The sequence below is a fragment of the Candidatus Chlorobium masyuteum genome (assembly GCF_011601315.1).
In the GTDB taxonomy this organism is placed as follows: domain Bacteria; phylum Bacteroidota; class Chlorobiia; order Chlorobiales; family Chlorobiaceae; genus Chlorobium; species Chlorobium masyuteum.
The window spans coordinates 461,371-519,041 of record NZ_JAAORA010000002.1 but is presented as its reverse complement, the minus strand read 5'-3'; the positions used below and the strand labels follow the sequence as shown (position 1 = coordinate 519,041).

The following is a 57,671-nucleotide window of genomic DNA, read 5'->3' as shown; positions in this document are numbered from 1 at the left end:
CGGCTCCTCAAATATTGATGTCAATGTCAGTGTCGGCACCATCTTCTCCATCTATCGTCTCAAGGGCGACGACCCCTGCAAGGCAAGCATCAACGATTGTCTGCAGCATGGATACGAGCAGGTTGCCGCCGGTTACGTTATCTACGGCTCATCAGTCGTGATGGTCTACACCACCGGTCACGGTGTTCACGGCTTTACCTACGACCCGACTATCGGAGAGTTCCTCCTTTCACACGAAAACATTATCACCCCGAAAAAAGGGAAATACTACTCCATCAATGAAGGATCCTACGCCCAGTTCAACGAAGGGACAAAAAAATATCTCGACTATATCAAGGAGGAGGATCCTGCAACCGGTCGCCCCTACAGCACCCGTTACATCGGCTCACTCGTCGCGGACTTCCATCGCAACCTGCTGACCGGAGGAGTCTTCGTATATCCGCCGACAACAAAGCATACCAGCGGAAAGCTGAGGCTCATGTATGAAGCCAATCCCCTTGCCTTTATCTGCGAGCAGGCCGGTGGACGGGCAACAGACGGCAGACACCGCATCCTTGACATTAAGCCAACCACACTCCATCAGCGCACTCCGCTCTATATTGGTAGCGAAGATGATGTGATTATAGCAGAGGAGTTCGAGCAGGGATTGAGATAAATCGATTATGGATTGCGCATTATGTCATCTCGATTGAAAGGAGAGATCTCTCTCTTGCGTTCGAGATGACACACCGGACTCTATACGAAATCCACACCCACGAAAGTAAAAAAGCCCTCTCGCGAGGGCTTTTTTGTTGATAACAATCGATTTTTTCCTACACCACACCGCGGTCGTACTCGGGATAGAAAATCCGCTCGATGCCGACGGTTTTACCGGTTGAGTGGTCAAGCGAGAGAAGCACGGCAGCAAAATGAACATCATCCTCGGCACACTCATACTTGTGCGGAGTCTGGTAGAGCATCCTGTCGGTAGCAGACTTTATCTGCATGCCGATAACCGAGTTGTGCGGCCCGGTCATACCGGCATCGGAGCAGTATCCGGTTCCTTTCGGCAGTATACGCTCATCAGCGGTCTGCACATGGGTGTGGGTACCGATCACAGCCGATACCCGGCCATCGAGGTACCAACCGAGAGCTATTTTCTCTGCGGTTGCCTCGGCATGAAAATCCACAAAAATAAACTTGACTGAATCCCTGTTCTGCTCCTTGATCTGTTTGATCACCCAGTCTGCGGTTCTGAACGGACAGTCGATTGAATACATGAAGGTTCTGCCCTGAAGGTTGACCACGGCAATGTCACCAAGTCCATTGGGGAGCTTGAAGATGCCGTACCCCTTGCCGTAGGTACCTTTCGGATAATTCAGCGGACGCAGAACCTGGGGGTGCGTTTTAAGGGTATCGAAAAAGTTGAAATTGCTCCAGGTATGGTTTCCGCCCGTCACCACATTGACGCCGGCAGCAACAAGCTGATTGAGCGCTTCAAGACTCATCCCCTTGCCGTGATGAGCGTTCTCTCCGTTGCAGACAACAAAATCCACATCATGCTTCTTGATGAAACTCTTCAGCCATAAATCAACCATCTTCAATCCGGGAGTCCCGACAACATCGCCGATAAACATCACCTTCACCGTTTTCTTTGCCATACCTGATCCTGTTCATATTCTATTGCTAAAGCTGACTGTGCTGAATTTACTCATTAAGCCCCAAATTGAACAATCTTATTTGACTGCACTCCGCAAGAGTGAACTTGTTGGGCTCTGTTGGAGGTTCAGATAGTCAGACTTCATAAACATCCCGACTGTAAACCATGACTACTGCAAGAAAAATCCGCAAGATCTATAAAAGCCAGCCGGTTACCGAAGGAGCCGGTGTCCATCTGAAACGGGCTTTCGGTTTCAGCGAAGCTCCGCTCCTTGATCCGTTTCTTCTGCTTGATGATTTCCGCTCGGATAACCCGGCGGACTACCGGAAAGGGTTCCCCTGGCACCCGCACCGGGGTATTGAAACCATCACCTATGTGCTTGAGGGCAACGTAGAACATGGCGACAGCATGGGAAACAAGGGGGTGATCACTGCAGGAGCAGTGCAATGGATGACTGCCGGAAGCGGCATCATCCATCAGGAGATGCCCTTTGGAGAAGAGAGCGGACGTATGGGCGGCTTTCAGCTCTGGGCAAACCTTCCTGCGTCTCAGAAAATGAGTCCGCCCCGATACCGTGACATCACTGCAGAGCAGATCCCGAAAGTAGTTCTTGATAACGGTGTCGAGATCCGTATCATCTGTGGCAAGATCGGAAATACCACAGGTCCTGTCAGTGATATTGCCATTGATCCTGAATATCTTGACATGACGGTACCGGCAGGCATATCCTACAGCCATCCCGTGATCAAAGGTCACACCGCTTTTGCCTATATTATTGCAGGAAAAGGGGCTTTCGGAACGCAGGATGGATCGGGTTCCCCTGAAGCAGGAGAGTTCACCGGAAACGAGACGCTGATACACTTCAGCGACGGCGACACGATTACGGTTACTGCAGAAAGGGATCCTGTACGATTTCTGCTCATCTCAGGCAAACCACTCAACGAGCCGGTTGCCTGGTACGGCCCAATCGTGATGAACACCGATGCAGAACTCCGTCAGGCTTTCGAAGAGTATCAAAACGGAACCTTTCTGAAGCATCCGGCAAAGTGAGAAGTACCGATCAAAAGCTCTCTATATCGGATAACTGTGTTGAGAGATAACGCTCCCCTGAGTCCGGAAGAATCGTAACGATTTTTTTCCCCCGATTCTCTTCTCTTCGGGCAATCTGGATGGCGGCCCACACTGCCGCACCCGATGAAATACCGACCAGTATTCCCTCATTGCGACTGACAGCTTGAGCAGTTTCAAATGCGTCTTCATTGGTAACCCGGACGATCTCATCAATTATAGAACGATTCAGCACCTTGGGAATAAAACCCGCCCCAATCCCCTGTATCCGGTGAGGACCGGGCCGTCCTCCGGAGAGGACAGGAGATGCATCAGGCTCAACAGCTATGGCCTTGAAACCCGGTTTGCGCGCCTTTATGATTTCAGCCACACCGGTAATGGTTCCACCGGTACCAACACCGGAAACAAGAAAATCGACATCACCAGCCGTATCTGCCCATATCTCCTCTGCAGTCGTCTCCCTGTGCACCTGCGGATTGGCCGGATTCTCGAACTGCAACGGGATATAACTTCCCGGAATCTGACGCTGCAACTCTTTTGCCTTATTGACCGCCCCATTCATTCCTTCGGTTCCGGGAGTCAGCACCAGTTCGGCTCCCAGCATTTTAATGAGTTTGCGCCTCTCAATTGACATCGTCTCCGGCATCGTAAGGATAAGGCGGTAGTTCCGCTCGGCGGCGGCAAATGCCAGGCCAATACCGGTATTACCTGAAGTCGGCTCGATAATCGTGCCGCCGGGTTTCAGCTTCCCTGACCATTCAGCCTCACGAATCATGGCTATACCGATGCGGCATTTGACACTGTTCAGCGGATTGAATGACTCGACTTTCCCCAGAATTATCCCCGGTAATCCCGCAGATATCTTCCCGAGACGAACAAGAGGCGTGTTACCGACTGCTGATGTGATCGTATCGTATACTTTACCTCTGAAGCTATTTGATTCTGACATGTTTTTGCTGTTCTGGTTCCTGGTTTGTTAAATCGAATACTCGCTTTCGTTATCGATATCATATTTCAAAAGCCTGCTGATACGCTCCTGAATATCGGCCAGCTCGGGATGATCGCGCCTTCGCGGCCTCGGCACATCAATAGTGAATCGGTTTCTTATCGTACCGGGTGAAGGCGAAAAAATGATAATTTCGTCTGAGAGATAGGTCGCTTCAGCAACATCATGGGTGACCATGACGATGGTAATTCCCGAAGAATCCAAAAGCTTCAACAAGTCATCCTGCAAACGCTCCCTTGTAAGCAGATCAACTGCAGCAAACGGCTCATCCATCAAAATCGCCTTCGGCTCAACCGAAAGAGCGCGGGCAAAAGCAAGCCGCTGCCGCATGCCGCCCGAAAGCTGTGAAGGATACTTATTTAACGAAGCGCCAAGACCAACCTTGTTGAGATAAAAGATGGCCTGTTTTTCCCGCTCTGCGCGTCGCAATCCTCGCAATTTGAGCGTGAAGGTGACATTCTGCAAAACCGTCATCCACGGAAAAACAGCATAGTCCTGAAAGATCATGGCTATATCGTGCTTTGGCCTGTCCCGAATAAGATCGTTGGCAAGTGGAGAGAGAAATCGGTATCTCTTCCGGTATGCCTCCATCTCTATGCGCGTCGAAGGGAGCGGCTCAAGTACTCTGACTCCATCAATATAGACCTCTCCTTCTGAGGGTGCCTGCAATCCGGCCAATATCTCCAGAAATGTTGATTTCCCGCATCCGGAAGGCCCAAGCAACGTAATGATTTTGCCTTTCTCGATTGAAAGGGTAACGGACAAACAGGCGGTGAGCCCCTCGGCAATACCCTCTTTGTTCACGATTGAAAAAAACTTGCTGATGCGTCTCGCTTCTATCATCTCCCCACCTTCCATAACGCAAGTTTCAACTCTGCGAATTTTAAAATTTCTATTGAAAACCAACCAATGATACCAAGCACCAGCATACAGACCACCATTGACGGAATCTGGAAAAACTCTTTTGCCTCAACCAGCAAATAACCGATCCCGCTGCGTCCACCATACATTTCAGCAATCACAAGCATCACAAGAGCAATGGCCACTCCGGTTTTTACGCTCATGATAATGGAGCCAAGTGCATGCCAGAAATAGACGTTACAGATCAAGGTCAATTCACTTGCACCGAACACCCTGGCTGATGAGAGATATCTGGGATCGGTATCTTTTATTGCCTGGTAGGTATTGAAGAGAATCGGATAAAACGCCCCGAGAAAAATCAGGTAGATCTGCATGGGAAGACCTATTCCGAATATAATAATGGTGAGCGGTACCCATGCCGGAGGAGGTATAGGGGCAAGCATCTGAAACAAAGGCAACGTGTGCTTGCGTATGGGAAGATTCCACCCCATGAATATGCCGATTGGAATGGCGGTGAGTACTGCAATCAAAAGACCGGCAAGAAATTTGCCGAGACTGAAGAGAATGTGCAAAAACAAAGCCTTGTTTAACACCATATCCCAAAAAGCCAGAGCAACATCGCTCAGTGTTGGGGCAAGTGTACGAGGAAGGATCTCAAACCGTGGAATCACCTCCCAAAGAACAAGAAGCGGAATGAGCACTTTGATAAACTCACGTGAAAAAATGCTCCCGAACGAGTTTTTCAAAAAAAGCCCTGACGCTCTTGTCAGCAAACCAAATCCTTTCGACCCATATTGCTGCTCAACTTGCATGATAATTCATCTATAATGTGATTGATGGCGGCCTCCGTAGAAAAACTGCGCTCGTCAAGGTACCGCATGATGAGCCGGGCCGCTCTTTTTATGGTGATCCCGCCCGGAATGCCGTGAAAAAAGTTGGAGTAATTGATTATCAGCCACCTCAAAGGATGCCAGGGGGAGATCAGCAAAGAGAGTTTCAGGAACATGTTCCGTTCTCGATAGCGCCTCTCTTAAAACGGAGGGGCTCAATGCCGCCGATCTGCCGAGAATTTTCACCAGCTCACTATTGAGAGCCTGATTATTTTTCTGCGCAACCAATACAAACTCAAGCTGATCAATAACCGGTGGGCAGCACTCGTTTCCCGGCTCCATATCCCACTTCTGAAAAAGAATATTATGCCCGTCACTTATGGCAATCACCGCTTTTGATCCTTTGACAATCGCACCTTCGATTTTTCCGGAATCAAGGGCAGGTATGATCGCATCCGCCGGTAAAAATCGATAATCAACCTGGTTCAGTTGAAGCGGATACTTGCTGACCGCCTTCGTAAACTCTTCCAGCAAAGCCGGATTATCCGATGGTACGCCAATATGATGCCCGTTTATATCCTGCAAACGGAGGGATGATCCTTTTTTCGTAATAACGGTAACACCATAGGGAAACGTCACTTTTCCCAATACCAAAAGTTTTTCAAAGCCGCTTAACCGGGAAAGCTCAAGAGCCTTTTCCGGCTCAATAAAACCGGCATGAATAGTTCCTGAGAGCAAGGCATAGCCAACATCGGACGAAGAGCTGAACTTGCTGGATGTAAAGACATTTCGGCCTTCAGCACCTTCTCCTGTTGCATACAAAAATGCAAGCAGCGGACTACCGTTATGACCAATCATGGTTTTGACTGGAAGTTCTTTCCGGGGTGCCTGAAAAGCAACATAAACACCAAAAATAACAAGCGCCAACGTTATGCCAGCTAATGGCAAAGCCCACCCATTCAATTTCTTTTGCTCTTTCGTGTTTACCAAAACCACTCTTGTTGTTGTTAAAATATAGTGCCCTGCCGGAATTCTACGCCCGGCAGGGCAGCGACTCATAAAGAACAATAACCCCGACTACTTCCAGGTAATACCGCGAAACTCGTCAGCATAGAGACGATTGCCGGGATTTTCCTTGATATTCTGCAGCACAATCAATTCATTGCCAAGCAAAAAGAGCCCTCGCTGATCAATTGTGGTACGGAATTTAAGCCTGTGGTTGCCGTACTTGATAGCTTCAACAGGTGCACCGGTATACTTCACCGCTATATCGACAATATTCGGAGCAACAGGATTTTTGAGAATAAGGGCATTGGCTTCCCCTATCGCCTTTATGAAGGTTTTAAGCTCTTTTGCATTGCTTTTCAGAAACGTATTGCGTGCATTGATAGTACGGCATGGAATATTTTCAGCCGCCTCCTTGAAGAGCACCTTGTACCCTTTCAATTCAGCAATACTGGCCTGTGGTTCTTCAAGAATAGCACCATCAATCTGCCTTGCTTCAAGCGCTGCAAGTGCCGGGCCTCCGGCCAGTTTCTGGAGATTGAACTGCCCGCCGTTTTTCCTTGCCGCAACCGTCAACGCAATAACCGATTCGCATGTAGGCGAAATACCGGCAATATTCTTGCCCTTCAGATCCGAAAGACGGGTAATTGGTGAATCCTTTGGCACAAGCAGTACCGAGGTGCAGGGCTTTTTGACCTGAGAGATTATCTTGATCGGTGCACCATTGGCAATAGCAGCAATGGCAACAGTCGGGCACGACCAAAATACATCTGCCTGTCCTGAAACAACCAGATCTCTTGCGGCAGCCAGATCTGCAACGGGCACGATGGAGACGTCCAGCTTATATTTTTTGAAAATCCCCAAATCCTGAGCAACATAAAGATTGAGATGATGAGTTGTTTTTGCATCCGCTACCACTATGTTTGCAGGCGCGCTGATCGCTGTTGAATCTACGCCAACTAACGATAATAGTCCCAGTAACAAGGCCGCAGGTCTTTTAAGACTTTTTTTCATTTGCATAAATCATGTCCTGTTTGGTTGTAAAAAACTCTATTACGTTCTGTTGTAAAGTTTGCTAATATTCACTGCACAGGCAATCGCATCTTTACGTTACACCGCACACCATAAAAACGGTATCTGACTTGAAGGCACGCTTCAAAACTTTGATGCAGTATTGGAATACATAAAATCGGCAGTAACATGGCAAAGAGAGTCCGTACCGGTATAACTATCGTTGCATTGCTATCCGCTATCTTCGCCGGAGTGCTCCTCCTCCCGGAACAGGTATCGCCGCAGGCTTACAAAGCCGCCCTTTTTGCACTTCAATCATATCGGACGCTCCATCCTGAAGAGAACCCGCGCTACCTCGCGGTGGTTGACTACTCGAAGCCCTCGTACCTGAAACGGATGGCTCTCATTGAGCTGAAAACCGGTGAGCAATCGTTTTTCCGGGTAGCTCATGGAAAAAACTCCGGTGAACTTTATGCCGTCCGATTTTCCGACACTCCGGAATCAAATATGAGCAGTCTCGGACTTTTCAGGGTTCATGATACATACAGCGGAGATCATGGGAAGGCGGTCCGTCTTGAAGGGCTGGACAGCACAGTGAACGGCAATGCATTCATGCGCGATATTGTGCTCCACTCAGCCGGTTATGTCTCGATGTTCACCATCATTGAAAACCTTCTGACCTTCAATGGCCCAAGGATAGGCCGGAGCAACGGCTGCTTTGTGGTTGCAACCGGAGATATTGTCGAGGTTGCAAAAAAACTCGAAAACAATGGATTTATTTATGTGTGGAGAGCAGAGCGGAAAAGAGAATAAAAGCAGAAAGCCCGGAAAAACCGGGCTTTCTGCTTTGTAACTGATAGAATCATTCAGCTTATCAGAGTGCATCAATGATCGCGTTCAGTGTAGCACTCGGACGCATGGCTTTTTCGGTCTTCGCGTCATCCACATGGTAGTAACCGCCCATATCGACCGGACTACCCTGTGCTGCAATCAGCTCCTCATTGATTTTCGCCTCACTGCCGGAAAGCTGTGCTGCGGCTTTGGCAAAACGGGCCTGAAGCTCAGCATCCTTCTTCTGTGCGGCAAGCGCCTCTGCCCAGTAGAGCGCAAGGTAGAAGTGGCTGCCCCGATTATCGATCTGGCCGACCTTGCGGGCCGGTGACTTGTCGTTATCGAGGAACTTTCCGATTGCCTGATCAAGCGTTTCAGCCAGAACCTGCGCTTTGTCATTGCTGAATGCCTGGGCAAGGTGCTCAAGCGAAGCCGCAAGCGCTGAGAATTCGCCAAGCGAATCCCATCTGAGGTAACCCTCTTTCTGGAACTGCTGAACATGCTTCGGAGCTGAACCGCCTGCACCGGTCTCGAACAGTCCGCCACCGTTCATAAGCGGAACAACCGAGAGCATCTTTGCACTGGTACCAAGCTCGATAATCGGGAAGAGGTCGGTCAGGTAGTCGCGAAGAACGTTTCCGGTAACCGAGATGGTATCCTTTCCTGCCCTGATCCGCTCAAGAGAGAAGCGCATGGCTTCAACCGGGGTAAGAATCCGGATGTCAAGACCGGTGGTATCATGTTCCTTAAGATAGGTTGTAACCTTTTTAATGATCTCTGCATCGTGAGCGCGCTTGCTGTCGAGCCAGAAAATAGCCGGTGCACCGGTGATCCTTGCACGGTTGACTGCAAGTTTTACCCAGTCGCGGACAGGAGCATCCTTTGCCTGGCACATTCTGAAAATATCGCCGGTTTCGACCTTCTGTTCCAGCACGCAGTTTCCTGCCTTATTGACAACCCGTATTGTTCCATCTGCAGGAGCGGTAAAGGTCTTGTTGTGTGAACCATACTCTTCAGCCTGCTGGGCCATAAGACCGACATTCGGAACACTTCCGATGGTGGAAGGATTAAATGCTCCGTGTTTTTTACAATCTTCGATAATCTCCTGGTACATGGTTGCATAGCAACGGTCAGGAATCATAGCCTTTGTGTCGTGGAGCTTTCCGTCAGGACCCCACATCTTGCCTGAATCCCGCACAACAACCGGCATGGATGCATCGACAATGATGTCATTGGGTACATGAAGATTGGTAATACCTTTATCTGAATCAACCATCGCAAGTGCAGGGCGGGTAGCGTACACAGCCTGTATGTCCGCTTCAATCTCTGCTCTCTGTGCATCCGGCAGCTTCTGGATTTTGGCATAGAGATCACCAAGCCCGTTATTGACATTGACTCCAAGCTCCTTGATAACGGCGGCATGCTTGTCAAAAACATCCTTGTAGAACACCGTTACCGCATGGCCAAACATGATAGGGTCAGAGACCTTCATCATGGTTGCTTTCAGATGCAGCGAGAGAAGAACGCCGTTCTGTTTTGCATCGGCAATCTGATCGGCATAAAAACCGCGCAGGGATCGGACATTCATGACCGAGGCATCAATGATCTCACCGGCAAGCAGCGGTGTGCTCTCTTTGAGAACCGTAACCTTGCCATCCGCGCCAACAAACTCGATCTTTACGTTATCCGCACTCTCCAGGGTAATGGACTTCTCGCTGCCATAGAAATCACCGGCACTCATGCAGGCAACATGTGATTTGGAATCACTGCTCCATGCTCCCATTTTATGCGGATTCTTTTTGGCATACTCCTTGACTGAAAGCGGAGCCCGTCTGTCAGAGTTTCCTTCGCGAAGTACCGGGTTCACTGCGCTGCCAAGCACCTTGGCATAGCGGGTCTGAATCTCTTTCTCGGCGGCATTTGCAGGTGCTTCAGGATAGTCGGGAACATTGTAACCCTGGCTCTGAAGCTCCTTGATTGCAGCCTTCAACTGGGGAATTGAAGCACTGATATTCGGCAGCTTGATGATGTTTGCCTCAGGCGCAAGCGCAAGTTCACCCAATTCGGCAAGATAATCCGGAATTTTCTGGTCAGGAGTGAGATTGTCAGGGAAGTTTGCAAGAATCCTTCCGGCAAGAGAGATATCTTTGGCTTCAACGTCTACACCTGTACCCTTGGCAAATGCCTTGATGATTGGAAGAAGGGAGTAGGTCGCAAGAGCCGGAGCCTCATCAATTTTGGTGTAAATAATTTTTGTTGTTTTTGCCATCTCGGTTGTCGTTTTAAGTATTTGAAGAGAGTTGATTAAGGATAATTGAGAAAAAAACCATAACAATCGACCCGAACCGGACAGAAACCGGAAAAGGCGAATGCAACAATGTTTACTTGTGTAAGCTCCGAAAAGAGAAACATGACACAGCTTGAGATGCCGGCTTGATTGCCGGGTGCCGGTCAGGTGGAGGAGCGTAATCCTGATTTAAACCGGAAATATCCCGGTTTCCCTTGTATACCCGTACTGTAATGTTGGCGTTGAAATGCCTGCTGCTCCGGTCCATAATAAAAAAAACCTATGCAGCGAAAAACGAGGTGATAAGACCGGACAGACCCTCATCCGGTTCCTCGTCGTTTTTTTATGCCTGTTGATGCAGACATAAAAAGTCCGCCGCCCGTATCTCTCGTCCGGGCGGCGGATGATGTCAGATAAAAAACAGAGACCGTACTGCCTGATCAGCTCTCCGGGCACTCCCTTGCAGGAGTATAGTCATCCAGACCTACACGGGCGGCAAGCTCCTTGTCATTGAGGACTTCATGAGCAAGCTTGATCATCGGAATGGTTGCCCCCATGGAGCTGTACCCGCCATCATGGAAAAGGTTCTGCATGGTTACCTTTCGTGAAAGGTCACTCAGGATGGTCATGGCGTACTCTGCACACTCTTCGGCAGAGGCATTCCCCAATGGAGACATGAGATCGCTGTATTCATACATTTTCTCAAACCCCGGAATACCGCTTCCTGCCTTCGTATATGTTGGACTTTGTGAGATCGTATTGATACGGATGGCCCGCTTTGCAAGCCGTGGTCCATAACTGCGAACAATGGATTCAAGCAGCGATTTCGCATCTCCCATATCGGAATAGGTCCAGTAGTTCCGCTGTGATGCTATATAGGAGAGTGCAAGAATACTTGCTCCGTCATTCACTGCTCCGGTCTTCAATGCATAGGAAACAAGTCTGTGCAGCGAGAGCCCTGAAACGTCGAGCGTTCTCATGAACCACTCGTAATTCAGCTCTTCATAGGGAAGCTGCTTGCGGATATTCTGCGACATGCCGATAGAGTGAACGATAAAATCCACCGGCCCGAATTTCTCTTTCAGCTCAATGAAACAGTTTTCAACATCTTCATTTTTTGATGCGTCACAAACTATTACCGGAGCGTTGCCACAAATGGCCGAGAGCTCTTCGATATTACCGAAACGCAATGCGGTCGCAACATTGGAAATTGCGATCTGAGCACCTTCCTTGTGGGCATGAACCGCAATCTGCCATCCGATACTGCTTTCATCAAGCGGACCGAAAACAATGCCTTTCTTTCCTTTCAACAAACCATAGTGCGCTTTCTCGGACATGATATAAGCTGATTCTTTAACAAAGATTTGGGGTAAATTCCCGTTAACTCAACATTTTAAACATTTAAGATACAAGATTCCCTCGAAAACTTAAACTGTTTCCCCTGAATTTTTCATGACTCAAGAAAGGGATGAGCCGCTATATCTTCAATCGCCTCATGGAGCGGAGCTTGTCAAGCATATTTTTATTGACATTCAGCTCGGAATCCTCCTTCTCGGAAGGCTGCTCCTTGAAGATGACACGTAAAAGATTATCCTCCCGGAGGTACTCCTCCATCTCAAGACTGTAGAGTGCTCTTGGCAGGGTAATAATCCTCTGGGCCCGGTCAACAGTCACCACAATATCAGTACCCATCCGCTCAACGCTGACATCTTCAGCATCCTTGAGAAAAGGAATTCTGATACAGAGAATTTCACGATGATCTTCGGTTGCCGGATTTTTTTTACTCTCTATCCAGAAGTTCTTGCCGGAATAGAAAATCTTGTCAGGCACCTGCTCACCGAACACCAGCTTGCTGATCTCGTAGAGGGCATCGGCGCCGATCGGCTCGGTCCTCTGCAGCTGACAGCGGAAAACGGGAGTAGGATAGAATGAGTTGTCGATCTCCATCAGGTATTTGCTGTGCAGATCAGCCCAGAATTCAAAATATTCGCCAACGGTTTTTGATGTCGGAAGAATCTTGTTGATAACGATACCGTCAACATTGATCCCGTAGAGATGCACAAAGGTATAGGCCCGTTTGGTCTCAAGAATGGAGAGCTTCTCCGGATTGAGCACCAGACGGAAGCTGACCTCGGGACTGAGGATAAATTTGTTGATATCCTCCATCTGCTTGAGCAGCACATTGACCTCGTTGAAAAAATCATCATCGGGTATGGAGTTTCCGCTCAACGGGCGGGCCAGCGAAGACATACTTTTATAGAGCTTGAAAAACTGCTTGCCCATGTTTCCGCCAATAATGATCTCGGGATAGGCAAGCAGGCGAAGGGTGTTGCCGGTAGGCGAAGTATCCAGCACAATAGCGTCCCATCTGCCCGACTGCGCTTCATCAAGCAGGCGGCTCAAGGCAAAAATCTCGTCAAGACCCGGCTGGGTGGTCAGCTCGGTAGCCATTCCGCTGTCAATCCCCTTGTTTTTATAGGATGTCGAGACAAATTTCTGAAAACCGGACATGTGCTTTTTAAGCTCATAGATCGTATCAACCTCAAGACCGTAGAGGTTGTTCTCGATTTTCTGCGGGTCGTTGCGGCTGATCTTGACATCAAAAACATCCGACAGTGAGTGAGCCGGATCACTCGACATGATCAGCACTTTCTTGTTCTGCCGGGCCAATGAAACTGCCGTAGATGATGAAACCGTGGTTTTTCCAGTCCCCCCTTTTCCCGAGTAGATGATAATTCTGGGCAGTGACTGGCTTTCTGTTAAATCCCTCGACAACATAAAAACTCCCCTGTTAAAGGTCTGATAAACCTGATAGTGATTCCCTCTGTTTGAAGGAACAAATCAATGTGAGGCAAAGTACCACTTTTCCCCTGCTTAGAGAAACACTATCTTTTTGCGGAGTGCATGATCAAGTTGAACCATAAACTCATCATGCTCTATTTCAACAGCGCCAAGTTTTCTGAGATGAGGATTCATGATCTGGGCGTCAAGCAGGAGATACCCCTTCAATCTCAGATGGTAAACGAGGCGATCAAATGCTACCCTGGAGGCATAGGAACGAAGAGAAAACATCGACTCCCCGAAAAACGCCCCCCCAATGGCAAGCCCGTAGAGTCCGCCGACCAGTTCACCCTGATACCGGCTTTCCACACTGTGTGCCAGCCCAAGCCGGAAAAGCTTGCGGTATACCTCAATAATGTCGGTGGAAATCCAGGTTTCCGGGTCGTTTTTTCTTGGGGCTGCACACCCGCTGATCACCCCGTCGAAATCACGGTCAAATGTCACACTGAACTCATTTTTTCTCAGGAGGCGCTGAACATCACGAGACGGGCGGTAGGCTTCAAGTGAAAAGAGTGCCCTTTTGTGAGGCCTGCACCAGTATGTTTTACCATCATCCGGATCAGCCATGGGGAAAAAGCCCTGGCGGTAGGCCCGAAGCAGTTCGTCGATGCGAATCATCGTTGCTGATTCACTCCGGTTAATAAAACTTCAGAAGCACTTCATCGGGCATTCTCTTGGGAACATGATGAACTCCGTAGCGGTCACGATAGTAGCGAACAGAATCCTGATCGGCCATCTGGTCAATGACAACGGTCTCCTGAGGCTTCCCGAGAGCGAGCACCATCAGTATGGAAAAACGTTCGGGAATCTTCAGCAGCTCCTTCATACGGTTACGGTCAAGAGCAGCAATGATACATCCGCCGAGCCCTGACGCTGTTGCGCCAAGCAGAATGGTTTGAGCAGCGACACCGCTGTCGGTGCCGAAATCCTGACTGATCTCCTTGTCACCAAGCATTACGATATAGGCAGGCGGACGCTCGCCCTCTGCAGGGCCTGGCCAGTCCGGAAGATAGCCCGCCCAGGAGAGCGAAGGGTAAAGCAACGCGGCGGTTTCAGGATCACACACCGGTATGAATTTCAGCGGCTGAAGGTTTTTGGCTGAAGGCGTGTAGCATGCAAGCTCAACAAGCTCCCGAACCACCTCTTCGGAAACCGGATAACTGCCATCAAATCTTCTGTAGCTGCGGCTGTTGGTTACAAGCTCCCTGAATTGCATCATGGGCACCAAATATTAATTTGTTACGCGATTCGATTGCTTCGCCGGGCAGTGCTCGAACTCCTCAACAGGAGTTTCAACTCCAGGAGGCAGCAGCATATTTCGGAAGCTCCTCCCAATGGCCGCTGCCTATCCATTCAGCAATAAAGTCCACTGATTTTGAGAAGCGCAACGGCTCCCGGCATGGCAGCTGCAGCCAGTCGGCAAGCACAGCACCGTCAAGATCGTGCATCGCCATACCATAACCAAGCTCCTCCATGGCAAGTGCATTGGACTCCTGTTCGATCTGACCGTCAAGCGGTCTGAGCAGGAGCTTTTTGCCGAGATGAAGCGCCTCGCCCGGAAGCTCAAAACCGGCATTGCAAACAACACCGTCACATTCGAGAAGGTCATCCAGAAAGCCCAGGCGGGAGTAGGTTCTGAAATGCAGATGACCATCATCACGATCTTCACTCACCTTGCCGTATATGTAAAACTCGAACTGGTCAAACGGAGTCATCAACACGGTAATATCCTCAATCTCCTCAAAAGGGAGATAGACAAGAACTTTTCCATTGATGACACGCTTTGAATTTTTCTCATAAAGCGAGGGGGGGATAACCGGAGGAAAAATGGGCTGATTGAAATGGTGCCAGTGAAGGCCTGCATTATAGCGGGCAGGGGCAAAATTCATCAAAATAAACTTCGCAAGAATATTGCCGTGAGCCAGCGGAATATCATAACCGAAAGCATACTGGTGACCGAATCCCATGGAGGGAATATTTCTCACTCTTGCCGCCATCGAGGTTACCGGGTCAAAATCCGTGATGACAAGTTCCGTACCAGTGGTATCGAGCAGTGCGACATCAGCCATCAGTCGAGCCAGATCAAGCTGAATCATGGTATCGATATAGCTCATCTTTCCCTTGTGCGAAACCAGCGTCATGCCCTTCATCACCCTGAAGGGTTCGAATATCTCGACCTCCTTCAGCTCTTCGGCTTTTCGGCCGCTGATAATGACATCAACATCATGACCAGCCTCCCTGAGCTTTCGCACAAGCTCCCGGCTGCGGCTGATATGTCCGTTTCCGGTTCCCTGAACACCGAAAAGTATCTTCATACGACTGAATGTTTATAAAGGGTGCGATCCTGGAGTGACAAAAAGTTACTATTGAATTTTGAGATTCGCATACTGAACCATCAGTGTTTTTTCCCCGGCACTGCGAAAACTGATCCTGACTTTTTGCTTTGCCCCTGTCCCCTGAACATCAAGCACGGTTCCGGGCCCGAAAACCGCATGATGCACCGTGATTCCTGAGCGAAGTCCCGAACGGGAAGGCTTCGGCTTGTCAAAGGAACTCGACTGAGTGGCAGCAGGAGATGTCTGCTTCTGCTGGTATCCTCTTGAAAAAGATGGTACTGAGGAGACCGGCGCATCCCTGAGCGGACGATCCGAGAGAAAAACCCCGCCCTCTGTCTGAACGATAGATGAGTCGATTTCACTGATAAACACTGATTTCAGACAGTGCTGCGGCTGACCGTAGTGGTAGCGGCTCTGAGCCCATGAGAGAAATATCTTCTCCTGCGCTCTGGTAACCGCAACATAAAAAAGTCTGCGCTCCTCCTCAAGCTCTTCGGGTTCCTGGCCGTGAAGGGGAAAGAGCCGCTCCTCAAGACCGGTAACAAAAACAACCGGAAACTCAAGTCCTTTGGCGGCATGCACCGTCATAAGAGAAACATAGTTATCTGAATCCTGCGTCTCTTCATAATCGGAGGCAAGCGATATATTCTCAAGAAAATCACCGAGTGAGCCTGCATCAGGATTATGATCCGAAAAGTCCCTTGCCATGGAGAGCAGCTCCTGAAGGTTTTCATGACGCGCCAGCGATTCAGGAGTATTTTCCGCCTGAAGCAGCAGCGGAATGGAGGTCAGTGTAAAGAGCTCCGAGAGAACATTATAGACCGTCCCGTTCTCTGCAATCTCTTTAAGCGACTCGATAACCGTACTGAACGAGGTAAGAGCCGTCACAAGACGTGCCTGAAAGCCCCCCCCTTCAGCTTGCCGGATTGCTTCATAGAGGCTTACACCCTCTCTTTCAGCAAAATCCTTGAGCTTGCCGATACTGACATCCCCGATTTTGCGGGGAGGAAAATTGATGATCCGCAACAGTGATTCGCTGTCGCGCTCGTTCAGGATAAAACGAAGATAGGCCACCGCATCCTTGATCTCTCGCCTTTTGTAGAAAGAGACACTGCCGAAAATCCTGTAGGGAATCCTGCTCTGGCGCATCACATCCTCAAGCACCCTCGACTGGGCATTGGTGCGGTAAAACACAGCAAAGCTTTTGAACTCATATCCCTGTTTCATGCGCATTGAACGGATATGGTCGCCTACTTTTTCGGCTTCGTTGCGCTCATTATATGCTTCAATAAGTGTCAGCGGATCGCCTTCGTTGCGATGTGAAATCAGCTCTTTTTTAATCTGCCGCTGATTGCGGCTGATAATGCTGTTGGCCGCCTTGAGAATATTGCCCGTACTCCGGTAGTTCTCTACAAGCTTGAAGGTCAGGGCATCATGATAGTCATCCTGAAAGTTCAGAATGTTGGAAATATCGGCTCCGCGCCATGAGTAGATTGACTGCGCGTCATCACCCACAACAAAAATATTGCGGTGACGGGCCCCGAGCATCTTTGCAACCAGGTACTGGGCCTTGTTGGTATCCTGATACTCATCAATCATGATATAACGGAAGGAGTCCTGCAGCTCTTCGAGTACCTCGGGATGCTCGTTGAACAGTTCAATCGGCTTGATAAGCAGGTCATCAAAATCAAGGGCATTGTTCTCTTTGAGCTTCCTTGTATAGAGTTCGTAGACCTGGGCAGCTTTCTGCTGGTTATAGTCTCCGGCATTCCGGTGAAATTCAGCCGGAAGAATAAACCCGTTTTTCGCCCGGCTGATAAGGCTCTGAATGGTATTGACCGGCACGGAGTCCTGGGAAATATTCAGTTCGGTCATAGCCTGGCGGATCAGACTCTTGCTGTCGTCACTGTCAAAAATCGAAAAGTTCCGGTCGTAACCGATCAGATGAATATAGGTGCGAAGCAGACGGGCAAAAATCGAATGAAACGTCCCGATCCATAAGCCGCTGGAGCTCCCGGCATGAAGCAGCGTATCAACACGATGACGCATCTCCCCTGCCGCCTTGTTGGTAAAGGTAAGTGCAAGAATATTATTGGGGGAAACCCCTTCATTGCGGATAAGATATGCAATACGGTAGGTGATCACCCTTGTTTTTCCGGAACCCGCACCGGCAAGAACCATAACCGGCCCTTCGGTCGCGCTTACAGCATTGCGCTGAACCTCATTGAGATCATGTAAAAAATCCGTCAAAACGTATAAACACCTGTTAACTAAGTTATAGCTGCCCTTTTTCAAGCCGGAATATGGCCCTCGAAAAAGATGATCAACACTGAAATCTCCAGTTGAATTTCGTATAACTTTACCCTTTTTACAAGCATCAACAAAACAAATCATCATCCGTTGCTCCCGCCATACAAAAAGGGGGTATCCCTTTTGAAATTACAGCCATAAGTACGTATCCCGAACTGCCTGCCGATGCAAGCCGGATGATGTTTTTTGCCTGTAAAGAGAGCTGATCACACACATTATTGCGTTCAGAGTTGCTATATTGAAAACAAACCATTGCCCACCAATAACTTCCGTTCCATGTTCCCTCTCGTATACGAAATCAATACAAGAATCTGGCTAAAAAAACTCAGCAAAACCCATAACCGTTCTGTAACACTCGGAACTGTTCCCGATGAGGAGTTCGACTTCTTTTCTGCATCGGGTTTTGACATGGTCTGGCTGATGGGGGTATGGCAACCCAGTCAGTACAGCAAGGCAATTGCAACCGCACATCCCTGCCTGCGCACCACGTTTCTGGAGCACCTTGTAACCGTTCACCCCGAGGATATAGCATCTTCACCCTACGCCATCCCATCATACACCGTCAATGAAACGCTCGGTGGAAAAGATGCACTAACCCTCTTTCGCGACAAACTTAACCGGCGCGGCATAAAGCTTATGCTCGACTTTGTTCCGAACCATCTTGCACTCGACAATGAATGGCTCCCGGAGCACCCTGAATTTTTCATTCCGGTATCCACCGATGAGATGCGCCATGACCCTGAATCCGGATTTGAATACGCCCGTGACCAATACCTTGCCTACGGCAAAGACCCCTACTTTCCGCCCTGGACCGACACCCTGCAACTCAATTACGCCAGCAAGGCAACGCAGAGCATGATGACCGAAAACCTTTTCAAAATCAGCGAACTCTGCGACGGCGTCAGATGCGATATGGCCATGCTGATTCTGAAAAACGTGTTCAATAAAACCTGGAGCAATCTAAGCGGAGCAATGCAGGAGGAGTTCTGGTCTGATGCCATTGCAGCGGTCAAACAGCGCCACCCCGACTTTCTTTTTCTCGCAGAATCATACTGGAGCAAAGAGTGGGAGCTCCAGCAGCAGGGCTTTGACTACGCCTACGACAAACCCTTTTACGACTTTATCACCAGCGCTCCGGTAAATACTGAAAAACTTGCCGGACATCTTGGTGCCGAATGGGGGTACCAGAAAAAACTCTGCCGGTTCATTGAAAACCATGATGAACCAAGAGCAGCAGGCAGAATAGGCCTGAATAACAAAGCCGCAGCGATGGTTCTCTTCGCAACTCCGGGCATGCATCTCCTGCATCAGGATCAGATGGAGGGGTATCGTCAGAAGATCCCGGTACAGCTTGTCCGGCAAGCTGCTGAACCCGAAAACCGGGCACTTGCAGCACTGTATAAAAAACTTTTTATCCTGCAGAAAACACCGCTCTTTCAGGAGGGGAAAATTGAACGCCTTGACCTGAATCTGGCAAACAACTCACACTGTCTCGGATTTCACCGCTTTACAGCCGGGGAGCACGCCTTCATTCTGGCCAATTTCAATGCCACCGGTATAGCTCTTGAGTTCCGGCATCCTTCGATTGAGGGAATCACCATCGATATGCTGAACATACTCAGCACCACAACCGAAAATAAATCGAGTGGCATTCATGGTGCTGACCACTCCATTCGTGTTCATCTCTCTCCTCATGAAGCGGTGGTCATATCCTTCCGGAAAGCGCAATGAACAACAAAAACAATGAAGGGGTTCATCCTATGCAATTCACAACAGTCACCATCAAGACCAGAACCGTCAAACCGGTAGAAATCATCGATATCTCCGCCGAGGTTGCTGCTGCACTTTCGGCTTCAAAACTTGATTCCGGACAGGTAACCATTATAAGCCGTCATACCACCGCATTCATCAATATCAATGAAAAAGAGGAGAAGCTGCTTGAGGATATGGAAACCTTTCTCAAGCGTCTGGTTCCAAAAGACGGTAACTACCTGCACAACCTCAATCCGGTTGATGGTCGCGACAATGCCCACTCCCATCTTCTGGGACTCTTTATGAACAGCTCCGAAACCATTCCCTTTGCAAAAGGAAAGATGCTTCTCGGAGAGTGGCAGTCAATATTTCTTGTTGAGCTCGACGGACCCCGCCAGGAACGAAGCGTTCTTGTGCAGATAGCCGGAATCTGATTGTTGTATAAATGGCAGGATGCATGGAACCGGGAAGGCTTCTGCATGGTTACATCTTAGAATAAGTACGATAAAATCAAGCAGTAAAACACTATGCCTGAATCAAAGCACATTGCGCCCATACAACCGATGATCCCGCTTTCCGAAATCAATTCTCCGGAAGATCTGAAACACCTCTCTATCACGCAGCTTCAAGGTGTTGCCGATGAGTGCCGAAACGAGGTCATTAAACTCGTCTCGGTCAACGGAGGTCATTTTGCATCAACGCTTGGCGTGGTGGAGCTGACCGTTGCGCTTCATCATGTATACAGCACTCCCCACGACAAAATCATCTGGGATGTCGGCCATCAGGCCTATGTCCATAAAATTCTCACCGGAAGAAAAGAGCGGATGCAGACAAACCGTCAGTACGGCGGTCTTGCCGGATTTCCCAGAATATCGGAAAGTCCGCATGATGCATTCGGTACCGGACACGCCTCGACCTCTATTTCTGCCGCTGCAGGTATCGCCGCAGCAAGAGACCTGGCCGGAGGCACGGAGAAAGTTATCGCCGTTATTGGTGACGGCAGCATGACCGGAGGCATGGCATTTGAAGCCATGAACCACCTCGGAGACCTGAAAAGTGATGTGCTGGTCATCCTGAACGACAACCAGATGGCTATATCTCCAAGTACCGGAGGGCTGAGAACCCATCTCATCAACATCACCCTCAACAAGACCTACAACAAGGCGCGGAAATTCATCTGGAACTCAATCTCCCTGCTCAACAATGAACTGGGCGATGCGGCTAAAACCGCCGTCAGAAAACTGGAGGATGGATTTAAAGCTGCATTCACTCCCGGAGCATTTTTTGAGGCGCTCGGCTTGAGGTATTTCGGCCCGATTGATGGCAATAACATGGAGCAGCTTGTCAAGGCCCTCAAAGAGATGCAGGAACTTCCCCATCCCAAACTGCTGCATATTGTCACGACAAAGGGAAAAGGGTTCATGCCTGCGGAACAGAACCAGAGCAAATGGCATGCTCACAGCGGAGGATTCGATACCACAACCGGTGAAACGCTCAAAAAAGCTGACACATCACTGCCGCCGAAATATCAGGAGGTCTTTGGCGAAGCTCTGGTCGAGCTTGCCCTGAAGGATAACCGGATTACCGCCATAACCGCCGCCATGCCTTCAGGAACTTCACTTGACCTCTTCCAGGACGCACTGCCAAACCGTTTTTATGATGTCGGTATCGCTGAAGGCCATGCCGTAACTTTCGCCGCAGGGCTGGCCACAGAGGGGTTCAAACCGGTTTTTGCGATCTACTCCACCTTTCTTCAGCGCGCCTATGACCAGTTGATCCATGATGTCGCCCAGCAGAATCTGCATGTGGTTTTCGCCATTGACCGAGCCGGACTGGTCGGAGAGGACGGGCCGACCCACCACGGCTCTTTCGATCTCTCCTATCTGCATACCGTACCGGGTCTGGTCATTATGGCTCCGGCAGACGAACAGGAGCTGCGAGATATGCTCTACACTGCCCTCTATGACCTGAAAGGCCCGGTTGCCATCCGTTATCCGAGAGGGAACGGCATCGGAATCCCCTTGCGCAAAAATTTCGAATCCGTTACCATTGGAAAAGGTCAGATTGTGCGCGAAGGCAGCGGTCTCGCGCTGCTCTGTATCGGCAATATGACCTCAAAAGGGATTGACGTTGCCGAAGCACTGCAAAAAGAGGGTATTGATGCCTCAGTCGTCAACATGCGCTTCCTCAAACCACTCGACACCGCTCTCATTGATGAGGTTGTATCCCGATCAACCCATCTGGTTGTAATTGAGGAGAACAGCAGGATCGGCGGACTCGGCAGCGCCGTAATCGACCACCTTAACGAAAAAGGACTCAATAAACCGGTACTGAAAGTTGCGCTTCCTGATGCATTTGTAACCCACGGAAGCATGAAGGAGCTCTACAGGGAGATCGGTTTTGACACACCGACCATGGCAGAGAACATAAAGCGGTTTTACAGGGGTGAGGAGAGGTGAAAAAGCGGGAGCAGCGCAAGCACACCCCGAACTGAAAGATTTGCCAGCAATCCGGCAAGGAGATCATCAGCCATAATACCCCAGCCTCCCGGCATGCGTTGAGCCGAATCGACGGGACCCGGTTTTGCGATATCAAAAAAGCGGAAAAAAGCGAGGGCCAGAAGTGCCGGGAGGATACCTGCGGGCAGTGCGGCAAGGGCAAGCCACTGACCGGAAAGCTCATCAATGGTTACAATTGAGGGGTCACTGCCGTAACGCTCTTCCATCACGTAACCAGACCAGACACCGGCAGCCGCCGTCAGCATAACCATCAGCAGGAGAAGCGGCAGTTCACGCAATCCGGGAATAACAAGGTAGGCAAGCACGGCCGCAATACTGGTAACGGTACCCGGAGCAACCGGAAAATAACCGATGCCGAAGCAGGTGGAGAGCATTCTTGCTGCGAGTTGCTTCATGGCATTACCGGTTCTGAAGCGGATTCTGCAGATAAACCTTCCAGTTGCTGACAAGATAGGAGATGCCGGTATAAACGGTAAAAGCTGTAACGCCGAGCATGATATAGTCGAGATAGTCCGAGAGCAGAAAAGAGTTGATCATGCGGGAGACATCCTTTCCGGAAAAAGCGGGCTCCTTCATCAGCACCAGCAGCATAATCACATAGACAAATACATTCTGCACCAGGGTTTTATATTTAGCCTCCATACTTGTCACCACCGGCCTGTCCTTGATTTCGGCATAAATCCTCAGTCCTGTGATCAGAACGTCCCTGATAATAACAAGAATCGCCATCCAGAGTACCAGATAGCCCATCCAGACATAGAGCAGAAAAGCGGCTGTAATAAGAAATTTATCGGCAAGCGGATCAAGAAAAGCGCCAAGCCGGGTGGTCACGCCATACTTCCTTGCATGATAGCCATCATAGAGATCCGTAAGGGAGGCGAAAATAAAAACAATGACTCCGATCAGCTGGAGCCAGGGGTCCGGCTGCAGGAGGAGGAGAACAAAGACCGGAACGAGCAGAATCCTCAAGACGGTCAGTTGATTGGGTACGGTGAGGAGTTCCTGGTACGTGTCTTTCACAATAATCTCATGGTTAAAAGCCGAAAAAACGGCACATGGCCAACAGGTGGCACTCTTCGGCACAAGATACGGTTTTGAACCCTGATTTTCAATGCATAGAAAAGATACTCGCTAACAGGCCACTCTAAAATCGTAATAAGTCGTGAGCGGTTCGATGTTCAAGCCCCGGAGGGGCGAAATATCGGTAGCGCAATCCCGACGAAGTTGGGGTTGGGAGAGGATTTCGAGCACCGCCCAACGATGCAATCGAATCGCGGAAAGGCTCTGCTATAAATCGTAGTGAGCGGTTCGAGGGCGAGGCGGACGGAGCGCAGAAACCGGAATGTACACGGAAGTACATGAGGATTTCGAGCACCGCCCAACGACGCAATCGAATCGCGGAATAGATTTATAGCAGAGCCTTCTTATTCGAGTTCTACAATAGTGACTCCAGCACCCCCCTCCCCCCACTCTCCGAGACGGAAACTTTTGATATTACGGTGCTTCTGGAGAAACTCCGCGGTTTTCAGGCGCAGGGATCCCGTCCCCTTTCCGTGAACAATGGTAGCGGAGTGGATCCGGTTAAGCCGCATGGCATCAAGAAAGCGGTCGATTTTCATAATGGCCTCATCACCGGTAAGCCCGCGAAGATCAAGGCGGGTAGACTCAATATCCCCGGTTAGTGCCGACCAGGCACCTTTTTTTGCTGCGGCAGCAGGTGTCCGGAGTTGTTTGCGTGACTGGGTTTTCGAGGTTTTCTCCAGGTTTTTCAGCGATGTAGTCAACCTGAAATTTCCGCACTGAACCACCACGCTGCTGCCCTGGACACTCTCAACCTCTCCGGATGTATTGGTATCAAGAATCCTGACCAGATCACCTACCCGAATGGTATAGTCAATCGGAACCTCCGCTTCGGCAAGCAGCGCCGACTCGCTTTTTACTGCCTCAAGCTTTTTCTGCTCCAGTTTTTTTCGCGCCTGCTGAACCGCTTTTTCATCTGCCGGTGCATTTTTCACTTCATGGAGAATCTCGCGAATCTCCTTGCGGGCATGCTCCACCTCTTTCTGCAGCTCCCTTGATGCGCCAAGCTTCAGCTCCCGCCGCTTCTCATCAAGCCCGACTTCAGCTTGCTGCACCGCGAATGCCCGCTCTTCGAGCAGAGCGGTTTCACCCTGAAGATGCAGCTTCAGGAGTCGGTTCTCTTCAAGCACATGGTTCAGGTCATCAAGCAGCCGGTCAAGCCCGATGCGCTCACCCTTCATGAACCCTTCGGCCCTTTCAATCATCGCTCGCGGAAAGGCCATCCGCTGCATCATGGCAAAAGCAAAACTGTTGCCCGGCACCCCCTTGATAAAGCGGAAAGTCGGCACCAGACCCGTAAGGTTGAACTCCATTGCACCGTTGACAACACCTTCCCGTTCATGAGCATAGGCTTTCAGCTCTCCGAGATGGGTGGTAACTATGGTTTTTGCTCCCCGCTCTATCAACTCTTCGATCACAGCCCGGGCGATCGCACCGCCCTCTTCAACATCGGTACCGGCACACAGCTCGTCGATCAGCACCAGGTCACTCTGGCCTGCGGCCTCAATGATAGTAAGGATCGCGCCAAGATGGGAGCTGAAGGTTGAAAGGTCATTCTCGATGGACTGATCGTCACCGATCTCGATAAAAACATCGCTGAAGAGTGGAAAAACCGAGCTCTCGCTGCACGGCAGCAGATAGCCGTGAACCAGCATGCAGCAGAGCAAACCGGCGGTTTTCATCGCCACCGATTTACCGCCTGCATTCGGCCCTGAAATAACAAGAACCCGATCTCCGGCACCCAGATCAAGGTCAAGCGGAAAGACCTCCTTGTGACGGTGCGAAATAAGCAGCCAGGGATGAAACCCCTTGACAATGCGGAGTGCATGGCCCGCTGCAATGCCGGGAAGCAGGGAATCTGTTTCCACGGCAAACCGGGCACGGGCATAGAGCGCATCAAACTCGCTGAGCACCCCTTCATTATGGCGAAGATTTTCAAGCTCAAGACGGATTTCACCCGACAGCTCCTTCAGAATACGCTCAATCTCGCGCCGCTCGCTGATCTCCAGATCCTGTATCCGGTTGCTGATTTCAAGCGTTTCGGCAGGTTCGATAAAGACGGTCTGGCCGGTGCCGGAGTAGTCCTGTATGTAACCGGCAATCTTGTATTTATACTCAACCCGCAACCCGAGCGTCAACCGGCCGTTCTTGATGGCGACCGTATCATCCATCAGCCACCCCTCTGCCTGGCAGCGGCGCAAAAGACGATCCATTTTCCTTCGAAGCAGCTCCCGGTTCTCGCCCAGCTCCCTGCGAATCATCTGAAGCCCCTCACTCGCCGAATCCCTCACCCGGCACTGCTCATCGATAACCCGGCGGATGGCCGTCTGAAGACTCTTTTCAAGCCAGAGCTGAATGGTAAACTCATTCAGCAGAGGATAGACTTCACGGCAGTTGAACATGAATTTGCGCAACTGTACCGAGGAGTAGAGGAGGTGATAGATATCCTGCAGCTCATCCGGCTCAAGAAAGCTCTCAAGCACTTCAAGTTTTTGAAGCAGCGGCCGGGTATCGGGCAGATAAGAAACAGGGAGCGTCTGCTCCTCCTGCAAGAGATTCCTTAACTCAAGCACCCGTTCAAGCTCCCGAAGCAGCACCTCCCGCCGCACCTCCGGCACCCTCGCCATAAGAGCATCACGCCCCATTGCCGAAAGACAAAACTGCGCCGTATAACCGGCAACCCGGTCAAATTCAAGTTTTTTAAGGGTGATTGGGTTCATGGGGAATCTATGGCGTTACTATCGGATGACACGTTGAAAGAGTTCGGGACTGTGCGCATTATAGCAAAATATCACAATCAAAAACAGCTCAGGGTTTTCTTGCAAAGAACTCCGCATCCTCTCAGTAAATGAGCTTTGGCCATAATCTGAACAAGATGGCTGCATAAAAAGCAAAAGAGTGTGTACTGTTTTTTGTTAAATTACGCAAGAAACATGCATCTCCGCATGAGTACATGCTGTAACTCAATTGTGGAGAGCAATAACAGATGAATATGGGGAATCAAGAATATGCTGAAGCAAATCACAGCCATTATTTCGCGTGAAGATGACGGGTATGTCTCCCTTTGCCCGGAACTTGATATTGCCAGTCAGGGAGAGACAATCGAAGATGCCCGAGAGAACCTCCAGGAGGCTCTGGAGTTATTCTTTGAGACCGCATCTTCAGAGGAGATCAAGACACGACTGCACAAGGAGGTAACCGTTGTGTAAACTTCAATTCCGTTCCGGAAAGTAGCATCTTTTTATACCATGGAGCCTACCTTTCCCCCAATCCCCGCTAAATCCCTACCCTTCGGCATCACAAATAAACAGGTGCCGTTACTGCGCTTCTCCCACAACTCCCCCAAAGCCCGTTTCTCCCGCGCATCGTCGTCGCTCCAAGCCCGCTCGGGTTTGTACTCAACAACAAGAAAGCGCCCATTCTTGAGTTTGCAAACAAAGTCGGGGTAGAATCTGTCGGAGGCGGTTTGGGGCCAGAAGGAGTGAAACTCGCGCCGTTTGATGTTGCTCATCGTAGGTGAATTTGTTGTCCACAGTAACATGTGTCCAATACTTGCTCATACCTTCAGCTCCGCTTTATCTCGAAACTCAACGAGAGGGGTGCCATCAAGAAAATGGTATTCCTCGCCTTCAAGCTTATTCCAGATGGCTTCTGGAATAAGTCTGGCCATTACAGATCGTTTAACCATTCCTGGGTGGATGATAGGTTGGTGGTGTTTCTGACCCAAAAACAGTAGACTCCAGCCTTGCCGGACACCCTTGACATAATCTGGAGCAGAAGATTCAAACTCTTTGAGACGAGCATCTTCTTCAGTATTTAGTAATCTCGGCGAAACAAACATGAAAAGAATATTTCGGGTCATTTTCTCATTCATTTTACCAACCTGATTCAGTTCAAACAACCAATGATGGTTAGATGCCTTTGCAAAATTACCAACCTTGCAAACTTCTGAACTCTTTTGATTGAAGTAATTTTTTTCTTCAGTATATAAGCCAAAATCCGGATGGACCATACAGGGATCCTGCTCACCAAGCGAAGTGATCCCATTCCCCATTCTGTGTATTTCGATAGCTCGCTCGCTTTCACCAAGCTTCTCAGCGTGATCACCATTCTTTTTTGAACTTAGGCAGTCGAACAGCCTCTCAGGAATAACCGGCCAAAAGTCGGTTACGAGGTCGTATTCAGAAAAACGTCCCGACCAATCATCGCACTTTAACAAAATATCAGTGAAATGATGCTCATGCCGTTCCACACGTTTTGTTACAATAGGCGACAGACCCGTCCCTTCCACATAAACACCATCATCGAGCAATGTTAATCGAGTGGCATTTCCGCATTTTCCATAGAAAAGCAACTTTGCAATAGCGCTTAAATCAGGGTATGCAATCTGCTGGAAAGTTAGTTTTTCAGCATCAATAAATTCGCGGATAGTTAATTTCTTGTTTTGTACCAATGTTGCTAAATCAGACAACAATACGTTTGTAAAACGTTCATCTGAAGCAAATGTGGTCAAAAAATCGACTTTACATGGAGAAAATCCATTCAGGAGATGATCCCAAATGGCAAGAACGATAGGGTCATCACTCGACATACCCTTTTTCTCGATATGCTCATTTGTGGTTTGTATTGTTTTGACTGCAACATTCCGAATTAGTTGAGATATAATTATGTCAATTGTCTCTGGTAAGGAAGTAATAGACATTCTATCAACCGTAAGAACAGGTCGAATTTCGCCTGTGAAATTTAGATGCCCGGAGTAACATAGCCAATGAAGAAGGTCATTTTGCACAAGCGAATTGTGCTCAATATGCACGCCATCCACCGAGAGACCAAAGACACCAAAACTCGGTATGGTCCCATATCTGCTGATGCTTGAAGCCCCTTCATTTCTCGAGGGCAACTCCAGTAACCATGAAAATTCAACTCCTTCATAATCTGTTTTACAAAAATAGATTTCATTATGAGATTCTGTAATGTCTCCCTTATCGAACTCGCCTATTCCATGACTCCAACCATGGACTTTACAGAATTCATCAAGACGAATAATATCTGACTCATCAATCCCGTGTTCCTTCCATTTAAATGGACAATCCCACCTGATGATTGGTACCCTCGTTGCATCTATAAGCCGAACACAAACATTAACATCCAATAATGGTAATGAAACAAACCTTGTAACAACATGGTGAATATGCCTGTCCCAGCCCTCAAACAGTGGTTTTTCGATGTTTTTGAACATCTGTGCTGTACGATCTGCAAAATAGCGAAACCAAATCTTACCATCATTATAGTCTGTAATCGACTCAGGCTCCGTCAATCGCACCCTCACAATTGTACCATGCTTACCAATCAACTCCATATCCACATCGTCTGGCTGAGCATAGTAAAAATTCTCGTGTACTCCATCCACAACGCATCTGATAGCAGATGTGTCATCGGCAAACTCTTGCATGGGCTTTGTCACTATATCCAAGCTATCACCGAGCATGAAGCATGAAAGAATACCTATGCCAAACTGTGAAGTTGGTGTAAAACTATGTTGGTGAGAATTACGAAGTCTTTCGAAGGAAGATGAGCTGTAGTAAGAATTCCCGATGCGCAGCAGATGATTCACGATGATATCCTTAGTCATACCAACACCGTTATCCATGCAACATAGGTATACAACCTTTCCAGAATCCTTCCGTTCTATCCAGAATTCCACGCGACCTTTTTCTTTGCCATCTGAAAGAGCGATCATGCATTTGCAAGCATCGAGTGAGTTCTGATACAACTCCCTGAGACAAGCGTATTTGTCTTTGTATAACCGGACACCCATTAACAGTTCAAGAATCCTCTTCTGTTCCAAAGTGAAAGATAGACCGCGAACAGGAATGAATTTATCCTTATCAAAACCAACACCCGACCTATCAACCTCATCCGCCAAGGGGATGCTCCAGCGTTCAGACTGAGGCTTGCCAAAAGACAATTCCCACCTTCTTGAAACCCGAGCGTAATTGACTAATTCTTGATCTACCCAATCAAGGTATTTGTGAAGTGCATAGTAGTAGCGAGGTTTCAAACAATATGCTCTAAATCTGACAGTTTTCTTGCCAACTTCACCTGACTCGGAGATATCATAGTTTACCCCTTGCTGTTTAATTGCCCAATGAATGAAACTATCCTCAGAGCGAAACTGTATTTCAGAAGCAAGAACGGATGGTGCTCTATCAAAACTAAAATGAAGTATATCTGCAATGCGCAAAAGTAATGCTACAAATTGTAGGTTTGCAGTCTCTGCGCCAACATACTTGGCATCAGTCTTCATCTTCTCGACGAATGCAATCGGTTCACCATGTGCTTGACAGATAAAGGCAAGGTCGTGCGCAATAGCTGTACCCCATGGTTGCATGATTTCTTCTGGAATATGACGACCTAACCCTTTAACGTATGAATAAGACCGAGAGTGATGTGAATGACGAATAAAATCAATCCTCAAAGCCTTTACCTCATTGGACAACTCACTGCCAACAAGAGACTTTAACTTACTGCTAAAACCACTTCTGAAATCCTGATATTGTACAACTGTATTAGCCAGATGTTCTATCAGGCGGTCTTCCGAGTCGGGGGCAAAAAACCACTTACTGACAGATTCAAAGTTTCGATAGATTTCACTCGAGTGCTTTTTGATAAGTTGTCGTGCAGTCGATATTGCAAATGCGCCCTGACCATTAGTTCTAAATTCGATTTTCCATGAAACATCGTCCTTATTATTCTCTGTTTCGACAGCTTCGATTACGTTGAGTTCCCAGTCAGGCAATGCCATCCCAACGTCATGGAGATAACTGGCAGCATAAAGAAAAAAAAGCTCGTAACTCGATAGTTTTGAAAGAGTAAGCTGACCAACTATCTGTTCAATATTTGTAAGAACAGCAGATTGATGAACGTCATCATGCAGATCAAACTCGGGAAGCTGACTAAGGATTCTTTTTGCATGGTCTTTGGCGTTACTTGTAATTAGCTCTGCAAAGTGATTTAGGCTTTTAGCTGCTTGATGACTCATAGAATCACCATCTTCCCGTTTTTTAAGCTCCTCAATCAACACATCACACCTCTTTGATCGTATATTATTAACAAAATGTAGAAAGTTCAAGTGACGGCAATTATATCAGTTCCATAGGGTTTTGTAGTAAAATTCTGCTTAAGATCTCTTGCAAATATCGGCCAGCAATTGCCTGCCTTTTTCGGTCAGGCAGTACTGCTGCCGGGAACTGGTTGGTTTATGGGGAATTGTCATTGACAGAATATTTTCCTCCAAAAGTGGCGTGACATATTTTTCCCTGAACTTGCTCCGGTGTTTCCACCCCATAGCTATCATTAACTCCTGAATCATCACCGGTTTTTCACAAGCAATCAGCATTAGTCTGACTTGATCCCAACTTGGTGCCGACTTGGTGCCATTGCATTAAAATCAATGGGAAATAGCTATAAGCCGGAAAATATCTTTTGTAATCTATACAGCAAAAGCTTGCATTTCAAGCGTAATCTTCAACCGACAGTTCGGCAATCAAGAGAGGGGACTGCTGCTTGTCTACCGAGATTCCGTCCCGACGGGACTTTAAGGAAAAGCATGCTACCCTCTTCAGCATAGTGATCACAGATTCACACCTTCAATCGCCTGCACCAGCTTGCTAATTTTATCGGCAAAGAATCTTTCACTCCAGAGGGAAAGGCTTGCCTGCTCGACGGCAGAGAGAAATGGTGCAACATCCTGAGCAGCTTGCGACCAGTCGATACGCTTTATTTTTTCAGTCAAGGCATTCGCCAGCCATGAGGCATCAAGCGCAAGGCTCTCTCCTGCCCACGGCCCGAACTGTTGCAGGGCACTCGCAAGGTGCGGCAGATTTGGTGCGGTCTTTTGCTTGCAGTACCAGGTAAAATCAAACCAGTCGCGCCCTTTCAGATAGGGTCTGCAAAGCAGTGCATGAATTTTAAGCGCATAATTGCTGGGCAAATCCTGTGCACAGATTTCAAAGTCGAGGGGAAAATCAAGGTAGTGCCAGCTCGTACCCGTCCCTGCAGGCGGGCAGGTATCAATTTCAAGTTTGACCCTGAGTTTGCTCTGCTTGTCGGAATCAAAAAAGGACAAATCGAGTTGCCGACCGATGGAATCGTCCTTGATCATGGCCTGACGGACAACCCTGTTCATGTTGCTGCGGTCGCTCAATTCACAATGCACGCCAAACTCTTCCATTGTCCGGGTGAGCGAATCGAAATAGTACGACCACTGAAATGCAGGATCGGGGGCTAAAAGAATAAAATCAAGATCTTCTGAAAAACGCGGCAAACCATGCAGAATACGAAGACTGGTACCACCCTGAAAAGCCGCTTTTTCGAAGAAACCTGCACGCCAAAGCGCATAGAGTGCCACTTCCTGCAAAATCTCCTTGATCGCCTGTTCTTCCTGAACGGCATTGGTAATCGAATACTGTTGCAGACGCCTGCGAAGCAGTTCAATCATCTGACCACCTCCTGCTTTAGCGCTTGAATACACGCTCTCATGCGTTTGTGGAGATAAACCTTTTGCATAAGCTCCCAGAGAGCCGGGTCAACAGACGCTAACAACTCTTCATCAATACGCATGGATGCTACAAGCGTTTTCATATCAGCCACTTCACGTTTTCGCAAACAGACAATATCGAAAAGCGCTCGTAGTGGTTGTGCGACCAATGCCGTTTGACCGGAAAAACTTTGACGATCAACCGCCTGCAAAAACCGCCCCTGCTGAAGCGCCAGAGGATAAAAGCGATAAAACCCCAAAAGAGGATGATCCACCATAAACTGACGACGCCCCGGCAATACCGAAAGAGTCGTTGGCACTGATTCAGGAATCCATCCATGAAAGCTCAGAGCCGTTTCCATTGAAATATAGGAGCCTGGTTGCAAGGCTTGGGCCAGCACAAACGGATGGGGTAAACTTTTTTGCGGGTTTGAAGCAAGCAGGTAAAGACCGCGCCGCAGTTGAAGCAGCTCACCATGCTGCATGGCCCGATTGACGAGGTTGTAGCGGCGCTGGGGGGTGCCGTCCACCAGACGTCCCAACTGAGCCTGCGATACCACCCGGTTCGCCAGACCGGATTGCATTAATTTTTCTGTGATGGTCTGCATTAATGTATGATACTTTCATTTTCTGAAAGGTACAAACATTTTTTATGCGCAAACGAGATACTGGAAGTCACTTACGGGCACCTCTATTAATTGTCGTGAGCGGTTTGAGTGCGAGGCTGACGGAGCGCAGAAACCGGAATGTACACGGAGTACTTGAGGATTTCGAGCACCGCCCAACGAAGCAATCGAATCGCGGAATAAATTAATAGCGGTGCCCTTACAGTAACGCAAGCATTCCATTGCTCGCACTACACGTCATTACTGTAAAAATTGTCCATTGTATCATTTTTCATTACCTTCGCTTAGACTTGAAAAGCAGGAAAACCTGCACAGGATATTTCTGACTGTTGACCCTTGACCTCTTGATATCATGAGATTAGCTGTAAATATTGATCACATTGCCACATTGCGCAATGCCCGCAATGAATATGAGCCCGACCCGGTTGAAGCTGCCCTGCTCGCTGAAAAATGCGGTGCTGCCGGTATTGTCTGCCATCTGCGTGAAGACCGCCGCCACATCAGAGATCTTGACCTTCAGCGGCTCCGCGAAGCGGTGACCACCAAGCTCGATCTTGAAATGGCCATGACACCCGAGATGCAGCAGATCGCGCTGAAAACCCGGCCTGAGCTGATCACCCTCGTGCCTGAAAAACGCGAAGAGCTGACCACTGAAGGGGGTTTTGATATTACCCGCCATTTCGACACACTGGTTGAGTTCCTCAAACCGATAAGAGATGCGGGTATAGAGAGCAGCATCTTCATAGAGCCCTCACAGAGCGCCATCACCCTTGCAGCACAGGCCGGAGCGGAGCTTGTGGAACTTCATACCGGCACCTACGCGCTGAAAACCGATGAAGATGAAAGAGAGACGGAGATGCAAAGAATCCGTGAAGCCGCAAGCTTTGCCAAAAGCCTTGGCCTGAAAGTGGTTGCCGGTCACGGACTCAACTACCTGAACATAGCTCCGTTTAAAACCATCCCGGAGATCGAGGAGGTCAGTATAGGTCATGCCATTATTGCCCGCGCCGTGTTATCAGGTCTTGACGCTGCTGTAAGAGAGATGATCCGCATCATTGAGTAACATACCATGAGTCTGACTTCCGACACCCCCATTACCATTATCCTTGCAACCGGCAATCGCGACAAGGTCAAAGAGCTTCGCCCGCTGCTTGAAGATATCTCCCCCCTCATCAGGGTTACGACACTCAGCGAGCTTGATGCTGAGGTCGAGATTGAGGAGACCGAGGAGACCCTTGAAGGAAACGCGCTTTTGAAAGCAAGGGGTATCTTTGAACTGCTTTCGGAGCGATTTCCCTCCATGATTGCCCTGGCAGACGACACCGGCCTTGAAGTCGAAGCCCTTGACGGAGCTCCGGGAGTCTACTCTGCCCGGTTCGCGCCCATGCCGGAGGGGAAGTCACCCTCATATCAGGATAACGTCCGTCATCTGCTTGCAAACATGGCGGGCTGCTCGAACCGGAATGCTCAATTCCGAACCGTCATTGCGCTCAAAGGAAGAATCCCGTCTCAAAACGGTGAACAGTTTCTCTTTGAACATCTTGCCGAAGGCGAGGTTTCCGGCACTATTACTCTTGAAGAGAGAGGCTCTGAAGGATTCGGCTACGATCCGGTATTCATGCTGGATTCAACCGCGAGAACCTACGCCGAGATGGGTATTGCAGAAAAAAACCGGCTCAGTCACCGCTCCCTCGCTGTTCAGAAAGCTGTTGTCGACGTCAGGGAGACTTTTTATCAGCAAAACATTCCGATAACTCATTCCAGTGCGAAACAATGACCCTCATTGAAGCAATTACCCTCGGCATTGTGCAGGGTCTGACGGAGTTTCTGCCGATCAGCAGTTCAGCTCACCTGAGAATTGTACCCGCTCTCGCAGGATGGAGTGACCCCGGCGCAGCGTTCAGCGCTATCGTTCAAATCGGAACACTTGTGGCGGTCCTGATCTATTTCCGCAGGGACATCTTCTCGATTGCCGGTGCCGTGATCAAAGGCATACTCCGGGGCAAACCGCTGGAGAGCCGTGAAGCAAAAATGGGGTGGATGATTGCCGCCGGAACCATCCCGATCGTCGTACTCGGCCTGCTCTTTAAAACCGAGATTGAAACAAGCCTCCGCTCCCTCTACTGGATCAGCGGCGCACTTATCGGCCTTGCCCTTGTGCTCTCCCTTGCCGAGGCAAAAATCAGGAAGCGGCTCGAAAGCGATCTGCCGCTGAAATCAATGGACCGGATCGGCTGGAAAGAGGCCCTGCTGATCGGTCTTGCACAAAGTATTGCGCTTATTCCCGGCTCCTCACGCTCCGGAGTAACCATTACCGGCGGACTGCTCCTGAATCTCGACCGTGCCACCGCCGCCCGTTTTTCCTTTCTGCTCTCGCTCCCTTCGGTCTTTGCCGCAGGAGTCTACCAGCTCTACAAGACTTGCGACATCATCACCGCCTCGCCTGAAAACCTGAGCAACATCCTGATTGCAACCGTTGTTGCCGGTTTGGTTGGCTATGCCTCCATCGCCTTCCTGCTCAACTACCTCAAAAATCACACGACAACCATCTTTATCCTCTACAGGCTTGCTGCAGGAATCGGCGTACTTATGCTTGTTGCTTCAGGTCAACTGCTGCCTTAGAGTCCCAGGTTCAGACAGATTTCTCCGCCGACAGGTCGGCGTCGAAATGACACGAGCCGTTTGAAAACATTTTTTGGTCATCCCGAACGCCAGTGAGGGATCTTATTACCGGCGGCAAAAGGGTTCCGATCTCCGGAGATAACGCTCTCGCGTAGCGTTGCCTGAAGCAACTTTTAAACCTTAAAAATAATTCTCTTTTCTGTGATGAGAAGGGCGGGGAATTTTTCTTATATATAAGTATATCAAATTAACCATGTAATAATCCAGCCATGCCATACAGCTTAACAGGCGTAGGGCATAATGGCTTTGAAAAAGCAGACTTACATATACACACAAAATGTTCGGACGGGCTCTATACACCGGAAGAAATTGTTGAAAAAGCTGCTGCTGCCGGGTTGAAGGCGATCAGTATTACTGATCATGATTCCGTTTCAGGTATTGACAAAGCAAAGCCATTAGCCTTAGCGAAAGGTATTGAGCTTGTTCCCGGTGTGGAAATGAGCTCAACCTACAAGGGCTATGATATTCATGTCCTTGGTTATTTTTTTGATTATCAGCAATCCGAGCTGAAAGAGTATCTCGACCACTGTCGACACCTGCGCACCGAAAGGGCTGAGCGTATGGTGAGCAAACTCGCCAAAATGGGCGTAAAAATCGGCATTGAGCAGATTATCGTCAAAGCTCAGAACGGAAGTGTGGGCAGGCCTCACATTGCTGCGGTGCTGCAGGACGGCGGCTATGTCAAGAGCTTCAGCGAAGCATTCAGCAAATATCTCGGTTCACACAGCCCTGCCTATGTGAAAAGCATCGAAACGCATCCGGCGGATGTGATACGGCTCATCAATGAGGCATCGGGTCTCTCTTTTCTTGCTCATCCGGCCCAGAACGTGCCCGATGAGACTCTGAAGCAGTTAATCACCTTCGGGCTCGATGGCATTGAAATTGTCCATCCGTCGCACGACACCTACAAGCAGAACTACTACAGGGAAATTGCCAACGAGTATTTTATGCTCTTTTCGGGCGGTTCGGACTATCACGGCCTTAAAGAACGCGATGAAGACCTCTTCGGCAAGGTTACCATCCCCTGCCAGTGGGTGGAGAAAATGAAAAGCAGGCTTGTAAAATCATGAGGAATCGATGATTGGGCAATTGCTGAAGATTTACTATTATTCAAACCAGTTTTCAAGGTTCCGCTGCCCCCGGGCAATGCTCCTCATCGCATTCTAAGCTATGCCATTACTCTTCATACGATCCCTGGAAAAACGGCTTAACCTGCAGCTCAAGGATTTTTTCCTCACCATGCAGGAGTTTTTTCTGTTTTCTCTGAGGACCTTTATGGCCATTCCGAAAACAATCCGCTACTGGAGGGATGTTCTTGACCAGGCCACCATCTGCGGTACCGACTCGATTCCCATTGTGCTCGTCAGCTCTATCTCCATCGGTGCACTCCTTGCCATTGAGGTGGGCAACCTGCTTGAAGACTTCGGCGCCAAAACCATGCTCGGTCGCTCAACCGCGCTCTCGGTCATTCGTGAACTCGGCCCGCTGCTCATGGGTCTCATGCTCTCCGCACGTTTCGGATCAAGAAACGGGGCTGAACTCGGAGCCATGCAGATCTCTGAACAGATTGATGCGCTTCGGGCCTTCGGTACCGACCCGATAGCCAAACTGGTCATGCCGAGGCTGGTGGCTGCACTCATCATGTTTCTGCCACTTACAGCACTCTCCGACTTTGCGGGCCTTCAAAGCGCCGCGTATATGGCTGAGCACTACCACAGGATTGATCCCGGAATATTCTGGAACGCCGTCTATCCGCGGCTTGCGCCAAAAGATTTTGTTGTCGGGTTCCTCAAAGCCCCGGTATTCGCCGTCATTATCACGCTGGTCAGCAGCTTTAACGGATTCTCGGCAAGAGGGGGAACAGCTGGTGTCGGACGGGCAACCATTAAAGGAATCGTTGTGTCATCAGGCCTTGTGCTGATTGCAAACTTCTACGTTTCAAAGATAGTACTGGAGAACATGTAGCCGAATGATTGAATTAAAAAATGTCAGCCTTAAATACGGTGAAAAGGAGATCCTGAAAAATGTCTCCCTTACCGTTCAGGACAACACCATCAAAGCGATTCTCGGACCGAGCGGCGTGGGAAAGAGCACCATTCTCAAGCTGATGCTCGGCCTTATCAAGCCGAACAGCGGCAAAGTGATCATTGACGGCACGGATATCACCCGTATGAAGGAGACCGAACTCTACGAGATCCGGCGGAAGATGGGCATGGTTTTTCAGGGAAATGCACTCTTTGACTCCCTGAGCATCAGCCAGAATCTCGGGTTCTTTCTTCGTGAAAACCTCAAACTCCCCCAGGAGGAGATAAGCAAAAGAGTTACCGAACAGATCCAGTTTGCCGGGCTTGAAGGGTATGAAGACCAGCTGCCGGAAAGTCTGAGCGGGGGTATGCGAAGGAGAGTTGCCATCGGAAGGGCGCTGATTTTCAAACCGCACATGATCCTGTTTGATGAACCGACAGCCGGACTTGACCCGGTCAGCTCAAAAAAAATACTCTCGCTGATCAGTTCACTCCGCAATCACAACAACCTTGGCGCGGTAATTGTTACCCATATTATTGACGACGTGTTCAATGTGGCCGACAGTGTGGCCGTACTCTACCAGGGAGAGATGATTTTTGACGATGTGACCGAAAAACTGCATGAGTCGCAGCACACATTCATCCGGTCAATCCTCTCCGACAAGATTCTTGAACTATAACATCCTAAGACTTTCACCTGTATGAAAAATCCGAACGCTTTGAAATGGAGCGATCTGAGAACCGGAATTTTTTTCGTTATCGGCATTGGTTTTGCTGCCTATCTCGGTCTGGTTATCGGCAAAAACAGCAATCTCTTTTCCGGCGTAACGAACGTAAGAATTCTGTCACGTGATGTTCAGGGCCTTGCAGAGAACAATTTTGTTTCGGTCTCCGGTAAAAAAATCGGTACCGTTTCAAAAATGAGCTTTGTCACCAGCCACGACTCCCTCTACGTTGTTGCTGAACTCAAACTGAAAACTGAGTTTGCCGGTCTTGTTACCAAGGATTCCAAAGCCACCATAAAGTCCCTCGGTATACTCGGAGACAAGTATGTAGATATCATAACCGGCAAAGGGCCACCCGTTGCTGAAGGGGATTTCCTTGCCCTCAATTCCGAAGAGGGTATTGCCGATCTGACGACCAAGGCCAGCGAAGCATTCAGCAAAATCAACGCTCTGCTGGATAACCTGAACAGCGGCAAAGGAGCTGCAGGAAAGCTTATTACTGATGAAAAAATGGGCAATGATCTTGCTGAAACCATCAGCAGCCTGAAGAGCACGTCAACCGAACTGGCAAATATCTCCCGGAAAGCCTCCCATGGAGATGGACTCCTGCCGAAGCTGATCAATGACAAGGCAATGGCAAAAAACACTTCTGAAACGATTGAACGCCTTAACCAGACAGCGCTCAAAACCGAAGCGCTGATGACCAAACTCAACAGTGAGAAAGGGACGCTCGGGCAGCTCTCTTCCAATCCGGCGCTCTATAACAATCTCAGCCGTACACTCACCTCACTTGACTCGGTGCTTGTTGACCTGAAAAAGCGGCCCGGTCGCTATGTCCGCTTCACGCTCTTCTAACCACTGAAGCAGCTATGCAATCCCTTCGCATTGTTTTCATCTTCTGCTGCGCTCTTGCCGGACCACTTCAGACAACTCCGGCAAGGGCGCAGGCCTTTAATTTCAAACCGCTTGAAGCCGTGATGGGTCAAGCGGTAAGCGACTCGGTTTTTCCCGGTGCAAGCCTTGCTGTTCTCTACAAAGGGCAGGTGGTTTTTCACAAGGGTTTCGGAAAAATGACCTATGCGGTTGACAGCTCTCCTGTTGATACCACAACCATCTACGATCTGGCTTCGCTTACCAAGGCGATCTCCACAACAAGCATTGTCATGCAGCTTGTTGAAAGGGACTCACTCTCCCTTCAGGCTCCTGTAGCAAAATATCTGCCCGGTTTCAGGGTTAAAGGCAAGGAGAGCGTCTCTCTTGAACAACTGCTCCGCCATAATTCCGGATTGAGAGCCCACTCCTATTTCGCAAAAAGCTGTAGATCTCCCGAAGAGCTCTTCAACACAATCGAAAATGACAGCCTGCTCTCCCCTCCCGGCAGAACTACCCTCTACAGTGATCTCGGGTTCATGCTTCTGGGGAAAATCATAGCGACCATTACCGGCCATAGCCTTGCCGAAAATTTTCACGCACGCTTTGCCGCGCCTCTCGGCATGCACGCAACCATGTTCACACCTCCGGCCGCGCTTCTGCAACGCATTGCTCCGGTTGAGAAGGATACTGAGTGGCCGCTCAGCATTATACGGCCGCTGGTTCATGACCAGAACGCCGCACTGCTTGGCGGGGTTGCCGGACATGCCGGACTCTACTCAACAACTGGAGACCTTATCACCTTTACAGGGATGCTGATGCATGGAGGAACATCCGGCAGGAGGATCTATTTCCGCAAAGGAACGCTGAGGAATTTTCTCACACGGAGCAGCGCCGAAAGAGCGCTGGGCTGGGATTTGCGTTCTCTGGAGGGTCACTCTTCATCGGGCGAGTTTTTCTCCGCCTCATCCTACGGCCATCTCGGCTATACGGGCACAAGCATCTGGATCGACCCGCAGCAGGATCTCGCGGTCATTCTGCTCAGCAACAGGGTGTGGCCAACCTCAGCCAACATAAAGATACGCAAGTTCCGCCCCCTGCTCCACAACACCGTTGCCGAATGCCTTCAGCTCAAGAAATTTTAGATCAAGAAAGTGGAAAACGTGGACGAAGAGATGGCGGAAGAAAGTAGACAGAGTGGACAAGAGTTCAGGAGATCCTGGATTGGCCTGTGATTGGCATCATTCCCCTTCAATTGTCATCTCGAACGCAGTGAGAGATCTCATGAATCTCGGATTCACCCCGAAAGGTCGGGGATTCGAAATGACACAGAGTGGTGAAGCGCAATCCGGAATCATCAAGCGAAAAGGCCCTGCATAGGTACTATCGGCAGCGGAACCTGCGTCACTGACTCCTGGCGGAAGATGGCGTTGGCTGCCATGCGTCCGGTAAACGCTGCTGCCTCCATAAGAAAGACCGGAGCGTCGACCCTGACCCAGTCACCGGCAAGAAAGAGATTGGAAAAGGGCGTTTCAATTCCCGGGCGATGAGCGTGATCACCGGGAGCCCAGCGGGAGAAGTTGGACTGCTGCATAAAGAGCTCATGGCGTATCACGGACTTTACGGTTTCCGGAAAGATGGTATGCAGCTCCTGCAGCATAGCCGCCCTGATCTCGGCTTCCGGGCGAATATCTCCGGGTGCAATGGCATAGGCGTGCAGTTCAATAACGCATCCGCCGGTTTTCTTTGCCCATGAGATAAAGGGCTCCTGAAAATCCGAGTAGATGGATATCGAATCGGTATAGGTATAACCGGAAACCGTATAGAAAGGGAATTCCGATGAAGCAAGCGGCCGATCGAGCCAGAGACGGAACACAGCATAGGGATCCGCTTCTCCGAGAGCATCAACCTGCGACTCAAACTCAGGGCGGTTCAACACAGAGCTCTTTACCAGCTCTTTCGTTCCCCGAACATTGGAAGCGAGAACACAGTAGTCACACGCTATCACCTCACCCGCTTCTTTTCCTGCCTTTCCTGCCTGCTTCACAACAAGCCTGTTCCCTTCAAGTGTGACCGCAAGCGGAGCAAGAGGGGCCTTGGGCGGGCCACTGACCGGATTGCCGGATGAATCAAAACGGCCTGCATGGCAGGGGCATAAGAAGCCGCCGCTCTTTGCATCCGGAGTTACGGGGCACCCCATATGCGTGCACCGTCCGTCATAAGCCGCATATCCTGAACCATTTCTGCCAACCATGACCGGAACCCCGTCAGCAGTAGTAAATGCGGCAAAGCTCTTTTGAGGAACAGCTCCAGGATCAAGATGCAGCATGAGTGAAGTCCCTCCTTCGGGTGACTCCACAACCACGCCTGAAACCCTCTCTCCACTGACTACGATACGCCGTACCGTATTGCCTTTCCGGAGCGTCACGCCAAGCTCTTTGAGCCTGACCTCCAGAGGGGTAATAAGCGCACTCATACAGTCTCGATTTGTTATTCTGAAAGCCAGCCCTTCCGGACTTGACATAAAATAGAAATGAAAATAGCGGAGCGCTTCTGCGGCAGAGAGAACCTCCATGCGGTTCATGGTCGCATCGGCAAACGGGTGAAGCACCGTATCGACAAATGCCTTCAGGGTATCACCCCTCTGGCAGTAGGTCATAAAATCGATACCGTCATACTTCCGGAAGGTTTTATCGTACTGATACCGGAACAGCTCGACGGTAGAGAGCAGGCCTTTGGCATTTTTCAGAAATGCTGCCATATCAAGTCGCTTCGACTGCACAATGATAGAGAGAACATTGAGCGGAAAGAGCTTTGGCGTCTGACCGAAAATCTCTTCGGGAAAATTCTTAAAAATCACCGGGTAACCGGGTGCAGAGCTGAATACCTCCTGCTTAACCCCCGCAGAGGCAAATATCTCGTTGAGATTGTAGTACTGATCAAAAAAGCCGTGAAAACCATGCTCTACCGGAAACCGTTCGCCAAGTGCATCAAGATCCCAGCCGGTGAGCTTTCCGCCCAGTGAAGCCGAGGACTCGACAAGCGTCACCTCAAAGCCTTTGCGGGCAAGCTCAAGTGCCGAGCTGATGCCTGCAAGTCCCCCTCCGATGACCACCACCTTTTTCTGACCTTCAAGCTGATCCTTTCCCCCGGTTATGCCTCCGGGCTGTCGATAAAACTCTTTTCTCGGCTGATAATATCCAACAAGCCCGGCTGCTCCCGCTGTCGCCACACCGGCACCAATGGCGGTGCGCTTCAACATTTTTTTTATAAACTCACGACGTTCCATAGCATGGTCATACGGTTGACACAGAGAGAATCCGTTCCATGAAATGTATATTTATTTGTTGATATATACTTGCGTAAGCACCCTGATTCAAGACAAATAGAGGAGCCTGTCATGAGTTATTCCGGAACCAATATCTGCCGTGAACTCCGAAAGGAGGCTGCTCGACTCGGTTTCTCTGCAATCGGATTCTCAACTCCCCATCCGCAACAGCTTGCCGTAGAGCGTTTCGCGGCCATGATCCGGGAAAAACGGCATGGGGAGATGCACTATATGGAACAGGGCATTGAAAACAGGGCAGAACCCGCAATGCTTCTTCCGGGCCTTAAAACGGTTATTTCTGCCGCCATCAGCTACAATAATTATGTGGAATATCGTGAAGGGCAGCCGAAAATTTCCAGGTATGCGCTCATTGCGGATTACCACACCGTGGTCCGCAGCAAACTTGAACAACTGCTTGAAAAGCTGAAAACCCTCACAACTGAACCGCTCAATGCGCTCATTACGGTGGACAGCTCCCCTGTGCTTGAAAAAACTTGGGCAGAACATGCCGGCATTGGAAAACCGGGGAAAAACACGCTCCTGATCGTACCCTCAGCAGGGTCACAGATTTTTCTTGGAGAACTCCTCATCGACATGGAGATCATTGAGAGCAAACCTCCGCTCCAGAATCTTTGTGGAAGCTGCAACCTCTGTATTGAGCAGTGCCCGACAGGCGCGCTAACCGGACCGGGAAAAATCGATGCATCACGATGCATCTCCTACCTTACCGGAGAGCTTAAACGGGATTTTTCGTCAGAGGAGCAGTCAATGGTTGGAGAGTGGCTCTTCGGTTGTGATCTCTGCATGGATGTTTGCCCGCATAACCGGCAATCGAGCATCAAAGCCAATGACTCATTTGCGTTACGGCAGGATCTGACGGATATCACGACAGAACAGATTATGAACCTTACCCGATCGGGATTCCGCAAACTCTTTCAGGGAACCCCGGTTTTCCGCATAGGACTCAGACGTCTTAAACGGAATGCAAAGGCAGTTGCCGAAAACATCAAACAGGCAGCAGAGAAGAGAGGTGGAGCATAAAACGGGTTCAATCGGGGGCCTTGAAAAGCTACGCGAGTCCGTACAAGCGGGAAAAACAGAGTAGTGAGGGGCAAGCACATAGAACGGTATCAATTCATCTCGACTCCGAAATGCTGAATGACACTATCAGCCTCGATACGGTTATCCAGCTTTCGCTCCTGTACAAGAATGTGAACAGCATCTTTCAATCCCTCGATATCACCACTGTCAGGAACGGTCCGGGAAAAATCAATACGGCTGAGAATCAATTTGGCAATCTGCAATGAAATTCCGGACTCATCGGAATAGATCAGGGCCAACTCATCAGGATGCCTGATTGCCCACTTCCGAACCCGTTCATAAACTTTAACAACACGAGTGACCGCTTCCGGGTACCTGGCGGCAAATGACTCGGTTGTATTCAATAACCCATAGCTGTTAAATGCGGCATTGCGGTATATAGCGCGACTGCCAAGCTCCATCTGGCTTGAAGAGATTAAGGGATCGGAACCTGCCCACGCATCAACCTGATGCTTTTCAAGCGCCATCCGGCCCTCGGAAAGCGACATCGGAATAATTTGAACATCGCTCTGGCGTAAACCCGCCTCTTTCAACGCCTGCAAGAGGAAAACATAGGGATCACTGTCCGGAGTAACAGCAATTTTCTTGCCTATCAACTCCCGAACGGAATTGATGGGCGAGTCACGGGTAACGAGCAGCGTAACCCACTCCGGATGAGAAAAAATATAGACGGGCATGACCGGGCGACCCTGCATCTTGCACAACAGACAGGGTAGTGCTGAAGTGGAAGCAAAATCAACGCTTCCGATGGTAAGATCTTTAAGCCCCTGATTACTTCCTGTACTATAAACCCAGCTTACCGGAACTTTGTCTGTCTCAAACTCTTTTTCCAGCCAGCCGAATTTTTTCAATACCAGACTGAGCTGGTTGTAATCGGAGTAATCCATTCTCAGCACTGAGGGCAGAGAGCCCGCCGCTGATATGTCTGAAGGTGCAATTATGCCAAAAACCACACTTATGCAGACAACAAGCCTGACAATAAGTTTACGCATTATCTTTCCCTCAGTTTACATCGTTTTATTTCTGTCGGTATATCGACCTGTAGCTTACTACTACCCTCCTTATCGACATACAGAAAAGGCAAATCTTACTCCGGTTCCCACCAATCAACAGACAATCAAATTTCTATTCTATACAATAAATGTGTTACTCGGCGATCGACAGATAGCGATAATAGGTCGCTCTGGAGATCTTCAGTGTCTCACAAATCTCACTGACACTGATGCTTGTATTCTGGCTCATTTTTTTCACAAGCTGCACTTTCAAATCATCATTCACGGTTGGCTTCCGGCCGCCTTTGCGCCCGATTGCCCGTGCTTCCCTCAAACCGGCTTTTGTATTTTCCTGAAGCAACCTCCGCTCAACCATAGAGAGCGAAGAAAAGATATTGAATACAACCATACCCCAATCCTTGGTCGTATCAATGGCTTCATCGCAGATGGAACGGAATCCTATCCCCATTTTTTGCAGCTTTTCAAAAAGCTGGATCAGGTGATGAACCGATTTGCCTGGCCCGTCAAGCCGCCATACTACCAGTGTATCACCCTGCCTCAGCTCCTGCAGGCACTGCTCAAAACCGGGACGCTCGGATTTCACTCCACCCGGTTTGTCAGAAAAAATATGGTGAGGCTGACAACCTGCCAGCTGAAGTGCATCCATCTGAAGATGGTGCTCCTGGTCCGACGGTAAAGTACGGACATATCCAATAAATCTTCCTTCCATAGCGATTCAATTCTTGAAACAGCGATTATCAAGAGTAATAAGAGGCTGTTTTAAAAAGAGTTAACGTAAACGAGATATACATCCTTGAGAATCAGCACCGATAACGCTCAATAACCTGCTATCGAACCTCCTCCAACAAGAACAGCAACACGAAAAGAGCTCAAATCAAACAACTTGAGGTTGCCATATTTTTTGGCTCTTCATGGTAGTACAATAATCGCGCCAACCTGAAATCAATATCAATGACAATACCTCTCTTATCATTACAGGAAAAGATTTTAGAGCTCAATAGCATACACCGGGAACGCTGCCGGGGGCTACACCCATCAAGAGGGAACTGTACGAACTTGGCACGGTTTTCAAGACATATTCCGAGACATAATGAGCCATATTGAGACACCTTGAGACAGAGATCTCTGTTGACTCTTCATCACGCTCAACTTCCTTTAGCGTACTGCGGCATGAACGAATAGCTGAAGAGAAGGGCACCGGAACAAAAAAAATGAAACAGAGGTCTCACCATGGAAAAATGCAATAAAAAAAGGGCTCGCTGTTGGTACAGCGGCCCTCTTTCCTTGTTGTTTGTTCGCGCTTGTCGCGCAATAGGATCAATGCTTGAAGTGGCGCATTCCGGTGAATACCATTGCAAGGTTGTTGGCATCGGCAGCCTCAATCACCTCATTATCCCTGATCGAACCGCCCGGCTGAATAACTGCCGTAACACCGGCCTCAGCGGCGGCAAGCAGGCCGTCAGCAAAGGGGAAAAAAGCATCTGAAGCAACAACTGATCCCTTGAGGTCCAGATTGACTTCAGAGGCTTTCCAGCGTGCGATTTTCGACGAATCAACCCTCGACATCTGACCGGCACCGACACCATAGGTCTGACGGTTTTTCACATAGAGAATGGTGTTCGATTTGATGTGCTTGCAGATCTTCCAGGCAAACATCAGATCCGAAAGTTCCTCTTCGGTAGGCTGACGTTTGGTCACCACCGTCAGATCCTCTTTTGCAACGATTTTGCTGTCGCGCTCCTGAACAAGCATACCGAACGGAGTGGATTTGAACTCCCAGCCCCCATTCGGCAGCGCTTTTTTCTGTAGCACAAGCCTGCGGTCCTTCTTCTTCATCAAGAGCTCAAGCACGCCCTCTTCAAAGGCAGGCGCAATGAGAATCTCGGTAAAGATCTCGTTGACGGCAATTGCTGCCTCCATGTCCAGCGGACGGTTAAAGGCGATGATTCCGCCGAAAGGAGCCTGTTCATCAGTTGAGAATGCACGGCGGTAGGCTTCGGCAAGGGTAGGTGCCTGCGCAACACCGCACGGGTTGGTATGTTTCACGATAACAACTGACGGATCTTCACCGCGGAACTCCTCAATAACTCCGGTTGCCGCAGCAATATCAAGCATGTTGTTGTAGGAGAGCTCCTTGCCGTGAAGCTTCTCGAAAAAGTCGCCGAATGAGCGTGAACCATTACTATCGGTCAATTTGTAAAATCCTGCACTCTGATGAGGGTTCTCACCGTATCGCATGTCGAGCTCACGCTCAAGCTTGACGGTCATCGAAGAAGCTGCTGCCGACTGCTCACCGGCTGAAGCTTTCGTGAGATAGGCCGCAATGGCTCCATCATAACGGGAGGTCTCGGCAAATACCTTGGTTGCAAGCCTCAGGCGGGTAGCCCTTTTTGTTGCACCACTGTTCTCCTTCATCTCCTTGAGCACAAGAGCATAATCGGCACTGTCGGTTACGACCGTTACCGACTCGTTGTTCTTGGCCGCGCTGCGAAGCATTGATGGACCGCCGATATCGATATTCTCTATGGCGTCTTCAAAGGTTACATCCGGCTTGGCGATGGTAGCCTCAAAGGGATAGAGGTTCACTACAACGAGATCGATAAAACCGATGCCGTTCTCAACCGCCTGTTTGACATGATCAGCGTTCTCCCTTACTGCAAGCAGACCGCCATGTATTTTCGGATGAAGGGTTTTCACCCGGCCATCCATGATTTCCGGAAATCCGGTAATGTTGGATATCGAGGCTGCACTGACGCCTGCATCCTGAAGCGACTTCAAGGTTCCCCCTGTTGAAAAAATCTCGACGCCGAGGAGCGAAAGCTCACGGCAGAAATCCACAATACCAGTTTTATCAGATACAGAGACCAGCGCCCGCTTGATGACAGGATCAGACATTTTTATCAAAAATTTATTTATCGTTTGAATGCAATTTGTGAAGCGGGAATTTAAGAAAAAATCCCCAATTATCTGCGGCACTCCGAACCAGCGGAAAAGCAATGGGAGTGCATAAGATTGAGTCTCACACTAAACCGCTTTCTCGTAAGGTTTTGCATTCAATTGCTTCTGCGTGCCGAACTTTCGTGCCCGCATCTTCCAGCCAATGGTGCCGCCCAGCCTGTACATCCATTGCGGCATCAATGGTTTTGCAAGCAGCGCCAGAGCACTGTCGGAAACCGCTTTACCCTGTGCAAGCTCCCCTGCTGCTCCATCCAGAGCTTGCCTGAGGGAAGCGCCCCGCCCGCCCATCTCCCTGAGCGCTCGAGCCTGAACCATCCCCTCTCCCGCTCCAAGAGAGAGTCCTCCCATCCACTCAAATCCGGCTGCACGCGAAAACTCGGCGCAAAGTGCAACGGCACTATCATTCTGGCTGGCCTCGGGAAAACCGCAATTGACGATGGCGGCAAAACGTGTCGGCTTCGATTTTTCTGTGCCGTTGGTCACAACATTTTCGAGAACCGAAATGACCGGCGCCGGCAAGGTATCCACATAGAGCGGAAACGCGAGAACAACCAGATCTGCCCTCTGAATTGCCTGACGCAACGCTTCCATCCGCTCCGGGGTATTGATCGCCTTATAGAGAAAAATCGTTTCGGTTTCGACTCCATGCTGATTCAACTGCTCAAAAAGATAGGAACCGAGGGATGATGAGGTGCTTTTTTCAAGGCGCGGACTGCCAACCAGCAGCAGTGCGCGACGAAGAGCGACCGGGGGTTCAGATGAACGGTTGATGACCGGCAGCGTCACCGCTGCTTCAGATTCGTGCCGTTCAATCTGATCAAGCAGGCGATGAAGTTCTGCTTCCATTATGCGATCCGCCTGATTTTCGCAAAGAACACCACACGCATGCACCTTTGCATAGAAGTTGATGGAGTTTCGCCAGGCCAGATGGCGGAAAATCGCGGCGGACTGCTCATCCGGTTCACGCTGCCAGCCAATGGTGAGCACGTCCGGATAACGCTCGTAGCGTTGCAAATGATGAATCTCCCCGCTGTGCGTTGCGAAAAACGGCAGGGTGTTCTGAATCATGTGATCAACCATTCTCTTGAGCGTCGGGGAGTACCCGCCAAACGTAATTGGCGAGAGAAAAATAACAAGGTCACTTTCAAGGTATTTCCTCGATATCTCCTGATGGTCGTCAGCTACATGGCACTTTCCTGGGCTTTTGAACCAGCAGAAAAAATCACCCATGCAGTTACCGATCTTTTTGTCGCGCAACGCCACCACTTCCGAAGTTGAGCCCCGCTTTGCAAGGTGAGCCTGCAAGGCGGCTACAGAAAATTCGCCGATCCTGTCTCCTGCCGGAGAGCCGTCAAGAATCAATATTTTCATCACTCCTCCTGTATAAATTGTTTGGCTATTGATTGTAATTCATAACGATAGAGATCATCACCGCTCACTCCGAACGGAGGGATGCGACCGCCGATTTCAAGCGACACAAGCCCGTGCACCCTGCTCCATACAATCAGGGCAACACCGTGCGAAAGCGAGTGAAGGTTCCTGGTGCAGGTCTTCATAGTCGCAAGCTGCGCCTCATACTCCGGCTCCGGCAACGGGAAATTTTCAGCTTTCAGTTTCCCGGCAACGCGAATATCCTCGATCACACTCACCAGCGCGCTGATGGATCGGGTTGCTGATGGAATGATAGCCATCTGCTGCTGTTCGTAGCCGGGAATGGGGGTGCCAAAAATGAGCTGATAACGCTGGGGATAGCTCAGTGCCCAGTGGCGATAGGCAAGACCGATAGCCTGTAAACGCTCAAGAGGTTGTGAAGAGGGAAAGCTGTCGCGAGCCCTGAGCTGAACATCACCAAAGGAGGTAAAGGCATCAATGGTGAGGGCTGTCACCAGTGCGTCACGATCCGGGAAGTAGTTGTAAATGGCGGGAGCAGTAATCTTCAAGTCTCGGGCAATGGCCCGCAACGAAAGAGCCGGAGCCCCGAACTCCGCAATCAACCGCCATGCCGTATCCTTGATAGCCTCCTGTAAATTCGGGATCTGCTCTTTTTTGATCGGTCTTGCCATGCGGCATCTCTCTAAATTTATTCCGCGATTCGATTGCTTCGTTGGACGGTGCTCGAAAACCACCAATTAATTATACATTGTAAATATACAACGTATAATTAATATCTGCAAGAAGAGCAGGCAAAAAAATCGCCTTCAGCTTTCTCTCTGTCAATTACAGGGTAATCTCCGCCTCCATGAACATGACCGCACTCCCCGAGAGAAGAACCCGGTCGCCTTTCACTTCGCAAACGATATCGCCACCCCGTCTGGAAACCTGTCTGGCCGTAAGGATATGCTTTCCAAGTTTATAGGCCCAGTATGGCGCAAGTGTGCAGTGAGCCGAACCGGTTACGGGATCCTCATGAATACCGAACTTTGGAGCAAAGAAGCGACTGACAAAATCAACATCAATGCCGGGAGCAGTAATTATGACACCGCGCAGATCAAGTTCGCAAAGCATTGCATAGTCAGGAGTGATAGCGCGAAGAGTGGCTTCGCTGTCGAACAGGACAAGATAATCGTCCGAAGCCCACACCTCCAGAGGTCGCTTGCCGAGACCTTCAGCCAGAATCTCAGAAAATCCGCAGGGTAGCGGTGGAGAGGCAGGAAAATCCATTTCCAGCCTCTCCCCTCTCTTTTGCACAAAGAGCTCACCGCTCCGTGTTTCAAAGGTGATGCGCTGAAGGGAGTAGCCAATAATGTCGAAAATCACATGAGCCGCCGCAAGAGTTGCATGGCCGCAAAGGTCAAGCTCCCTGACCGGGGTAAACCAGCGCAGATTGAACCCTTTTTCAGAGGGAACAAAAAATGCCGTTTCGGACAAATTATTCTCTTCCGCTATAGCCTGAAGAAGCTCATCATCCAGCCAGCTTTCCAGCGGGCACACAGCAGCAGGGTTCCCCTCAAATGGTCGGGCAGCAAAAGCATCTATCTGATATTGTTTCAGTTTCATATTCGTATGTGAATGTTGAGTGCAACCGGACAAAACTGCGTAATACGGTAAACGAAAAGAACCGGCTAAAAAAGCTGAAGAGTCAGCCTATCGATGCATTGAGGGTGGTCTAACAGGGTACTGATTTGCATAACGCTCAGATTTCGTCAGCCAGATTATTGAGCCCTCTTAGCACATCCTCCCGCAGGATTTTCCGGGCTTTTCCGGGTTCTTCAAATATCGGGCTGTGTGCAGAGTGTTCAAAGGTGTAAAACCCTTTCAATGGAGCCTTCAGTTTCTCAAAATAGGTTTTTGCCTCTGTGCAGGAACAGGTATAGTCGTAGATCCCTTCAAAAAAATAGACAGGCAGATCAAGCGCCGGAACCGCTTTGTTCAGATCCGTTCGGATCATTGTATCCCAAAGGATGCTGACGCCGGAACGGGATTTGCTTAACCACGTATTGACCTTTTCCCTTAACGTATACTCCCTGCACAGCAAAGATGGCAAAAGGATTCCGGTGATGATGGACTTCATGTCATGAGTTGTACCAATGCCAAGGCTATGCATGGCTATGTCACGCAAGGCAATGTATGCCTCAGGTATACCATCCTTCATCGTGACCGGCGCTGCTTCAAGTTTTCGCACCATTTTGCTCTTTCCACTCTCTTTGAACTGCCTGAGCATATAGTCATAAGCCAGTTTTTCAGATTTGCGCTGACAGGACATCTGAGCCACCCCAATGTAGGCAAAGAACATCTCCGGCGCTCGCGCAGCAGCGTGAATAGCGATGAAGGTTCCGCCCGAATGCCCCATCAGGTATATCTTCTCCTTGCTGAAACGATGACGCAAGTAATTAGTCAACTCCAGCGTGTCGGATACCATCTGCTCCAGCGTCATCGTTCCTTGTGGAATATCGGCTTGTGCGGAGAGTCCCGAACTACGCTGTTCCCACCAGACAACAGTGAAACACTCTTCAAGATCTGTCGGATATCTTTTTGTCAGGAAATAATCAGGCATGCCTCCATGCAGGTAGAGCAGCACCGGATGCTCTCTATTTTTGCTCTTGATGAACATCCCCTGCTCAACACCATTGATGTTGATATGGATTTTTTCCGAGACACTTCCCGCCAGTACCCTTCCCTGTTCATCCCGAAACGGTTCGGCTTTTCCGGGACTGCATGCCAGAAAAAAACCAATCAAAAGAAGCAGAGATACGAGTAAAACGGCAGCTACCGTCAGCAAAAACATCTATCCGATATCATTTCAGTTTCAAAGTCTGCAGCCGAATAAAAAAGCGGCTCTTCTGCTTCGCCAGCCCATCGCCACCGCGGCGGCACTCCGATACACCGACAGATAATCAGCAAGCACAATCCAATCTCTGCCAGGTAAAGGGAACATCCCGCCCTCAGCCACTACAAGGATCTTCAGTTGGCGGGAATGATCGCGCCGACACGGTTACGGAAACTTTGGCAGTCCGAATCCACACGGACAACTGGCGGGATGATTCCAGGCATTGCAGCCATAAGTTATCCCGAACCTCTCTTTGTATTGGTGAAGACGCTTGTCAAGCTCGACGGCGTCAATTTGACCATTATGATATTTTGTGATATCCGTAATCATTTTACCGGCAAGCGTTTCATCTTTTCCCCACCAGCCCCATCCAGTATGGGACTCATATTCATAGTTGGGAGCAATGGCAATTCTTGCATGGAATAACTCCCTGAACTCTTTCAATTCTTCATGTGTCAGCGGATTATTCGAAGTATTATCAGCCATGCAACTGGCGAGAAACACGCATGAAAGCTTTGGCTGCTTCTTCAGTCCGTACGTTCCCATCTCCTTCCACAGATCCTTCCAGTCTCTGCCCGCATCTATCCCGGTACCGACTGCGTATTGACCTCTGTTTCCATGACCATTATAAACAAGGATATCCCCGTCGTTAAGCGTCTTAAGGGCGGCAGCAAGTTCGGCCCTGTTTTTCACAACAATAGGCGTTACATTTTTAACTGGCGGAGGTGGCGGAGCCGGTAAAATGTTGCCGGCATTGTCAAACTCAAGCGCCTGAATGACCACAATTTTATGCGGTGTTGTGGGTTTCATATCTCATCTCCTTTGCCTTTTGTTATTTATCCTGCCCTGAAATGATGCCTGATAAAACTGCCAAAAACAATCTGTGCCTTCTCAATCCATAAAGCTTCGGTTTCGACTTCCGGCAGTTCGTCAAGACTGTCGATAAGCCACTTAGCAAGCATAGCTTACTCCTGCAATTCCAGCTTCCGGTTCTCGATTGCAATTTCTTTTATGCCCGTATCGTCAACGTTATAAAATTTGAACACGAAGTGAGCTTTACAGTAAAGGTAAGGATAATCGCAGAAAAAAATGAAGTGGCCGCAGCAAGATACGGGTAATCCTAAAAGCACTGCCGGAAAGCCAATCCCGAAAAGCGGAAAAACTTGGAAATGGAGGGTAGTTGTAATAAAATAAGTGCAATAAGACCATAACCATATGACTACCCACAAAACCCGCATAGCGGTCTTCTGCTCCGGTTCCGGAAGCAACTTCCAGGCAATTTTCCATGCATTGAAACAGAGAGCGATCAATGCGGAGATCGTGCTCTGCCTCTCCAACCGGTCGCAGTGCGGAGCGATGGAGTTCGCCCGTGAGAACGGCATAGCAACCCTGCATCTGACGGAAAAGCAGTTCGACTCCTTTGACGGGTTTGCCGCAGCCATGGTTGAGAGCCTCAAAAAAGAGCAGATTGAGATCATCGTGCTGGCGGGCTACATGCGCAAAGTACCTGACGCTGTCGTGGAGGCATTTACAGACCGGATCATCAACATTCATCCCGCCCTGCTGCCGAAGTTCGGTGGCGAGGGGATGTACGGCATTCATGTCCATACGGCGGTACTCGCTGCCGGTGAAACCGAGAGCGGAGCAACGGTGCATCTGGTCAACGAGGAGTATGACAAGGGTCGGATTCTCATGCAGCGCAAGGTCGCGGTGCTTCCAGGCGATACGCCTGAGACCCTTGCCGCCCGTGTGCTTGCCTGTGAACACACCCTCTACCCTGACGCCCTTGAAAAACTGCTGAAAGAACAATTTTCGTGAACAGCTCCGAATACCATCTTAAATGGGTTCGCTACTAACGAACAATAATCATGTACTCCCAGACGCTTAACATAAACGAGATTTTTCACTCCATCCAGGGGGAATCATCCTATGCCGGATGGCCCTGCACCTTCATCAGGCTTGCCGGATGCGGCCACGGCTGCCGCCATTGCGATACCGCCTATGCGGAACAGCCCGGCAGGGAGATGAATATTGAGGAGATCATAGAACGGGTGGCTGAAATCGGGGCGCCGCTTGTGGAGATAACCGGAGGGGAACCGCTCCTGCAGGAGGAGGTCTATCCGCTCATGGAGAAGCTCTGCAACCGCTGGAAGGAGAGTGTCCTGCTCGAAACCGGCGGATTTCTCTCTGTAGCGAAGGTGGACCAGCGCGTACACAAAATCATCGACCTGAAGCCGCCTTCAACCGGTGTATCGGATAAAAACAACCCGGAAAACATTGCACTCGCCCTGAAGCAGAAAGATCACGCAAACAGATCGATAGAGCTTAAAATAGTGATTGCCGACCGCGAAGACTACCTCTGGGCCCGGGAGCTGCTCACCGGAACCGGACTCCCTGACGCCTGCACCGTCATGATGGGCGTGGCGTTCGGTATGCTGGAGCCCGTAAGCCTTACCAACTGGATTCTTGAAGACCGGCTGAACGTCAGAATGCAGCTCCAGATGCACAAATACATCTGGCCTCCGGATATGCGGGGGGTTTGAGGAGATTTTGGCTTTGACCGGTTTACTCCTTACTTTTGAACAGGTTCTTATCAATTCTCCAATCCCGACTGTCCCTTTGGCCTCACTCTCCGTCATCGTCCCTCTTCTCAATGAGCGGGAATCAATCCCTGAACTGATCGATCAGCTCTATCTGGCCATGCAGGAGCCGGAGCTGCACGCCCTGTTTCCAGCGCCCTTCAGTTTTGAGATTATCATGGTGGATGACGGCTCGACCGACGGCTCAAACAGGGTGATTGAAGGAATTATCGAGTCAAAACCGGAACTTCGCCTCATCTCCTTTCAGAGAAACTTCGGCAAAACAGCAGCACTCTCCGCCGGATTCATGGCTGCATCGGGAGAGTATATATGCACGATTGACGCCGACCTGCAGGATGACCCCCTTGCAATCAAGACCTTGCTGAAAAAGCTGATAGATGGTTACGATCTGGTAAGCGGCTGGAAGCAGAACCGCAAGGATCCGCTCTCCAAAACGCTTCCTTCAAAACTCTTCAATACGGTTACACGCCTCTTTACCGGCATAACCATACACGACTTCAACTGCGGGCTGAAAGTCTACCGTAGCGAGGTGACCCGCCGCCTTGAACTACATGGCGATATGCACCGCTACATCCCGGTCATGGCCGAGTGGATGGGCTTCAGAATCACCGAACTGCCGGTGAACCACCGGGAAAGGCAATTCGGCACGACCAAATACAGCTCCAGCCGGTTTTTACCCGGACTCTTTGATTTTCTCTCGGTGCTCTTTATTACCCGATACCTTCGCCGCCCCATGCATTTTTTCGGTATGGCCGGACTTGGCAGCTTTCTCCTTGGTTTTGCAATCAGCCTCTATGTCACCCTTGATAAAATCCTGCTGCATAAACCGGTCAGCAACCGCCCGATTCTCTTTCTCGGCATCCTGCTGCTGATTCTCGGTGTCCAGCTTTTTTCCACAGGGCTTCTTGGCGAGATGCTTTCCACCTCCTCTTCAAAAGGTAGTGCATTTACCATCCGCAAAACCCTGAATCTTACCGCCAGCCAGGCTGAAGCCATCGGCAGTGCCGATTAACTATCCACAACTACTCCATGATCTTTACTTCTGCCAAACGGGAACCACTATGGTTTGTCGTGAGTTCTTTCGGTGTCGGGAAAACGAAGTAATCAAATCACGTAACAAATAAACAGAGGTTCACTTATGAAACGAGTCGGCGCCCATGTAAGCATCGCCGGAGGAGTTGAAAATGCTCCGCTTCAGGCTACAACTATCGGGGCAAAAGCCTTTGCGCTCTTTACCAAAAATCAGCGCCAGTGGAGAGCACCAAAACTTGAGACCTCATCAATAGATGCATTTTTGAAAAACTGTAGCGACGGGGGGTTCAAGCCTCAGCACATCCTGCCGCATGACAGCTACCTGATCAATCTCGGCAGCCCCGATCCGGAGAAGCGCCAGGTTTCGCGTGATGCTTTTATCGGGGAGATGCAGCGGGTGGAAGCGCTCCAGCTTACCCTGCTGAACTTTCATCCCGGCAGCCATCTGAAAGAGATAAGCGAGGGGGAGTGCCTCAGGCTGATTGCCGAATCGATCAACCGGGCGCTTGACGCCACAAAAGGGGTTACCGCTGTTATTGAAAACACAGCCGGTCAGGGAAGCAATCTCGGATACCGCTTCGAACAGCTCGCATCGATTATTGATCAGATCGAGGATAAAACACGGGCCGGGGTCTGCCTCGACACCTGCCATCTCTTTGCCAGCGGTTACGACCTCAGTTCAGCCGCAGCGGCTGAAGCCACCTTCAGCGAGTTCGACCGTATTGTAGGGCTGCACTATCTGCGGGGAATGCACCTGAATGACGCCATGCAGCCGAAGGGCAGCCGCATAGACCGCCATGCAAGTATCGGCAAGGGGACAATCGGTGTGGAGGCGTTCAGCTACATCATGAACAATCCCGAATTTGAAGAGATCCCGTTGATCCTTGAAACCCCCGACTCCGACCAGTGGCCCGAAGAGATAAAACTCCTCTACTCGTTCGAACACTAAACTCCGGCGGAGCGCAACATTGTCAAAAGAGAGAATTTATCTGTCTTAAGCAGCTTGATTTTCAAGCCCCGGAGGGGCGAAATATCGGTAGCGCGGTCCCGATGCAATCGGTGCCGGGATGAGGATTTCGAGCACCACCCAACGACGCCATTGAGCCGCGCAACAGGTTAAAATCAGCGTTTGGAGACGATCCTCAGATATTTGCCTACCGACAGCGCACTGCCGAAAACCCCGAGCACCAGCCCGAGCAGGGCGGTCGACGGGTAGATCAGCAGTGCAGAGGGCTGCAGCACCTTGTAGATACCCGGTTCATAACTGAAAAGGAGTTGATCGAAGAGCAGATAGACCGCACCGGCAGCAAGTATGCCTGCTATCAGGCCCTGAAGTGCTCCTTCAATAATATAGGGGGCGCCGATGAACCACCCCGTAGCGCCAACCAGACGCATGGTACGGATCTTCTCCTGCCTTGAATACATGGCGAGCCGGATGGTGTAGCCGATCAGCACAACGGTTGCCACCGAAATGAGCACTCCGATTCCTCCGGTCAGCAGCGTAAACAAGCGGGCATTCTGCTCTATCTGGCCGATAAATGCCTGATTATAGCGGATATCGGCACCAGGAGCAACGTTCCTGATAGCAGGAACAAGCTGCTCAACGCTGTCAGGAGTTGCGTATTCGGGCTGAAATTTCACCCTTACCGATCTCGGAAGCGGATTGGAACCGAGAATTCTGACAATATCCTCTCCAAAGTCACGATTAAAGCTCTTCGCCGCTTCAGCTTTCGAAACATAACTGGCCTCCCGAACCCCTTTGAGCATCCTGATCTGTTCCGCACTCCTTGTTGCAAGAGAGTCACTCATCGACTCGCCAAGAAAAACCTCAAGTTCAACCCGGCTTCGCAGCTCCTGGATCACATCAAAAAAACTGAGGGAGACGGTACTGAAAAGACCGAGCAGCACAAGAGCAAAAAAACTGACCGTAACCGTAATGGCTGCGGGAAGCTTGGCCCTGCCGATACTTGAAAAACCCTCTTTGACGACGAATAACAATGACATAACAGCTTGTTTTGCATTAAATAACACCTGTAACTCAAAGAATCAACAAAACAAGTTGCAAAAACAAGTTTTTTTTCTTTTTATTACAGGGCATTTCTATTTATTGTTTGTTCAAGCCCCAGGGGGGCGAAATATTGGTAGCCCAGTACCGACGGAGTTGGGGCTGAGAGATGATTTCGAGCACCACCCAACGCAGTAATCGGGTTTCAGAACAAATAAATAGCGGTGCCCTTAAGCTACAAATCGGGGCTATAGCTCAGTTGGTAGAGCATTTGCATGGCATGCAAAGGGTCAGGAGTTCGAGTCTCCTTAGCTCCACAAAAAAAATAAAAAAGCGCAGTCAAAAAGCTGCGCTTTTTTATTTCCACCCTCCCGAAAAGGACCAACCTTTGGCATCGCAATAAGGGCACCTCTATTCATTACTTTCCTTTCCTCACCGCTTGCGCGATCAAAAAAACCACTCCCACAAAAAGTGATGCGCAAAGACCTGCTGCAATATTGTAACAGGCTGCAAGAAGAACAACGG

General features: G+C 49.7%; 52 protein-coding genes, 1 tRNA gene and 1 pseudogene (2 of these 54 only partly in view). 21 read left to right on the top strand and 33 right to left on the bottom strand.

What is annotated here, in order from left to right:
- Positions 1-655, top strand: partial view of a class 1 fructose-bisphosphatase gene (gene fbp, locus G9409_RS05975; RefSeq protein WP_166807885.1) — the 3' portion only. The gene continues 347 nt to the left of window position 1, outside the view; only the last 655 of its 1,002 coding nucleotides appear in the window; the start codon falls outside the window, past its left edge; its stop codon occupies positions 653-655.
- 157 nt (positions 656-812) lie between these two features.
- Here fbp and G9409_RS05970 read toward each other — a convergent pair whose 3' ends face one another.
- Entirely contained in the window at positions 813-1,640 is an 828-nt protein-coding gene (locus G9409_RS05970; RefSeq protein ID WP_166807884.1) for a TIGR00282 family metallophosphoesterase, read from the bottom strand.
- 164 nt (positions 1,641-1,804) lie between these two features.
- On the opposite strand from G9409_RS05970, the gene G9409_RS05965 reads away from it, so the two are divergent.
- Entirely contained in the window at positions 1,805-2,689 is an 885-nt protein-coding gene (locus G9409_RS05965) for a pirin family protein (RefSeq protein ID WP_166807883.1), read from the top strand.
- Between the two features lie 10 nt (positions 2,690-2,699).
- On the opposite strand, the gene cysK is transcribed toward G9409_RS05965, so the two are convergent.
- The 5 genes from cysK to G9409_RS05940 all read right to left on the bottom strand — a co-directional run bounded on the left by cysK (position 2,700) and on the right by G9409_RS05940 (position 7,423).
- The gene (cysK, locus tag G9409_RS05960) at positions 2,700-3,656 is read right to left on the bottom strand and encodes a cysteine synthase A (protein ID WP_166807882.1); all 957 of its coding nucleotides are present in this window, start codon (positions 3,654-3,656) and stop codon (positions 2,700-2,702) included.
- A gap of 27 nt (positions 3,657-3,683) precedes the next feature.
- Positions 3,684-4,556: an ABC transporter ATP-binding protein gene (locus G9409_RS05955; protein WP_166807881.1), complete on the bottom strand. Its 873-nt coding sequence runs from the start codon at positions 4,554-4,556 to the stop codon at positions 3,684-3,686.
- Positions 4,553-5,386 (bottom strand): ABC transporter permease, encoded by an 834-nt coding sequence (locus tag G9409_RS05950; protein WP_166807880.1) that lies wholly within the window; start codon positions 5,384-5,386, stop codon positions 4,553-4,555. The genes G9409_RS05955 and G9409_RS05950 overlap by 4 nt, the downstream gene beginning before the upstream one ends.
- 54 nt (positions 5,387-5,440) lie before the next feature.
- Positions 5,441-6,352, bottom strand: a complete 912-nt coding sequence (locus tag G9409_RS05945; RefSeq protein ID WP_166807879.1) for a substrate-binding domain-containing protein — start codon at positions 6,350-6,352, stop codon at positions 5,441-5,443.
- A 129-nt stretch (positions 6,353-6,481) separates the two neighbouring features.
- The gene (locus G9409_RS05940; RefSeq protein ID WP_166807878.1) at positions 6,482-7,423 is read right to left on the bottom strand and encodes an ABC transporter substrate-binding protein; all 942 of its coding nucleotides are present in this window, start codon (positions 7,421-7,423) and stop codon (positions 6,482-6,484) included.
- 186 nt (positions 7,424-7,609) lie between these two features.
- Here G9409_RS05940 and G9409_RS05935 point away from each other — a divergent pair, with 186 nt between their 5' ends.
- A complete protein-coding gene (locus G9409_RS05935; RefSeq protein WP_166807877.1) occupies positions 7,610-8,233 on the top strand; it encodes a murein L,D-transpeptidase catalytic domain family protein in 624 nt (207 codons plus the stop codon).
- Between the two features lie 61 nt (positions 8,234-8,294).
- Here G9409_RS05935 and G9409_RS05930 read toward each other — a convergent pair whose 3' ends face one another.
- From G9409_RS05930 to G9409_RS05900, 7 genes are all read right to left on the bottom strand, one after another.
- Complete coding sequence (locus G9409_RS05930) at positions 8,295-10,520, bottom strand: NADP-dependent isocitrate dehydrogenase (RefSeq protein WP_166807876.1); 2,226 nt, start codon at positions 10,518-10,520, stop codon at positions 8,295-8,297.
- A 458-nt stretch (positions 10,521-10,978) separates the two neighbouring features.
- A complete protein-coding gene (locus tag G9409_RS05925; RefSeq protein ID WP_166807875.1) occupies positions 10,979-11,875 on the bottom strand; it encodes an enoyl-ACP reductase in 897 nt (298 codons plus the stop codon).
- Positions 11,876-12,014: 139 nt separating this feature from the next.
- Positions 12,015-13,316: an ArsA family ATPase gene (locus G9409_RS05920; protein WP_166807874.1), complete on the bottom strand. Its 1,302-nt coding sequence runs from the start codon at positions 13,314-13,316 to the stop codon at positions 12,015-12,017.
- 96 nt (positions 13,317-13,412) lie between these two features.
- Positions 13,413-13,997: a leucyl/phenylalanyl-tRNA--protein transferase gene (gene aat, locus G9409_RS05915; protein WP_166807873.1), complete on the bottom strand. Its 585-nt coding sequence runs from the start codon at positions 13,995-13,997 to the stop codon at positions 13,413-13,415.
- A gap of 19 nt (positions 13,998-14,016) precedes the next feature.
- Positions 14,017-14,598, bottom strand: a complete 582-nt coding sequence (locus tag G9409_RS05910; protein WP_235923242.1) for a nitroreductase family protein — start codon at positions 14,596-14,598, stop codon at positions 14,017-14,019.
- A 73-nt stretch (positions 14,599-14,671) separates the two neighbouring features.
- Positions 14,672-15,694 (bottom strand): MJ1255/VC2487 family glycosyltransferase, encoded by a 1,023-nt coding sequence (locus tag G9409_RS05905; RefSeq protein WP_166807872.1) that lies wholly within the window; start codon positions 15,692-15,694, stop codon positions 14,672-14,674.
- A gap of 48 nt (positions 15,695-15,742) precedes the next feature.
- Complete coding sequence (locus G9409_RS05900; protein WP_166807871.1) at positions 15,743-17,965, bottom strand: ATP-dependent helicase; 2,223 nt, start codon at positions 17,963-17,965, stop codon at positions 15,743-15,745.
- 336 nt (positions 17,966-18,301) lie between these two features.
- On the opposite strand from G9409_RS05900, the gene G9409_RS05895 reads away from it, so the two are divergent.
- The 3 genes from G9409_RS05895 (at position 18,302) to dxs (ending at position 22,236) form a co-directional block, all read left to right on the top strand.
- Entirely contained in the window at positions 18,302-19,756 is a 1,455-nt protein-coding gene (locus tag G9409_RS05895) for an alpha-amylase family glycosyl hydrolase (RefSeq protein WP_166808038.1), read from the top strand.
- A 29-nt stretch (positions 19,757-19,785) separates the two neighbouring features.
- Positions 19,786-20,211, top strand: a complete 426-nt coding sequence (locus G9409_RS05890) for a secondary thiamine-phosphate synthase enzyme YjbQ (RefSeq protein WP_166808037.1) — start codon at positions 19,786-19,788, stop codon at positions 20,209-20,211.
- Positions 20,212-20,304: 93 nt separating this feature from the next.
- Entirely contained in the window at positions 20,305-22,236 is a 1,932-nt protein-coding gene (gene dxs, locus G9409_RS05885) for a 1-deoxy-D-xylulose-5-phosphate synthase (RefSeq protein WP_166807870.1), read from the top strand.
- Here dxs and G9409_RS05880 read toward each other — a convergent pair.
- From G9409_RS05880 to G9409_RS05870, 3 genes are all read right to left on the bottom strand, one after another.
- On the bottom strand, positions 22,215-22,691 hold the full coding sequence (locus tag G9409_RS05880; RefSeq protein WP_166807869.1) for a phosphatidylglycerophosphatase A family protein: 477 nt from the start codon (positions 22,689-22,691) through the stop codon (positions 22,215-22,217). The genes dxs and G9409_RS05880 overlap by 22 nt on opposite strands.
- Positions 22,692-22,695: 4 nt before the next feature.
- On the bottom strand, positions 22,696-23,319 hold the full coding sequence (gene pgsA, locus G9409_RS05875) for a CDP-diacylglycerol--glycerol-3-phosphate 3-phosphatidyltransferase (protein WP_407926792.1): 624 nt from the start codon (positions 23,317-23,319) through the stop codon (positions 22,696-22,698).
- A 401-nt stretch (positions 23,320-23,720) separates the two neighbouring features.
- Positions 23,721-26,096, bottom strand: a complete 2,376-nt coding sequence (locus G9409_RS05870) for an endonuclease MutS2 (protein ID WP_166807867.1) — start codon at positions 26,094-26,096, stop codon at positions 23,721-23,723.
- A gap of 288 nt (positions 26,097-26,384) precedes the next feature.
- Between G9409_RS05870 and G9409_RS05865 the strand changes: the two genes are divergently transcribed.
- Entirely contained in the window at positions 26,385-26,585 is a 201-nt protein-coding gene (locus tag G9409_RS05865) for a type II toxin-antitoxin system HicB family antitoxin (RefSeq protein WP_166807866.1), read from the top strand.
- A 32-nt stretch (positions 26,586-26,617) separates the two neighbouring features.
- Here the strand turns inward: G9409_RS05865 and G9409_RS05860 are convergent, their stop codons facing one another.
- From G9409_RS05860 to G9409_RS05845, 5 genes and pseudogenes are all read right to left on the bottom strand, one after another.
- Positions 26,618-26,887 (bottom strand): hypothetical protein, encoded by a 270-nt coding sequence (locus tag G9409_RS05860; protein ID WP_166807865.1) that lies wholly within the window; start codon positions 26,885-26,887, stop codon positions 26,618-26,620.
- Positions 26,888-26,932: 45 nt separating this feature from the next.
- Positions 26,933-30,460: an HD domain-containing protein gene (locus G9409_RS05855; RefSeq protein WP_166807864.1), complete on the bottom strand. Its 3,528-nt coding sequence runs from the start codon at positions 30,458-30,460 to the stop codon at positions 26,933-26,935.
- Between the two features lie 96 nt (positions 30,461-30,556).
- Positions 30,557-30,778: pseudogene (locus tag G9409_RS12190) on the bottom strand (Fic family protein); the annotation flags it as partial.
- A 231-nt stretch (positions 30,779-31,009) separates the two neighbouring features.
- The gene (locus G9409_RS05850; protein ID WP_166807863.1) at positions 31,010-31,876 is read right to left on the bottom strand and encodes a nucleotidyl transferase AbiEii/AbiGii toxin family protein; all 867 of its coding nucleotides are present in this window, start codon (positions 31,874-31,876) and stop codon (positions 31,010-31,012) included.
- The gene (locus G9409_RS05845) at positions 31,873-32,523 is read right to left on the bottom strand and encodes a type IV toxin-antitoxin system AbiEi family antitoxin domain-containing protein (RefSeq protein WP_166807862.1); all 651 of its coding nucleotides are present in this window, start codon (positions 32,521-32,523) and stop codon (positions 31,873-31,875) included. Before G9409_RS05845 ends, G9409_RS05850 begins: the two co-directional genes overlap by 4 nt.
- Positions 32,524-32,893: 370 nt before the next feature.
- Between G9409_RS05845 and G9409_RS05840 the strand changes: the two genes are divergently transcribed.
- The 8 genes from G9409_RS05840 (at position 32,894) to G9409_RS05805 (ending at position 39,987) form a co-directional block, all read left to right on the top strand.
- On the top strand, positions 32,894-33,604 hold the full coding sequence (locus G9409_RS05840; RefSeq protein WP_166807861.1) for a pyridoxine 5'-phosphate synthase: 711 nt from the start codon (positions 32,894-32,896) through the stop codon (positions 33,602-33,604).
- A gap of 6 nt (positions 33,605-33,610) precedes the next feature.
- The gene (gene rdgB, locus G9409_RS05835; RefSeq protein WP_166807860.1) at positions 33,611-34,318 is read left to right on the top strand and encodes an RdgB/HAM1 family non-canonical purine NTP pyrophosphatase; all 708 of its coding nucleotides are present in this window, start codon (positions 33,611-33,613) and stop codon (positions 34,316-34,318) included.
- On the top strand, positions 34,315-35,163 hold the full coding sequence (gene uppP / locus G9409_RS05830) for an undecaprenyl-diphosphatase UppP (protein ID WP_166807859.1): 849 nt from the start codon (positions 34,315-34,317) through the stop codon (positions 35,161-35,163). Before rdgB ends, uppP begins: the two co-directional genes overlap by 4 nt.
- A gap of 269 nt (positions 35,164-35,432) precedes the next feature.
- On the top strand, positions 35,433-36,293 hold the full coding sequence (locus G9409_RS05825; RefSeq protein WP_006365267.1) for a PHP domain-containing protein: 861 nt from the start codon (positions 35,433-35,435) through the stop codon (positions 36,291-36,293).
- A gap of 100 nt (positions 36,294-36,393) precedes the next feature.
- Positions 36,394-37,188, top strand: a complete 795-nt coding sequence (locus G9409_RS05820; RefSeq protein WP_166807858.1) for an MlaE family ABC transporter permease — start codon at positions 36,394-36,396, stop codon at positions 37,186-37,188.
- A gap of 4 nt (positions 37,189-37,192) precedes the next feature.
- Complete coding sequence (locus tag G9409_RS05815) at positions 37,193-37,927, top strand: ABC transporter ATP-binding protein (RefSeq protein ID WP_166807857.1); 735 nt, start codon at positions 37,193-37,195, stop codon at positions 37,925-37,927.
- Between the two features lie 21 nt (positions 37,928-37,948).
- A complete protein-coding gene (locus tag G9409_RS05810) occupies positions 37,949-38,827 on the top strand; it encodes an MlaD family protein (protein WP_166807856.1) in 879 nt (292 codons plus the stop codon).
- Positions 38,828-38,841: 14 nt separating this feature from the next.
- Complete coding sequence (locus G9409_RS05805) at positions 38,842-39,987, top strand: serine hydrolase domain-containing protein (protein ID WP_166807855.1); 1,146 nt, start codon at positions 38,842-38,844, stop codon at positions 39,985-39,987.
- Positions 39,988-40,199: 212 nt separating this feature from the next.
- Here G9409_RS05805 and G9409_RS05800 read toward each other — a convergent pair whose 3' ends face one another.
- A complete protein-coding gene (locus G9409_RS05800) occupies positions 40,200-42,131 on the bottom strand; it encodes an FAD-dependent oxidoreductase (RefSeq protein ID WP_166807854.1) in 1,932 nt (643 codons plus the stop codon).
- A 111-nt stretch (positions 42,132-42,242) separates the two neighbouring features.
- On the opposite strand from G9409_RS05800, the gene queG reads away from it, so the two are divergent.
- Positions 42,243-43,211, top strand: a complete 969-nt coding sequence (gene queG, locus G9409_RS05795) for a tRNA epoxyqueuosine(34) reductase QueG (RefSeq protein ID WP_166807853.1) — start codon at positions 42,243-42,245, stop codon at positions 43,209-43,211.
- Between the two features lie 89 nt (positions 43,212-43,300).
- On the opposite strand, the gene G9409_RS05790 is transcribed toward queG, so the two are convergent.
- From G9409_RS05790 to G9409_RS12095, 9 genes are all read right to left on the bottom strand, one after another.
- Positions 43,301-44,263 carry an aliphatic sulfonate ABC transporter substrate-binding protein gene (locus G9409_RS05790; RefSeq protein ID WP_166807852.1) on the bottom strand — a complete coding sequence of 321 codons (963 nt, stop codon included), beginning with the start codon at positions 44,261-44,263 and terminating at the stop codon, positions 43,301-43,303.
- A gap of 154 nt (positions 44,264-44,417) precedes the next feature.
- Positions 44,418-44,993: a recombinase family protein gene (locus G9409_RS05785; protein ID WP_166807851.1), complete on the bottom strand. Its 576-nt coding sequence runs from the start codon at positions 44,991-44,993 to the stop codon at positions 44,418-44,420.
- Between the two features lie 608 nt (positions 44,994-45,601).
- Positions 45,602-47,179: a bifunctional phosphoribosylaminoimidazolecarboxamide formyltransferase/IMP cyclohydrolase gene (gene purH, locus G9409_RS05780; protein WP_166807850.1), complete on the bottom strand. Its 1,578-nt coding sequence runs from the start codon at positions 47,177-47,179 to the stop codon at positions 45,602-45,604.
- Between the two features lie 129 nt (positions 47,180-47,308).
- Positions 47,309-48,613 carry an NAD(P)H-dependent oxidoreductase gene (locus G9409_RS05775; protein ID WP_166807849.1) on the bottom strand — a complete coding sequence of 435 codons (1,305 nt, stop codon included), beginning with the start codon at positions 48,611-48,613 and terminating at the stop codon, positions 47,309-47,311.
- Positions 48,613-49,305 (bottom strand): TetR/AcrR family transcriptional regulator, encoded by a 693-nt coding sequence (locus G9409_RS05770; protein WP_166807848.1) that lies wholly within the window; start codon positions 49,303-49,305, stop codon positions 48,613-48,615. Before G9409_RS05770 ends, G9409_RS05775 begins: the two co-directional genes overlap by 1 nt.
- A gap of 154 nt (positions 49,306-49,459) precedes the next feature.
- Complete coding sequence (locus tag G9409_RS05765; RefSeq protein ID WP_166807847.1) at positions 49,460-50,239, bottom strand: PhzF family phenazine biosynthesis protein; 780 nt, start codon at positions 50,237-50,239, stop codon at positions 49,460-49,462.
- A gap of 136 nt (positions 50,240-50,375) precedes the next feature.
- On the bottom strand, positions 50,376-51,419 hold the full coding sequence (locus G9409_RS05760) for an alpha/beta fold hydrolase (RefSeq protein ID WP_208019670.1): 1,044 nt from the start codon (positions 51,417-51,419) through the stop codon (positions 50,376-50,378).
- A 255-nt stretch (positions 51,420-51,674) separates the two neighbouring features.
- Positions 51,675-52,319, bottom strand: a complete 645-nt coding sequence (locus G9409_RS05755; RefSeq protein WP_166807845.1) for a hypothetical protein — start codon at positions 52,317-52,319, stop codon at positions 51,675-51,677.
- A 26-nt stretch (positions 52,320-52,345) separates the two neighbouring features.
- Positions 52,346-52,471 (bottom strand): hypothetical protein, encoded by a 126-nt coding sequence (locus G9409_RS12095; protein WP_268896855.1) that lies wholly within the window; start codon positions 52,469-52,471, stop codon positions 52,346-52,348.
- A gap of 253 nt (positions 52,472-52,724) precedes the next feature.
- On the opposite strand from G9409_RS12095, the gene purN reads away from it, so the two are divergent.
- From purN to nfo, 4 genes are all read left to right on the top strand, one after another.
- Positions 52,725-53,327 carry a phosphoribosylglycinamide formyltransferase gene (gene purN / locus G9409_RS05750; RefSeq protein WP_166807844.1) on the top strand — a complete coding sequence of 201 codons (603 nt, stop codon included), beginning with the start codon at positions 52,725-52,727 and terminating at the stop codon, positions 53,325-53,327.
- A 50-nt stretch (positions 53,328-53,377) separates the two neighbouring features.
- Positions 53,378-54,052, top strand: a complete 675-nt coding sequence (locus G9409_RS05745) for a 7-carboxy-7-deazaguanine synthase QueE (protein ID WP_166807843.1) — start codon at positions 53,378-53,380, stop codon at positions 54,050-54,052.
- Positions 54,053-54,128: 76 nt separating this feature from the next.
- Positions 54,129-55,121 carry a glycosyltransferase family 2 protein gene (locus G9409_RS05740; protein WP_166808036.1) on the top strand — a complete coding sequence of 331 codons (993 nt, stop codon included), beginning with the start codon at positions 54,129-54,131 and terminating at the stop codon, positions 55,119-55,121.
- Between the two features lie 126 nt (positions 55,122-55,247).
- A complete protein-coding gene (gene nfo / locus G9409_RS05735) occupies positions 55,248-56,090 on the top strand; it encodes a deoxyribonuclease IV (RefSeq protein WP_166807842.1) in 843 nt (280 codons plus the stop codon).
- 173 nt (positions 56,091-56,263) lie between these two features.
- Here nfo and G9409_RS05730 read toward each other — a convergent pair whose 3' ends face one another.
- Entirely contained in the window at positions 56,264-57,145 is an 882-nt protein-coding gene (locus tag G9409_RS05730; RefSeq protein ID WP_166807841.1) for a cell division protein FtsX, read from the bottom strand.
- 245 nt (positions 57,146-57,390) lie between these two features.
- Here G9409_RS05730 and G9409_RS05725 point away from each other — a divergent pair.
- Positions 57,391-57,463 (top strand) — tRNA-Ala (locus G9409_RS05725).
- A 101-nt stretch (positions 57,464-57,564) separates the two neighbouring features.
- Here the strand turns inward: G9409_RS05725 and G9409_RS05720 are convergent.
- Positions 57,565-57,671, bottom strand: partial view of a hypothetical protein gene (locus G9409_RS05720; RefSeq protein WP_166807840.1) — the 3' end only. The gene runs 418 nt beyond the window's last position; the window shows 107 of its 525 coding nt (coding positions 419-525); its start codon lies off the right edge, out of view; its stop codon occupies positions 57,565-57,567.

Excerpts from the sequence above, each read along its gene's own strand:
- G9409_RS05910 (WP_235923242.1), bottom strand. The coding sequence starts at position 14,598 with ATGATGCAATTCAGGGAGCTTGTAACCAACAGCCGCAGCTACAGAAGA.
- G9409_RS05905 (WP_166807872.1), bottom strand. The coding sequence starts at position 15,694 with ATGAAGATACTTTTCGGTGTTCAGGGAACCGGAAACGGACATATCAGC.
- G9409_RS05920 (WP_166807874.1), bottom strand. The coding sequence starts at position 13,316 with ATGTTGTCGAGGGATTTAACAGAAAGCCAGTCACTGCCCAGAATTATC.
- G9409_RS05890 (WP_166808037.1), top strand. The coding sequence starts at position 19,786 with ATGCAATTCACAACAGTCACCATCAAGACCAGAACCGTCAAACCGGTA.
- G9409_RS05925 (WP_166807875.1), bottom strand. The coding sequence starts at position 11,875 with ATGTCCGAGAAAGCGCACTATGGTTTGTTGAAAGGAAAGAAAGGCATT.
- G9409_RS05955 (WP_166807881.1), bottom strand. The coding sequence starts at position 4,556 with ATGATAGAAGCGAGACGCATCAGCAAGTTTTTTTCAATCGTGAACAAA.
- G9409_RS05860 (WP_166807865.1), bottom strand. The coding sequence starts at position 26,887 with ATGAGCAACATCAAACGGCGCGAGTTTCACTCCTTCTGGCCCCAAACC.
- G9409_RS05970 (WP_166807884.1), bottom strand. The coding sequence starts at position 1,640 with ATGGCAAAGAAAACGGTGAAGGTGATGTTTATCGGCGATGTTGTCGGG.
- purN (WP_166807844.1), top strand. The coding sequence starts at position 52,725 with ATGACTACCCACAAAACCCGCATAGCGGTCTTCTGCTCCGGTTCCGGA.
- G9409_RS05940 (WP_166807878.1), bottom strand. The coding sequence starts at position 7,423 with ATGAAAAAAAGTCTTAAAAGACCTGCGGCCTTGTTACTGGGACTATTA.
- G9409_RS05965 (WP_166807883.1), top strand. The coding sequence starts at position 1,805 with ATGACTACTGCAAGAAAAATCCGCAAGATCTATAAAAGCCAGCCGGTT.
- purH (WP_166807850.1), bottom strand. The coding sequence starts at position 47,179 with ATGTCTGATCCTGTCATCAAGCGGGCGCTGGTCTCTGTATCTGATAAA.
- G9409_RS05770 (WP_166807848.1), bottom strand. The coding sequence starts at position 49,305 with ATGGCAAGACCGATCAAAAAAGAGCAGATCCCGAATTTACAGGAGGCT.
- G9409_RS05815 (WP_166807857.1), top strand. The coding sequence starts at position 37,193 with ATGATTGAATTAAAAAATGTCAGCCTTAAATACGGTGAAAAGGAGATC.
- queG (WP_166807853.1), top strand. The coding sequence starts at position 42,243 with ATGAGTTATTCCGGAACCAATATCTGCCGTGAACTCCGAAAGGAGGCT.
- G9409_RS05730 (WP_166807841.1), bottom strand. The coding sequence starts at position 57,145 with ATGTCATTGTTATTCGTCGTCAAAGAGGGTTTTTCAAGTATCGGCAGG.
- G9409_RS05790 (WP_166807852.1), bottom strand. The coding sequence starts at position 44,263 with ATGCGTAAACTTATTGTCAGGCTTGTTGTCTGCATAAGTGTGGTTTTT.
- G9409_RS05805 (WP_166807855.1), top strand. The coding sequence starts at position 38,842 with ATGCAATCCCTTCGCATTGTTTTCATCTTCTGCTGCGCTCTTGCCGGA.
- G9409_RS05745 (WP_166807843.1), top strand. The coding sequence starts at position 53,378 with ATGTACTCCCAGACGCTTAACATAAACGAGATTTTTCACTCCATCCAG.
- G9409_RS05825 (WP_006365267.1), top strand. The coding sequence starts at position 35,433 with ATGCCATACAGCTTAACAGGCGTAGGGCATAATGGCTTTGAAAAAGCA.
- cysK (WP_166807882.1), bottom strand. The coding sequence starts at position 3,656 with ATGTCAGAATCAAATAGCTTCAGAGGTAAAGTATACGATACGATCACA.
- G9409_RS05755 (WP_166807845.1), bottom strand. The coding sequence starts at position 52,319 with ATGAAACCCACAACACCGCATAAAATTGTGGTCATTCAGGCGCTTGAG.
- G9409_RS05895 (WP_166808038.1), top strand. The coding sequence starts at position 18,302 with ATGTTCCCTCTCGTATACGAAATCAATACAAGAATCTGGCTAAAAAAA.
- G9409_RS05850 (WP_166807863.1), bottom strand. The coding sequence starts at position 31,876 with ATGATTGAACTGCTTCGCAGGCGTCTGCAACAGTATTCGATTACCAAT.
- nfo (WP_166807842.1), top strand. The coding sequence starts at position 55,248 with ATGAAACGAGTCGGCGCCCATGTAAGCATCGCCGGAGGAGTTGAAAAT.
- G9409_RS05840 (WP_166807861.1), top strand. The coding sequence starts at position 32,894 with ATGAGATTAGCTGTAAATATTGATCACATTGCCACATTGCGCAATGCC.
- G9409_RS05870 (WP_166807867.1), bottom strand. The coding sequence starts at position 26,096 with ATGAACCCAATCACCCTTAAAAAACTTGAATTTGACCGGGTTGCCGGT.
- G9409_RS05800 (WP_166807854.1), bottom strand. The coding sequence starts at position 42,131 with ATGGAACGTCGTGAGTTTATAAAAAAAATGTTGAAGCGCACCGCCATT.
- G9409_RS05765 (WP_166807847.1), bottom strand. The coding sequence starts at position 50,239 with ATGAAACTGAAACAATATCAGATAGATGCTTTTGCTGCCCGACCATTT.
- G9409_RS05785 (WP_166807851.1), bottom strand. The coding sequence starts at position 44,993 with ATGGAAGGAAGATTTATTGGATATGTCCGTACTTTACCGTCGGACCAG.
- G9409_RS05930 (WP_166807876.1), bottom strand. The coding sequence starts at position 10,520 with ATGGCAAAAACAACAAAAATTATTTACACCAAAATTGATGAGGCTCCG.
- G9409_RS05845 (WP_166807862.1), bottom strand. The coding sequence starts at position 32,523 with ATGCAGACCATCACAGAAAAATTAATGCAATCCGGTCTGGCGAACCGG.
- G9409_RS05810 (WP_166807856.1), top strand. The coding sequence starts at position 37,949 with ATGAAAAATCCGAACGCTTTGAAATGGAGCGATCTGAGAACCGGAATT.
- G9409_RS05880 (WP_166807869.1), bottom strand. The coding sequence starts at position 22,691 with ATGAAGCAACTCGCAGCAAGAATGCTCTCCACCTGCTTCGGCATCGGT.
- G9409_RS05775 (WP_166807849.1), bottom strand. The coding sequence starts at position 48,613 with ATGAAAATATTGATTCTTGACGGCTCTCCGGCAGGAGACAGGATCGGC.
- uppP (WP_166807859.1), top strand. The coding sequence starts at position 34,315 with ATGACCCTCATTGAAGCAATTACCCTCGGCATTGTGCAGGGTCTGACG.
- aat (WP_166807873.1), bottom strand. The coding sequence starts at position 13,997 with ATGATTCGCATCGACGAACTGCTTCGGGCCTACCGCCAGGGCTTTTTC.
- G9409_RS05950 (WP_166807880.1), bottom strand. The coding sequence starts at position 5,386 with ATGCAAGTTGAGCAGCAATATGGGTCGAAAGGATTTGGTTTGCTGACA.
- G9409_RS05820 (WP_166807858.1), top strand. The coding sequence starts at position 36,394 with ATGCCATTACTCTTCATACGATCCCTGGAAAAACGGCTTAACCTGCAG.
- G9409_RS05865 (WP_166807866.1), top strand. The coding sequence starts at position 26,385 with ATGCTGAAGCAAATCACAGCCATTATTTCGCGTGAAGATGACGGGTAT.
- G9409_RS05935 (WP_166807877.1), top strand. The coding sequence starts at position 7,610 with ATGGCAAAGAGAGTCCGTACCGGTATAACTATCGTTGCATTGCTATCC.
- rdgB (WP_166807860.1), top strand. The coding sequence starts at position 33,611 with ATGAGTCTGACTTCCGACACCCCCATTACCATTATCCTTGCAACCGGC.
- dxs (WP_166807870.1), top strand. The coding sequence starts at position 20,305 with ATGCCTGAATCAAAGCACATTGCGCCCATACAACCGATGATCCCGCTT.
- G9409_RS12095 (WP_268896855.1), bottom strand. The coding sequence starts at position 52,471 with ATGCTTGCTAAGTGGCTTATCGACAGTCTTGACGAACTGCCGGAAGTC.